Source organism: Streptomyces sp. BK79 (assembly GCF_044142145.1).
Taxonomy (GTDB): Bacteria; Actinomycetota; Actinomycetes; order Streptomycetales; family Streptomycetaceae; genus Streptomyces.
This window is the reverse complement of sequence record NZ_JBHVOC010000014.1, coordinates 1-56,174: the sequence shown is the minus strand read 5'-3', so window position 1 is coordinate 56,174 and position 56,174 is coordinate 1. Positions and strand designations below refer to the sequence as shown.

The window sequence follows — 56,174 nt, the reverse complement described above, 5'->3', positions numbered from 1 at the left end:
CCCCCCTCGCCGCCCACGCCCGGCTTCGCCGCCCCGGGAGCGGACGCCGACCGCGCCCCGGCGTCGTCGGGTGCGGGCGGTGGTGTCCCGGTGCCGGAGGGCGGGTGGGGTGCCGCGGCTCGGCTACTCGTCCGTCTCCGGGTCCATGACCCCCGCCTGCTGCTGTCCGAACGGGACGTCCGGCGGCTCGCGCCCCTGGTGACCGTCTGGCTGGAGCGCGGCGTGCCCGGGAGCGCGGTGGTGCGGACCCTGACCTCCGGCCTGCCCCAGGACCCGATCCGCCGCCCGGCGGCCTTCCTGGAGCGACGACTCACCGCCGACCTCCCCCCTGCCCTGCCCGTGACCAGGCCCGCCGCTCCCGCGCCCCGCCCCGACCCGCTCCAGACCTGCGAGGACTGCGACCGCGCCTTCCGCTCCCCGCTCCCCGGCCATTGCCGCGACTGCCGCGAGGCCCTCGCGGAGAGGCAGGCAGCCGCATAAAGCGTGAACACCCGACGGCGAAGTGTCCTCCACGGGCTCATCCGAGCAGCCCGATGACACTCACGGCCGGACTGCTCACGCTTTTCGGCTCACACAGTCACCCTCCGGACGACCGCGAGCACCGTCCCGGCCCGCAGCACTCCGTCCGGGGGGCGGTACGTGAACGTTTCCACACGCCACGGCCCTGATCCGATCACTTCCGTTCGAATACAGTGCTGGGCGTCGTACGAACGGGCCGTGTCGGTGTCGAGGGGAGGTCCGGGTGGGCTCGACAGCCGGTGCCGTCTGGGGACGTGCCGAGCAGCAGGACTTCCGCAGCCGGGTGCGCGGGACGCTGCTCGGGGCGGCCGTCGGCGACGCCTTCGGGGCCCCGGTCGACCGGCTGGACCTCGACGCCATCCGCGAGACCCACGGCGCGGCGGGCCTCACCGACCCGGCCCCCGCCCACGGCCGGCGCGGCGCGGTCACCCACCTCACCCAGCTCACCCTGTTCTCCGTGGACGGGCTGATCCGCGCCCAGGTACGCCGGGACACCGGCGCGTGGCACCCGCCGACCGACCTGCACCGGGCGTACCGGCGCTGGGTCGCCACCCAGCGTGACTGGGGGCCCGACCTGCGACGCAAGGAGGACGGCTGGCTGGCCCGCGAGGAGTGGCTGTACGCCCGCCGGGACGCGCCCCGCGCCCTGCTGCTCGGGCTGGGCGACGAGACGATGGGTACGCCCGAGGCGCCCAAGAACCCCGGCGAGCGCGGAGCCGAGGCCGCGGCCCGCTCGGCGCCGTTCGGGCTGCTCGTCGGCTGGGAGCCGAACCTGGTCGTCCAGCTCGCCGTGGAGTGCGCGGCGCAGACCCACGGCCACCCCGGCGGCTACCTGGCGGCGGGCGCGTACGCCGTGATCGTGCACGGGCTGGCGCGCGGCGAGAGCCTGGACGCGGCCGTGCAGCGGGCGCTCGCCCTGCTCGCCGCCCGGCCGGGACACGAGGCCGTGACGGCCGCCCTGCAGCACGCGCTGGGCGCCGTGCGCCAGGGGCTGCCCACGGCGGACCGGGTGACCGAGCTGATCGGCGGGGCGACGGCGGAAGGGATCGTCGCCGCCGCCGTGTACTGCGCGCTCGTCGGCGAGGACGTACGGCACGGCCTGCGGCTCGCCGTCAACCACGGCGGCCCCTCCTCCGCGTGCGGCGCCCTGACGGGCGGACTGCTCGGCGCGCTGCACGGCGAGACGGCGCTCCCGCCCGCCTGGCTGGCCGAGCTGGAGGGCCGCCCGACCATCCTGGAACTGGCCGACGACTTCGCCATGGAGATGACCCAGGGCCCCGCCCTCCACGGCCCGGCGGGCTCGTCCCCCGGCTGGCTGGCCCGGTATCCGCGCGCGTAGGGACGGCCTCCGCCGCTAGCGTGACCGCCATGGACCTCAGCATTCACACCACCGTGCTCCCGCACGACGACCCGGACGCGGCACTCGCCTTCTACCGGGACGTCCTCGGCTTCGAGGTGCGCAAGGACGTCGGGCAGGGCGCGATGCGCTGGATCACCGTCGGCCCGGCCGACCGGCCCGGCACCTCGCTGCTCCTCGCGCCGCCCGCCGTCGACCCCGGCATCACCGACGCCGAGCGCCGCACCGTCGCCGAGATGATGGCCAAGGGCACCTACGGCTGGATCCTCCTGGCGACCAAGGACCTCGACGGCGTCTTCGAGCGGGTGAGGGCCGCCGGTGCCGAGATCGTCCAGGAGCCGACCGAGCAGCCGTACGGCGTGCGCGACTGCGCCGTCCGGGACCCGGCCGGCAACCAGGTCCGCATCCAGGAAGTCTGACCCGTACCGGCACCCGTACCGGCATCCGGGCCGGCGCCCCGGTCGTCCGGCGCCCCGATCGTCCGGGGCGCCGGCCGGTCGTGCCCTAGTCGCCCACCCTGCTGCGTCCCGCTGTGTCCTCCACCCCGCCGGCCGGCGCCGGGACGGCGGCCGCCGCGCCGGAGGCGTCGTCGTCCGTGTTGAGCCGCTCGATGATGGCGAGCCGCTCCGGGGTGTCCTCCGGCTTCAGGTAGCCGATCAGGACGTACAGGACCAGCGACACGGCCAGCGGGATCGACACCTGGTACTCCAGCGGGACCCCGCCCTCCACGTTCCAGTGGATCGGGTAGTTGACCAGCCAGAAGGCGAGCAGACCCGTCGCCCAGCTGGTGAGCGCGGCCGTCGGACCCGAACGGCGGAAGGGCCGCAGCAGACCCAGCATCATCGGGATCGCGATCGGGCCCATCAGCCCGGCGACCCACTTGATGACGACGGTGATGATGTCCTTGAACGTCGGCGAGTCGACCTGCGTCGCCACCGCCATCGACAGCCCCAGGAAGACGACCGTCGCCAGCCGCGCCGCCATCAGCCCGGCCCGCTCGCTCCAGCCCCGGGCCCGCGCCGAGAGCACCGGCGCCACGTCACGGGTGAACACCGCGGCGATGGCGTTGGCGTCCGAGGAGCACATGGCCATGGTGTGCGAGAAGAAGCCGACGATGACCAGGCCCAGCAGACCGTGCGGCAGCAACTGCTCGGTCATCAGGGCGTACGAGTCGGAACCGTCCGGTTTCTGCGACTCCACCAGCAGCGGCGACATCCACATCGGGAAGAACAGCACCAGCGGCCAGACCAGCCACAGCACCGCCGACAGCCGCGCCGACCGGGTGGCCTCGCGGGCGTTGCTCGTGGCCATGTAGCGCTGGGCCTGGTTGAGCATGCCGCCGTTGTACTCGAAGAGCTTGATGAAGAGGAAGGCGAGCAGGAACACCGTGCCGTACGGGCCGACCAGCGGCTTCGCGTGGCCGTCGAGGGCGGGCTCGTCCCAGACGCCGAAGAAGCCGCCGTAGTCGCCGAGCTTCACGACGACGGCCACGAACATCGCGACGCCGGCCAGCAGCTGGATGACGAACTGGCCCAGCTCCGTCAGCGCGTCCGCCCACAGGCCGCCGATCGTGCAGTAGACGCCCGTGACGACGCCGGTGATCAGGATGCCCTGGTTCAGGGAGATGCCGGTGAAGACCGACAGCAGCGTGGCGATGGCCGCCCACTTCGCGGCCACGTCCACGATCTTCAGCAGCATGCCGGACCAGGCCAGGGCCTGCTGGGTGCGCAGGTCGTACCGGTTCTTCAGGTACTCCAGGGGCGACGCCACGTGCAGTCGCGAGCGCAGCCGGTTGATGCGCGGCGCGAACAGCTTGGAGCCGATGGCGATGCCGAGCGCGATCGGGAAGGACCACGTCACGAAGGACGTCACGCCGTAGGTGTAGGCGATGCCCGCGTACCCGGTGAACATCACCGCGCTGTAGCCCGACATGTGGTGCGAGATGCCGGACAGCCACCAGGGCATCTTGCCGCCGGCCGTGAAGAAGTCGCTGACGTTGTCCACGCGTTTGTGCGACCACACGCCGATCGCCACCATGACGGCGAAGTAGCCGATGAGCACGGACCAGTCGAGACCGTTCATGTGCCCCCTTCCGGGGTCCGCCTTGTGAACTCCGCTCAGCTGGCTGGCACTTCGCACGAGCGGGGTGAGGACGGGGCAGGCCGCGAAGTGCCCGCTCATCGTGGTTGCGCCGACGCGGGCACGACAAGGAAGGGGAAGGTCAAGAGGAAGTAAAAAGGTTCGGCTTGCTGACCTCGGTTCACCTACATGAACGGTTCGGTGAGTGTTTCCGATGGGCGTCCGATGGGTGCCCGGAGGCGCCCGGATGGGCGCCCGGGGCCTACCTCAGCTCGTCCGGGCAGGGCGTCCCGCGCGACAGCGCGTACGGCGCCGCCAGCCGGTACGTGCCCGCCTCGGGCGCGATCAGCGTCGTCCACGTGTCGCCCTCGGCGGTCTCCTCCGTCTCCATCAGACAGCCGTTGACGTTGTCGTACGTCTTCGGCGTGCCCTCCGGGGCGTTCTTGGAGGCCTCCGTCTCCTGGGGCGCTTCGAGCTGCTTGCCCTCGGCGTCGACGATGCTCAGCCACGGCGAGTACGGCATCCGGATCAGGACGCGGCCGGGCTGCCTCACGTCGATCGTCCACTCGCCCTGCTCGGCCCGCTGGACGACCGCGTGCGGCTCCGCCAGCGGCGTCGGGTCGGTCACCTGGAAGAGCTGCCAGTTGGCGTCGCCCCAGATCTGCTTCAGGTACGGCAGGCCCCGCTGCACCAGCTCCCGCTCGCGCTGGCCGCCGTCCCCGTCCGGCTCGCCCTTGGGCAGCACCACGAAGTGCACGGCCCAGCGCTTCAGCCACTCGTGGTAGTTCGCCGAGTTGAGGGTGTCGTCGTAGAAGAGCGGGTTGCGCTTCATGTCGGCCTGGCGGTTCCAGCCGCGGGCGAGGTTCACGTACGGCGCGAGCGCCGAGGCCTCCCGGTGCGAGCGCGCGGGGACCACCTCGACCCGCCCCTTCTCCGCGCCGACCTCCTGCAGCTCGTTCACGAGCGGCGCCAGCTCACGCGCCCAGGACGCGGTCGGCTGCGTGTGGACGACGTCGTCGGCGGACTTGAAGCCGATCCAGCCGACGAACCCGACGATCGAGACCACGAGCGCGTACCACTTGCGCGAGCGCGGCACCGTGAACGGCAGCGCGGCCACCAGCGCCGCCCCGGCGAAGAGCATCGCCAGCCGCGTGATGTTGGAGCCGATCTGCGAGCTGATCACCCAGACCAGCAGCACGGACAGGCCGTAGACCGCCGACGTGATCCGCACGGTGACCCAGGCGCGCGGCACGAACACGCACACCAGGCCCGCGTACACCACCGGCAGGGCCGCCGAGCCGAAGGACATCGGCTGCGTCCCGGAGAAGGGGAACAGCCACGCCGACAGCGCCACGACCACGGCCGGGGCCAGCCCCAGCGACCAGGCACCCGGACGGCGCTTCTGGAGGAACAGGGCCACCGCCACCAGACCCACGAACAGGCCCGCGACCGGCGAGGCCATCGTGGCCAGCGCGGCCAGCGGCGCCGCGCACAGCCCCTTGGCCCAGCGCTCGTACCGCCAGCGGTACGGCCAGCAGAACACCGCGGCGACCGCGCCGAGACCGAACATCATGCCCAGCCCGAACGTCACCCGCCCCGACGCCGCGTTGCCCAGCAGCCCGAACAGGCCCGCCAGCGACGCCCACAGCGGATTGCGGACCGCCCGGCTGCGGATCAGGATCATCGTCAGCAGCCCGGCCGACAGCGTCCCGGCGATCATCATCGTCGTCCGCACGCCGAGCAACGACATCAGGTACGGCGAGACCACGCTGTACGACACCGGGTGCATGCCGCCGTACCAGGCGAGGTTGTACGCCGAGTCCGGGTGCCGGCCGACGAACTCCGCCCACGCGTCCTGCGCGGCGAGATCGCCGCCACTGTTCGCGAACGTGAAGAACCAGGCGATGTGGAGGAGCCCGGCCAGGGCGGTCACGGACAGCACCGGGTGGCGCAGCATGCGCTCGCGCAGGGCGAGGAAGGCGGCCCTCACGGCCGAGGACGCCGGTTCACCAGCCGGTTCACGACCGGGCCCCTTGGGCCGCGAGCCCTCCCCGCCGCCCTCGCGGGGAGCGGGTACGCGTGGTCGCGAGCCGGCTCCCGGGCCCGGATCGGCGTCGTCGGCGCGTGTCGGCTCCGCAGTGGCCACCTGAAGGCACTCCCCGTGTCCCGTCTTCCGCTTTCGGCCGTGTCCCGTTCCCGCGACCGGCGACCTGCCCCGTTTCGTGACGCTAGCACGCGCCCCCACGGCGTGGCTCCCCTCCCCTGAGGGCCCCTCCCGGCGCTCCCAGGGGCCCTCAGGGGCCTTGTGGGGCCCTGTCGGGCCCGGTGGGGCTCTTGTGGGCCGTCCGGGACGCGAACGCCCCCGCGACCGGGCGGTCGCGGGGGCGTTCGCGGGCGGGGGTGCCGGTGCGGCCCGGACGGGCCGGCCGTCAGCCCAGGCGGGTCAGCTTGTCCGTGAAGGCCGGCTCCACCAGGTCGTCCTGGAGGGCGACCGGCACCTTCACGGCCCCGGCGGCGCCCCCGTCGCCCACGGTGAGCGTGCCGACCTTCGTGCCGGCCGCGGCCGTGTGCGGCACCTCGTCCGCCTCGAACGTCAGCTTCACCGTCAGGCCCGGCCAGCCGACGGCCTTCACGTCCTTCGTGGCGACGACCGGCGTACGGCCTCCGAGACCGTCGTCGACGTACCCGACGACGCTCCCCTTCTTCAGGATCGTCGACGACTCCAGCGTGTCCTGCGCGGCCCGGATCAGCTGGTCGCTGGAGTCCAGCGCGGCGCCGAGGATGGTGTTGTCCTTGCCGCCCGCCGGCTGGCGCACCACGGCCCCGACGATGGTCCGGGTCTCGCCGCCGACCTCCTTCTTCGCCGCGAAGACGAGGTTGCCGAGGGCGGAGGAGGTGGTGCCGGTCTTGATGCCGACGACGCCGTTGGAGCCGACCAGGTGGTTCCAGTTGGAGTGGTTCCGGCCCTTGTAGTCGTCGTACGACATCTGCGCGGCGACCTCACGGAACGCGGCGGACTTCATCGCCTCCTTGGCCAGCTTCACCTGGTCCACGGCCGTGCTCACCGTCGTGTTGTCCAGCCCCGACGGGTCGGTGTACGTCGTGTTCGTCATGCCGAGGTCCTTGGCGGCGGCGTTCATCTTCTCCACGAACGCCTTCTCCGACCCCGCGTCCCAGCGGGCGAGGAGCCGGGCCACGTTGTTCGCGGACGCGATCAGGATGGCCTCCAGGGCCTCACGCTGGGAGATCTTGTCGCCCTCGTACACGTGGACCGTCGACTCCTGGCCCGCGTCCGACTGCTCCTCGGCCGCCCGGTCGATCCCGATCATCGGGCCCTCGGCGCCGCTCTCCAGCGGGTGGTCGCGCAGCACGACGTACGCGGTCATGACCTTGGCCACGCTCGCGATCGGCACCGGCTTCTGCTCGCCGGACGAGCCGAACGTGCCGATGCCCTGCACGTCGAGCGCCGCCTGGCCGCTGGACGGCCACGGGATCTGGGGCTTGCCGCCCTCGAACGTGAAGCTCTCCCGCGCCGTGAGGTCGAGCGTCGGCTCGGGCAGCGGGCGCATGGACTGCACGACGCCGAGCACGATCAGCAGCAGGATGACCAGCGGCGTCCAGATCTTGACCCGGCGCACCGTCGTGCGGAGCGGGGTCTCCGGGGGCGGCGGGGTGTTCGTCAGCTCCGCCAGCAGGTCCAGCGGCGGCTTCGGCGGCAGCGGCTGCTGCGTGGTCCGCTCGGGCCCCACCTGCGGCACGGCGGCGGTGACCCCGGTGCGCGGCGCCCGCGGCGCCCGGGAAGCGGCCTTGGGGTCCTCGTCCGGTGCCATGGGCGGCTTCGCCGGCTGCGGGGGCTTGCGCGTCGCCGGGTCGTCCGGGTGCCGGAGCGCGACGAACTTGCTGGTCCGCTCGGCGTCGGTCTCGGCGCCCTTGCCGGTCTTCTCGGGTGTGGTGGCGTCACCCAGTTTCAGCATGGTCGTCGGCTGGTCCACGGCGGGCTCGGACGGGCGCGGGGCCTTGAAGACGGCGGTGGGCTGATCGACGCGCCGCCCGCCGTCGTCGGCGTCGCCGCTCCGGTCGCCGCCCTGGTCGTCGTCCTCGTCCGCGGGGGAGTCCGTCCCGTCGTCCGCGGCGGTGACCGCCTCGGGGGCGTCGCCGCCGTCGGAGTCGTCGTCGGCGTCCTTGGGGGTGTCCTTGGCGGCGTCGGCGTCCTGGGAGTCCTCGGCGTCCACAGGGGTGTCCTGGGCGTCCTTGGGGGTGTCCTCGGCGTCGGAGGCGGTGTCCTCGGGGGTGCCCTGGGCGTCCTCGGCGTCCGTCGTGGTGTCTTCGGCGTCCTCGGCGGGCTTCGCGGCGTCCGCCGGTCCCTCCGCGTCCTCGTCGTCTCGCGCGTTCGCGGCGGCCCGCTCCTCGGCGGTCGCCACCCACGCCGCGACTACGTCACGCAGGCGGCCGTCGCTCGACGCGGCGGGCTCGGCGGCCTCGGCGGGCTCAGCGCGGTCGGTGCCGGACGCCTCGGCGGGCTTGTCCTTGGCGGGCTCGTCCTCGCCGGTGCTCTCCGGACCGGCGTCCCCGGCGTCCCCGGCGTCCGCGGCCTTCCCGGCCTTGCCTGCCTCCGCGTCGGCCTCGTCCTCGGCGGCGTCCTCCGCCCCGTCGTCCTCCGCCTCGCGGACCGACAGCACCCGGGTCGCCGTATCGACGCCGCCACGGGACGCGCCGGACCCGGCCGACCCGGCGGACGCCGACGGCTTCGCGTCCTCCCGGGCCACCGTCAGCCGCGGATCACGCGGCTCGCCCGCCTCGGTCCTGGCTTCGGGAACCGGACCCGCGCTCCCCGACGTCGGTTCTTCCGACGACTCGCGCTGCTTCGACCTGTCGGGGGACTCGCCCGCCACCGATGCCTCCTCCATGCGCCGCACGTCGCGTGCGCGCTGCCGATCCCGTACCGAAACCATGTACCAGTGTCCTGTGTACGGGGGGAACCCACGCGGTAGACGAGAACGACATACCTACTGGTTCCACTACGAACCGGTCACGCACCCTCGACAGACCAATGTGAGAGGGGTCACCCTGTCTGTCATCCACGCGGGGAGGCATGGATGGGCAGGAGCCGCAGAACACTTCCGGAGGAGCTTCTGCTGCTGGCGTTGGACCCGACCACGGGTACCACCGCGCAGCCGCAGTCGCTCGACCTCGGTCTGGCCGGAGCACAGCTGGTGGAGCTGGCGCTGGCCGGACGGATAGCCCCAGACGGGGATCGTATCGCCGTGGTGGCACCACGGCCGACAGGAGATCCAACACTCGACTGCGCGTTGGAGTTGCTGCGAAGGCGTGGCGCTCCCGTACGGGCGGTCAACTGGATCGGCGGGCCCCGCCTGGGGCTGCGTCAGACCTACCTCTCGCATCTGGAGCGATGCGGCATGGTGCATGCCGTGGAGGGCCAGATGTGCGGGGTGCTGCCGACGACTCGCTACCAGGCGACGGACACGGCGATCAGCAGGGAGATCAAGGCCCGGCTGGACTCGGCGATCCGCACCGGCGTACCGCCGGATCCGCGGACCGCGGCGCTCGCCGCGCTGGCCCACGCGGTCGGTCTCGGCAAGCACCTCTACCCGGGCAACGAAGGACGCTCGTCGCGGTCCCGCCTGCGGGACCTCATCCGGCACGACCCCATGGGCGGCCTGGTGGCGCACGCGGTGATGGACGTCCAGAACGGCGCGGCGGCCCAGCCGCGCCGCAGCCCGGCCCCGGCCGGCCGCCAGGCCGCGGGACCGGGAGCCAGGTCCGTCCAGGAACCCGCCCGCGGTGTTCCGGCGCAACCACGCCACGGGTCCATGGCGCGCGCGGTGGCCCACTGAGCCACACCCCACCGCGACCACGCACCACCACGTACCACCACGCACCGCACCGCCGCACCACCAGTCCCCGAGACCCGGTTACGGGAGCCGCGGGTTCGCGCGGGGCGGTGGGGCCGACCGCGCGTCCGGCACGTCCGGACGGCGGCCCGGTCCCGCCGCCCCGCGCGGCCATGTGTGAGGGTGGCGCCCCGAACTGGCGTGTACGCGGCGCATATCGACCGTTTCCCAGCGGTAGAAAGCACCTTGGTGGCAGTCTGCTCAGCAGCAGATACGCAAAGTGGCAGCTATGAGTCACGCAGCCGGAGGTGCACGTCCCGTGGCGTCCAATGTCAATCCCACCGTCAGGCGACGCCGGCTGGGCCAGGAGCTGCGCCGGCTCCGCGAGCTCAAGGGCATGACGGCCGAGGAGGTGGCGGAGCGGCTGCTGGTCTCGCAGTCGAAGATCAGCCGCCTGGAGAACGGCCGGCGCAGCATCAGCCAGCGCGACGTCCGCGACCTGTGCGGGGTCTACGAGGTCGAGGACCAGCGGATCGTCGACTCGCTGATGCAGATGGCCAAGGACTCGCGCCAGCAGGGCTGGTGGCACGCCTTCGGCGACATCCCGTACAGCGTCTACATCGGTCTGGAGACCGACGCGGAGTCGCTGCGGACGTACGAACCCCAGATCATCACCGGCCTGTTGCAGACCCGGCCGTACGCCGAGGCGCTCATCCAGGGGGCCCTGCCCGAGACGTCGGTCGCCGACATCGAGAAACAGGTGCAGGTCCGGATACGGCGCCAGGAGCGCATCTCCGCCGAGAACAACCCGCTGCGGCTGTGGGTGGTCCTCGACGAGGCGTGTCTGCGCCGCGAGGTGGGCAGCAGGCAGGTGATGCGCGAGCAGCTGGAGCACGTCGCCGAGATGTCGCAGCTGCCCCACATCACCGTGCAGGTGCTGCCGTTCGACGTCGGGGCGCATCCCGGCATCAACGGGCAGTACTCGATCCTGGAGTTCGCCGACACGGCCGACTCCAGCGTCGTCTACATCGAGGGCGTCACCAGCGACCTGTACCTGGAGAAGGCGCAGGACGTGCAGAAGTACACGGTGATGTACGAGCACCTGCGGGCCCAGGCCCTGAACGTCGAGCAGTCGCGCCAGCGCATCGAGGACGTGGCGAAGGAGTACGCGCGCTGAACCCGACGGCGGACGGCGGCGGATGCTACACCCCTGGCAGGTCCGACTGGAAGAGTCACTGGAATATGCCATCCGGTCGGGTGAATGGCTCCTCCGCTCGGTGAGGTCAGCGAGTAGCGTCGATCACGCCAAAGATCAAGCGTCATTGGCGTAAACCGCACTCAGCACTCGCCATCGGAGCAGACATGGCAATTCTTCAGGGCGCCCAGGAATCGTGGACCAAGTCCTCCTACTCCGGAGGAAACGGCGCGTGCGTCGAGGTCCGGTCACCGGTCGTGGCGGCGCTCGCCGTCCGCGACTCCAAGGTCACCGACGGCCCGGTCCTGGCGTTCCCCGCCGACGCGTGGAACGCCTTCGTGACCTCGGTCAAGGAGTAACCGCTCCGCACGCCGTCCGCCGGCATCGCCGACGGAGCCCTCTCGACCAGTTCGCCGACCTTGCCGAGAGGGCTCTGTTCAGTCCCGGACCGTTCCGCGCCGCACGCGCCGCACTCCCCGCACGCGCCTCATGCGACGGGGAACGCCACGTCGCACACCGGGTCCTCGGGGCCCGCCGCCTCCCAGTCGGCGAAGTACACCTCGCGGCACGGCCCTGCCACCGTCAGACCCCGCGCCGCGATCCACTCCTCCACCGCCTCGAAGGCGGCCAGGATCTGCGGATGGGCCACCTGCGCCTTGGTGATCCGGGTGTAGGCCAGCCGCCGGGCCGGCTCCACCCGCACCCGCGACTGCCAGGCCCGCCCCCGCTCCTCGCTCCACGCCCGCGCCGCCGCCGCGTCGGCGACCGGCACGCACGACTCCGCCGGGCCGTCGCTCTCCATCGACACCTCCGCGTGATAGACGACGAACGGCGCCGCCGTCACACCCCCGCACCCCCGGGCCGCCTCCTCCAGCCGCCCCAGCGAGGCCCCGATCCACGCCGGCAGCTCGTCCGCCAGCGTGTGCCGGGTCTCGCTGATCAGCACCTGCTCGGGCACGTCCACCGTCTCGACCACGAACGTTCCGTACACCTCGGAGCTCCTCCCCGAAAGACGTCCACGGAGGTAGCCGGCGAGCGTCCGCTGCCCGGCGACCCGCGCCTCGACCCCGGCCCAGTAGCCGTCGAGCAGACCGGCCGCTTCCGGCCCGTCCGCCCGGACCACCTCCGCGACCCGCGCCAACGGCATGTCCAGCTGGCGCAGCAGGGCCACGAGCCGGGCGCGTTCGATCTGGCCGGTGCGGTAGTAGCGGTAGCCGGTGGCCTCGTCCACGTGGGCCGGCACCAGCAGGCCCAGCCGGTCGTACAGCCGCAGCGCCTTGGCCGACAGCCGGGCCCGTGCGGCGAACGCACCGATGGTCAGCACCTCGTCGTCGCGCGCGTCGTCCACGTCGCCATCCTCCGTCACCGGGCGGCCTGTTCCGCCCGGCGACGTCGACGCTCGGGTCTGCCCCAGGGGCAAGGTCAAGCAGTGGGCCCAGAAGTGGGCCCCTCAGCCCGCCAGCCGTGCCTCCACGGCGGCCACGACCTCGGCCGACTCCGGTTCGGTCTGCGGCGAGAAGCGGGCGGCGACCTTGCCGTCCCGTCCGATCAGGAACTTCTCGAAGTTCCAGCGGATGTCCCCGCTGTGCCCCTCCGCGTCGGCGAACCCGGTCAGCCGGTCGTACAGCGGGTGCCGGCCCTCCCCGTTGACCTCCACCTTCTCGGTCATCGGGAAGGTGACGCCGTACGTCGCCGAGCAGAACTCGGCGATCTCGTCGGCGCTGCCCGGCTCCTGGCCCATGAACTGGTTGCACGGCACACCGAGCACGGTGAAGCCCTGCTCGGCGTACCGCTCGTGCAGCCGCTCCAGTCCGGAGTACTGCGGGGTGAGGCCGCACTTGGAGGCCACGTTGACCACCAGTACGACCTGGCCGGCGTACTGGGAGAGGCCGGCGGACCCGCCCTGGAGGGCGCCGATCTCCACGCCGAGGGGGAGGCTGTCGTCGGGGTGCGCGTTCTGTGAGGTCGTCATGCCCGGATGCTAGGCGCTTTACGGCTCCCCCCGAACAGCCGCCCCACGAACTCCGCACCCCTCACCCGCCCCGCCTACCCGCCCCGCTCGCCCGCCTCGACGAGTACCTCCCCGGCCGCCGTCCGCGAGTACAGCACCGACCGGCCCGCCCGCCGGCGTGCCACCAGCCCCGCGTCCAGCAGCACCCGCAGGTGTCGCCCGACCGAACCGAGGCCCTGCCCGGTCACCCCGACCAGTTGGCTGGTGCTCATGGGGGAGCGCAGCAGCACCAGCACCGCCGCCCGGGCCGGCCCGAGCAGCGCGCCCAGCGCCGCGGGCACCGGCCGGGCACCGCCGTCCGCGAGGGCACCGGCGCACGGGTAGACCACCGCGTACCGCCCGGCGCCCCCGTCCTCCCACGACACCCAGCCGTGCCGCTGCGGCGTGATCGGTACGAGGATCAGCGCCGCCCCGGACAGCTCGCGCGGCGGATACTCGTGCAGGTTGACCTGGAGCCGGCTGTCGCCGAGCCAGCGGGTGCCCGGCCGCAGGGCGTCCAGCACCGCCGCCCAGCCGCCCCGGCTCACCTGCGCGGTCCGCGCGACGACGTCCGCCTCCAGGACGCGGCGGCGCCGGTCCCAGTCGGGGCGTACGGTCTCGGCCCAGACGTACTCCAGCAGCGCGGCGGCGCGTTCGGTCAGGTCGTCGCGGTCCAGGGCGGCGGGGAGCGGGCCGGCCAGGGAGACGCGGAGATGGGCGCGGGCCGCGTCGGGACGGACCGCGCGGACCCGGGCGACGCCCTCCTCGAAGGTCTCGTCCTCACGCGGCGTCGGCGTGAAGAAGTCGGCGATCCACTCCCGGCCGAGTCCCGAGCGGACCAGCAGCGCGGTCACCGGGTCGTCCGCGAGACGGCGCCGGTAGCCGGGCAGATGGGCGTCCAGCCAGGCCCGCTCGCCCGGGTGGGCGGGCGCCTCGGCGTGCAGCAGCTTCAGGCAGGCGAAGGTCTCGGCGAGCGGCGAGACGACGAACCGGCTGCGGGCGAGCGTGTCGGCGTTGAGGTGCCACCAGCCCATCCGGCCCGCCCCCTCCGCGCTTCCCGTCCCGCCCGTCCCGTCACCTTTCGCGCACGCGCGAAACAATAACGACCCGCTTCCGGCCCGCCCCAGACTCCCCGCATGCCAGACACGAGCCGCAGAAGCTACGCGGACCTGTTCCGCACCCCGGAGTTCAGCCCCCTCTTCCTCTCCTCCTCGGCGGGCATCGCCGCCCAGACGGTGAGCGGCCTGGCGCTCGGCACCCTGGTGTTCCGGGCGACCGGTTCACCGCTGCTGTCCGCGGTGAGCATGTTCGGCCCCGCACTGGCCCAGGTGCTGGGCGCCACGTTCTTCCTCTCCGGCGCCGACCGGCTGGCGCCGCGCGCGACACTGGCGGGTATCTCGCTCGCCTTCGCCGTCGCCACCGCGGCCCTCGCGCTGCCCGGGCTGCCGGTGTGGGCGATGTTCGCCGTCGTCCTCGCCCAGGGCCTGATCTCCTCCCTCGGCGGCGGCGTCCGCTGGGGGCTGCTCAACGAGATCCTCTCCAAGGACGGCTACCTGGCCGGGCGTTCGCTGTTCAACATGATGAGCGGCATCACCCAGATCGCCGGATACGCGACCGGCGGCGTCCTGGTGGCGCTGCTGTCGCCGCGCCTGTGCCTGCTGCTCGCGGCCGGTCTCTACGGCGCCGCGGCCGGCCTCGCCCTGCTGCTGACCCGCCGTCCGCCGCGCGCCTCCGGGCGCCCCTCCGTGGCCGTCACCCGCCGCACCAACGCCCTGCTGTGGTCGTCCGCGCCGCGCCGGCACGTCTACCTCGCGCTGTGGATCCCCAACGGCCTCGTCGTCGGCTGCGAGGCGCTGTACGTCTCCTACGACCCGCGCGCCGCGGGCACGCTCTTCGCCTGCGCCGCCCTGGGCATGCTGGCCGGGGACGTGACGGTCGGCCGCCTGCTGCCGGCCCGGCTCCGCCCCCGCCTCGGCATCCCGCTGCTGGTGCTGCTGGCGGCGCCGTACCTCGTGCTCTTCCTGCGCCCGCCGCTGCCGCTGACGGCCGTGCTGGTCGCGCTCGCCTCCGTCGGCTTCGGCGCGAGCCTGGTGCAGCAGGAACGGCTGGTCGCCCTCACCCCGGACGAGCTGTCCGGCCACGCCCTCGGCCTGCACTCCGCCGGGATGCTCACCATGCAGGGCGTGGCCGCGGCCCTGGCGGGCCTGGTCGCCCAGCTCACCTCACCGGCGACGGCGATGACCGTGATGGCCCTCGCCTCGCTCGCGGTGACCCTCACCCTGACGGTGGCGAGCCGACGGGACGCGGCCGACGGAGGGCTGCTGCCCAGGAGGCGACCGGCGTCCGTGCCGGGCGGCGCCGGGTGACCGGGGCACGCCGGTCGCACCCGTCGCATCCGTGGCACTCGTCGCATTCGTAGCACCCGTCGCAACGGTCACGCTGGTCGCACCGGTCTCATGGGGTGACGCGGCGTCGGACCGTGTCGAGGTCCCGGTCCGGTACGCCGGGCGCCCGCTCAGGCACGGCGGGAGCCGGCGGATGCCATGCCGAGCCAGGTGTGCGGGTTGCCCGCCCAGCACCAGCCGAGCTTCGGTGCCTTCTGGCTGATCCAGATCGCCGGGACCCGGCGGTCGCCGGACCGCGAACCGCCCAGTGAGAAGCACTTGTTCTTGACCAGGACCTGTGGGGCGTGCGTCATCAGGGCGATGCCCTCCTCGATGGTGAGCAGGGTGCGGCCCCGCTCGGCGACGGCGGCCATCGCGTCGTTGGGCACGGCCCCGCAGAACTCCTCGCCGCGCTCGACGTCGAGGAGCAGGTGCACGCCGTCCCGGCCGGGCGGCCGGGCCTCGTCGGTCGCGACGAACCGCTCCAGGGAGCCTGGCTCGAAGGTGCGGTCGACGAAGCCGGGCAGCCGGCCGCCGTGGAGGGTGGTAAGCGGCATGGTCCGCTCGACCGGCGCGAGTTCACGGCTGACGACCAGGACGAAGGGCACCCGGCCGGAGACCGCCGGATCGGACGCGGCGTCCCCCGCGCCCTCGCAGGTGCTCGCGTGGGCCATGGCCTCGGCGCGCAGCGGCGCGACCAGGTCGGCGAACTGTTCCGGGGTGCGGCCGGAGAAAGCCGGGTAGCCGAGCGTCGTGAGCGTGCGGACCTGCCGGTCGAACTCGGCGGCGGCCGCGTCGGAGGCCGGGGAGCCGGAGAGGCCGGGGGAGTGCGTCTGCTCGGACAAGCGGGGTCCTTCCGTCGAACCTTCGGCGGGGCGGCCTGCGGTACGGCCCGGGTCGGTCAGGACGCCGGTCGGGGGATCGGGCAGGGGGTCGGTCAGGAGTTCGGTCAGGAGCACGGTCTGGAGTTCGGTCAGGGCAGCTCCTTGGCCGCGATGGTCTCGATGTCGGCAGGGCTGCCCGACATGATCGTCCGGACGTGGCGGGTGACCAGGCCGACCGGCCAGTCCCACCACGCGGCCCGCTGGAGGCGGGCGATGTCGTCGGCGTCGTACCGGGTGCGGATCGGCCGGGCCGGGTTCCCGCCCACGACGGTGTACGGCGGGACGTCGCCGGTGACGACCGTCCCGGCGGCGACGATCGCCCCGTCCCCGATGCGCACCCCGGGCATGACGGTGGCGCCGTAACCGAACCAGACGTCGTTGCCGACGACCGTGTCGCCGCGGCTGGGCATGCCGGTGACCAGGTCGAGCGTGGCCTCGGCCCAGGCTCCGCCGAACATGGTGAACGGGAAGGTGGAGACGCCCATCGTGGGGTGCTCGGCCCCCGCCATCAGGAACCGGGTGCCGGAGGCGATCGCGCAGTACTTGCCGATGATCAGCTTCTCCGGACCGTAGGCGTAGAGCACGTTGCGGGTCTCGAAGGCGGTGGCGTCGTCGGGATCGTCGTAGTAGGTGAAGTCGCCGACCTGGATGCGCTCGTCGGTGACGAGCGGCTTGAGGAGGACGACCCGTGGGTGCTGCGCGAGCGGGTGGACGACGCCCGGATCGGGAGCGGCGGCGGTGACGGACTCTTCATTGCCTTCGGAAGAATTGTTCATCCGTACTAACTTTACGCAGAGGCTGTGTTGCCTGTCAACATAAAAATCGTACGGGGGTAAGATTGCCCCATGGAACCCTCTACGGCACCGGCGCTGGGTCTGCGCGAGACCAAGAAGCGCGAGACGCGGCAACTGATCTCCGACCAGGCGACCCGGCTCTTCATCGAGCAGGGGTTCGAGCGCACGACGATCGCCGAGATCGCCGAGGCCGCCCGTGTCGCCAAGAAGACGGTGACGAACTACTTCCCGCACAAGGAGGACCTGGCCCTCGACCACCAGGAGGAGTTCGTCGCCGCGCCGGCGGCCACCGTGACCGCGCGTGCTCCGGGCGAGACGCCTCTGGCGGCCCTGCGGCGCGCCTTCCTGGCGGCGGTCGCCGACCAGGACCCCGTCGCGGGCTTCGCCGGCCCGGCGTTCACGCGCATGATCGACGACAGTCCCACGCTCACCGCCTGCCTGCGCGGCCTCCACGACCGCCGCGAGGAGGCGCTGGCCGCGGCCTTGGCCGAGACGACGGCCACCGCGCCCGACGACATCGCGCCGCGTACGGCCGCGGCCCTGCTGGGCGCGGTCCACCGCGTCCTGTTCACCCGTATCCAGGAACTGACCCTGACGGGCCGCACGAACCCGGAGATCGCGGAGGTGCTGACGCGGGAGGCCCCCCGCGCCTTCGACCTGCTCGCCCCCGCCCTGGCGGAGTACGGCCGCGCCTGACCTCGTGGCGCGGAACGGCGTCAGGATCGGACCTCGCCCAGTACCGCCCGTGCCGCCGGTATCGCCCGGTGCCACCCCATGCCACCCGACGGCCATCAGGTGGCGCCAGCTGTACACCTGGCGCCAGCCGTACACCTGGCGCCACCGGTCGCCCGTCGGCGCACATCTGGCGCCACCGGTCGCACATCCGGCGCCACCGGTCGCACACCTGGCGCCACCGGTCGCCCGCCTGGCGTCACCTGGCGCCATCGGGTGCCACTCCGGCTTCCCTGGGGGGTGGATGAAGGCTCCGTGCCGCCCTTCTTCGTCTGGAAGTCGCGCATTTCTGCACGTCAGAGCCGTGCCGATGTGCGTCGTCATAGAATGGCGCCCACCTGCTTGCGTATGGCGCCAAGGTGATGCCATGATGGCGTCATGGACCTCACCCCGTACGTCGACACTCTCCGCCGCGAACTCGCGGTGGCCGCCGAGGCCGGCGGCGACGAAGCCCGCGAGCTGGCCGAGCGGCTGACCGCTCCCCTGGAGTCGGCGACCCGGCTGACCATGCTCAACGTGCTCTCCGCCGCGATGGACGAGATCACCCGTGAACTCGCCCCGGGCTCGGTCGACGTACGGCTGCGCGGAATCGACCCCGACTTCGTGGTGACCCGTCCCCCCGCCGACGACGGCGCACTCGCGGCGCCGGCCGCGCCCGTCGACTACCAGAAGGCCCCGGCCCCGGCCCCGGCCGACGGTGACGAGGGCGGGACCGCCCGCGTCAACCTGCGCCTGCCGGCCCACCTCAAGGCGCGGGCCGAGGACGCCGCGGCCCGCGAGGGCCTGTCGGTCAACGCGTGGCTGGTGCGCACCGTGTCGGCCGCGGTCGAGGGTGGCACCGGGCCCCTCGCGCCGGAGAAGGCCCCCACCGTCGGCCGCAGCTTCACGGGCTGGGCGCGCTAGCCCCACCGGCACCACCGCACCCCGCACCACCCCAGCGGCACCGACACCGACACCACGTCCCACCAGCGGGGACGCCCGAAGACTCAGAGGACGGGGACAGCCATGCCTTCTTTCGACACTCCCGAACCGATTTCGGTCACCGCCTACGTGTACGCGGGATCCCTCCAGTTCACCGCGGGCGAGCGCGGCGACACCGTGGTCGAGGTGCGCCCCCGTGACCCGAAGAAGGACCTGGACGTGCGGACGGCCGATCAGACCGAGGTCGCCCTCTCGGGCGGCACCCTGACCGTCACCACGCCCAAGGCCAACCTGCTCGGGCGCGGCGGCACCGTCGACGTGACGGTGGAACTGCCCGCGGGTTCGCACACCGACGTGACCACCGCCGCGGCCAGGGTGATCGGCGAGGGCCGGCTCGGCGAGGTCCGGGTCACATCCTTGGCGGGCGACGTCCGGCTCGGCACGACCGGCCCGCTGTACCTGAAGGCGTCGCACGGCTCGGTCACCGTCGACCGGGTCGAGGGCGCGGCCGAGATCGTCAGCAGTACCGGCAACGTCCGCGTCGGACTCGTCGACGGCCCCGCCGTCCTGAAGAACTCGCACGGCACCACGGTCGTCGGCGCCGTGACCGGCGAGCTGCGGGTGAACGGCGCCAACGGTGCCGTGGAGATCGCCCGCGCCGAGGCGTCGGTCACCGGCACCACGACCAACGGCCTCCTGCGCGTCGCCGAAGTCGCCCGCGGCACGGTGCGGTTGGACAGCTCCAACGGCTCCATCGAGGTCGGTGTCCGCGAGGGCACCGCCGCCTGGCTCGACGTCAGGTCGCAGCGCGGGCACGTGCGCAACGCGCTCGCCGCGTCCGAGGCGCCGGAGCGGGCCGAGGAGACCGTCAAGGTCCACGCACGGACCAACTGGGGCAACATCGACGTCCTCCGCGCCCGCGCCTGAGGACCGGCCCCGCCCAGCAGTCATCCGCCCAGGCACCTCAGTGGCCCCAGGCACCTCACTGGCCCCAGTCACCTCACCCCTCGAACGGGAGGGCTCCATGCCTTCATCTGTCATGCCCATGCCCAGGTCGGGGGACGGCCGTCCGTCGCCGGTCGCCGTCTCCGCCCTCGGACTGCGCAAGTCGTACGGCGACAAGACCGTCCTCGACGGCATCGATCTCCGCATCCCGGCCGGCACCGTGTTCGCGCTGCTCGGTCCGAACGGCGCCGGGAAGACCACCGCCGTGAAGATCCTCTCCACCCTCATCTCCGCGGACGGCGGGCAGGCCCAGGTCGCCGGTCACGACCTCGCAGCCGACCCGCAGGCGGTGCGTGCCGCGATCGCTGTCACCGGGCAGTTCTCCGCCGTGGACGGTCTGATCACCGGTGAGGAGAACATGCTCCTCATGGCGGACCTGCACCACCTGTCCAAGCAGGAGGGGCGGCGGGTGACCGCCGAACTGCTGGAGCGCTTCGACCTGGTGGAGGCGGCGAAGAAGCCCGCCTCGACCTACTCGGGCGGTATGAAGCGCCGCCTGGACATCGCCATGACGCTGGTCGGCAGCCCGCGGATCATCTTCCTGGACGAGCCCACCACCGGTCTGGACCCGCGTTCCCGGCACAACATGTGGGGCATCATCCGCGAGCTGGTCGCCGACGGCGTGACCGTCTTCCTCACCACGCAGTACCTGGAGGAGGCCGACGAACTCGCCGACCGCATCGCCGTCCTGAACGACGGGAAGATCGCCGCCGAGGGCACCGCCGCCGAACTCAAGCGCCTCGTCCCCGGCGGCCACGTCCGGCTCCGCTTCACCGACCCGGTCTCCTACCAGGCCGCCGCCCTCGCCCTGGACCCGGCGACCCGCGACGACGAGGCACTCGTGCTGCAGACCGCCTCGGGAGGCAGCCAGCGTGAACTGCGCACGCTCCTCGACCGGCTGGACTCGGCCGGCATCGAGGCCGACGAACTGACCGTGCACACCCCCGACCTCGACGACGTGTTCTTCGCCCTGACCGGCGGCGCCGGCGGGACCGGCGGGACCGACCAGCCCAAGGAGGCCGTCCGATGAGTTCCCTCTCCCTCGCCGTGCGCGACTCGTCCACGATGCTGCGCCGCAACCTGCTGCACGCGCGCCGCTACCCGTCGCTCACCCTGAACCTGCTGCTCACGCCGATCATGCTGCTCCTGCTGTTCGTCTACATCTTCGGCGACGCGATGAGCGCGGGCATCGGCGGCGGCGACCGCTCCGACTACCTCGCCTATCTGGTCCCGGGCCTGCTGCTGATGACCGTCAGTTCCACCGTCATCGGCACCGCGGTCTCCGTCTCCATGGACATGAGCGAGGGCATCATCGCCCGCTTCCGCACCATGGCCATCCACCGGGGCTCCGTCCTCGTCGGACACGTCATCGGCAGCGTGCTGCAGTCCGTGGCCAGCGTCGTCCTCGTCGGTGCCGTCGCCCTCGCCATCGGCTTCCGGTCCACCGACGCCACCGCCCTGGAGTGGCTGGCCGCCTTCGCGCTGCTCACCCTGTTCGCCCTGGCGCTCACCTGGATCGCCGTGGGCATGGGCCTGATCAGCCCCAACGCCGAGGCCGCCAGCAACAACGCCCTGCCGCTGATCCTGCTGCCGCTCCTGTCGAGCGCGTTCGTGCCGGTCGGCTCCATGCCGGGCTGGTTCCAGCCGATCGCCGAGTACCAGCCCTTCACGCCGGCCATCGAGACCCTGCGCGGCCTGCTGCTGGGCACCGAGATCGGCCACAACGGCTGGCTCGCCGCCGCCTGGTGCCTGGGCCTCGTGGTCCTCGGCTACTTCTGGTCCAAGTCGGTGTTCGACCGCGACCCGAAGTAGCCCCGGGACCCAGCCGGCCGCCCGCGCGGCGCGTCCCGTCCCGTCCCGTCCCGGGCGGCGTACCCCGACGACACGTCGGAGTGCGCCGCCCGTTCGCGTACGCGGACCGCCCGCCCCCCGGCGTCGCAGGAGTCGGGGGGGGGCGTAAGAGAGGCGTCAAGGCCGTTCGTACCGCCGTATGGGACCCGTCAACAACGGTCGAATCCGGCCACGGCGGGGCTTTCCTCTTCTTGGACGTCTCGGACACTCGTCCGTCCGTGTTCCACCCGCATCCCACCCGCATTCCACTAGGAGCTCGCGATGGCCGACGTGGCCTTCGTCGTCACCACGATCGCGGTGTTCGCGCTCGTGGCTCTCGTCGCCAAGGGGGTGACGAAGCTGTGACCGCCGAGAACGTCGTCGGCCTGATCGTGGCCGTCGCCCTGCTGGGTTACCTCGTCCTCGCCCTGATCTACCCGGAGAGGTTCTGAGCCCCGCATGAGCCCCGTCCTCGCCGGCGTGCTCCAGATGCTCGCCCTCATGGCCGCCCTGGCGCTCGCCTACATACCCCTCGGCACCTACCTGGCCAAGGTCTACTCCTCGCCCAAGCACCTGCGGATCGAGAAGTGGATCTACAAGGGCATCGGTGCCGACCCGGACACGGAGATGCGCTGGCCCGCGTACCTGCGCGGCGTCCTCGCCTTCTCCCTGGCCGGCGTGCTCTTCCTCTACCTCCTCCAGCGGCTCCAGGGCGTGCTGCCCGGCTCCCTGGGCTTCGCCGCCATCGACCCGGACCAGGCGTTCAACACCGCCGCCTCCTTCGTGGCCAACACCAACTGGCAGTCGTACTACGGCGAACAGGCCATGGGCCACGTCGTGCAGACCGCCGGCCTGGCCGTGCAGAACTTCGTCTCCGCGGCCGTCGGCATCGCCGTCGCCGTCGCCCTGGTCCGCGGTTTCGCCCGGTCCCGCACCGGCGAGCTGGGCAACTTCTGGGCCGACCTGGTCCGCGGCGTCGTCCGCGTCCTGGTGCCGGTCGCGGCCCTCGCGGCGGTCGTCCTGGTGGCCTGCGGGGTGCTCCAGAACTTCTCCGGCATCCACGAGGTCGGCCAGTTCACCGGCGGCTCGCAGCAGTGGAACGGCGGCGCGGTCGCCTCGCAGGAGGCCATCAAGGAACTGGGCACCAACGGCGGCGGCTACTTCAACGCCAACAGCGCCCACCCCTTCGAGAACCCCACCCCCTTCACCAACCTCTTCGAGATCTTCCTGATCCTGCTCATCCCGGTCGCCCTCACCCGGACCTTCGGCCTCATGGTCGGCTCGGTGCGCCAGGGCTACGCGATCCTCGCGACCATGGGCACCATCTGGGTCGCCTTCACCGCCCTGATGATGTGGACCGAGTTCGCTCACCAGGGCCCGGCCCTGGAGATCGCGGGCGGGGCGATGGAGGGCAAGGAGCTGCGCTTCGGCATCGGCGGCTCGTCGATCTTCGCGGTGTCCACCACCCTCACCTCCACCGGCGCGGTGGACTCCTTCCACTCCTCCTTCACCGGCCTCGGCGGCGGTATCACCCTGCTCGGCATGATGCTGGGCGAGATCGCGCCCGGCGGCGTCGGCTCCGGGCTCTACGGCATGCTGGTCATGGCGGTCATCGCGGTGTTCATCGCCGGCCTGATGGTCGGCCGCACCCCCGAGTACCTGGGCAAGAAGATCGGCACCCGCGAGATCAAGTACGCCGCCTGCTACATCCTCATCACCCCGGCACTCGTACTGACCTTCACCGCCCTGGCGCTGGCCCTGCCCACCCCGGGCAACTCGATGACCAACAGCGGCGCGCACGGCTTCTCCGAGATCCTGTACGCCTACACCTCCGCGGCGAACAACAACGGCTCGGCCTTCGCCGGCCTCAACGCCGACACCCAGTGGTTCAACACCACCCTGGGCCTCGCCATGCTGCTCGGCCGCTTCCTGCCGATGGTGTTCGTCCTGGCGTTGGCCGGCTCGCTCGCCGGGCAGCAGCCCGTCCCGGCCACCGCGGGCACCCTGCGCACCGAGAAACCGCTGTTCACCGGCCTGCTGGTGGGCGCCATCCTCATCGTCACCGGCCTCACCTACTTCCCGGCACTCGCCCTGGGTCCGCTCGCCGAAGGGCTGGCGGCATGACCTCCGACACGCACGAGCACGAGGACGCGATGTCCACAGCCACCCCGACGCCCACCCCGAGCCCCGACCCGGGCCCCACCCCGTCCCGGGCGCCGCACAGCGACGCACCCACCGGGCACACACCCCACGAGGGCCGGGCCGGCACCGGCCTCTTCGACCCGAGGCAACTGCTCACCTCGCTGCCGGACGCCTTCCGCAAGCTCGACCCCCGCGTGATGGTCAAGTCGCCCGTCATGTTCGTGGTCCTGGTCGGCTCCGTCCTGACCACCGCCTTCTCCTTCCTGGACCCCGGCGACTGGTTCGGCTGGACCATCAGCGCCTGGCTCTGGCTCACCGTGATCTTCGCCAACCTGGCGGAGGCGGTCGCCGAGGGCCGGGGCAAGGCGCAGGCCGACACCCTGCGCCGGGCCAAGACCGACACCGTCGCCCGCCGCGTCGACGGGACCACCGTCCCCGGCACCAAGCTGCGCGTCGGCGACCTGGTGGTCTGCGAGGCCGGGGACGTCATCCCCGGCGACGGCGACGTCGTCGAGGGGGTCGCCTCGGTCGACGAGTCGGCGATCACCGGCGAGTCGGCGCCCGTCATCCGCGAGTCGGGCGGCGACCGCAGTGCCGTCACCGGCGGCACGAAGGTCCTCTCCGACCGCATCGTCGTCCGGATCACCACCAAGCCCGGCGAGACCTTCATCGACCGGATGATCAACCTGGTCGAGGGCGCGGCCCGGCAGAAGACGCCCAACGAGATTGCGCTGAACATCCTGCTGGCCTCGCTGACCATCGTCTTCCTGCTGGCCTGCGCCACACTGACGCCGTTCGCCGACTACGCGGGCACCGAGCTGACGATGGTCGTGCTGGTGGCGCTGCTGGTCTGCCTCATCCCGACCACGATCGGCGCCCTGCTCTCCGCGATCGGCATCGCGGGCATGGACCGCCTCGTTCAGCGCAACGTGCTGGCCATGTCGGGCCGCGCCGTCGAGGCCGCCGGCGACGTCTCCACCCTGCTGCTGGACAAGACCGGCACGATCACGCTGGGCAACCGGCAGGCCGCCGAGTTCGTCCCCGTGCGCGGCACCACCGAGGCCCAGGTCGCGGACGCCGCCCAGCTCTCCTCCCTGGCCGACGAGACACCCGAGGGCCGCTCGGTCGTCGTCCTCGCCAAGGAGCGGTACGGGCTGCGCGAACGCCACCAGGGCGAACTGGTCGGCGCCGAGTGGATCGGGTTCACCGCCCAGACCCGCATGTCCGGCGTGGACGTCGAGGGCCGCAAGGTCCGCAAGGGCGCCGCGGGCTCCGTAACCGCCTGGGTCCGGGAGCACGGCGGCACGGTGGCCGACGACGCCGGAGCGGTGGTGAACCGTATCTCCGAGGCCGGCGGCACGCCGCTGCTGGTCGCGGTCGAGGACGCGCGGGGCGCCCGCGTCCTCGGCGTCATCCACCTCAAGGACGTCGTCAAGCACGGCATGCGCGAGCGGTTCGAGGAACTGCGCCGCATGGGCATCCGTACCGTCATGATCACCGGCGACAACCCGCTGACCGCCAAGGCGATCGCGGACGAGGCCGGCGTCGACGACTTCCTCGCGGAGGCCACCCCCGAGGACAAGATGGCCCTGATCAAGGCCGAACAGGCCGGCGGCAAGCTCGTCGCGATGACCGGCGACGGCACCAACGACGCGCCCGCGCTCGCCCAGGCCGACGTCGGCGTGGCCATGAACACGGGCACGTCGGCCGCCAAGGAGGCCGGCAACATGGTCGACCTCGACTCCGACCCGACCAAGCTCATCGAGATCGTCGAGATCGGCAAGCAGCTCCTGATCACCCGGGGCGCGCTGACGACGTTCTCCATCGCCAACGACGTCGCCAAGTACTTCGCGATCATCCCGGCTCTGTTCGCGGCGGTCTACCCGGGCCTGGACAAGCTCAACATCATGGGCCTGTCCTCGCCGGACTCCGCGATCCTCTCCGCCGTGATCTTCAACGCGCTGATCATCGTCGCGCTGGTCCCGCTCGCCCTCAAGGGAGTGCGCTACCGGCCGCTCAGCGCCGACCGGCTGCTCCGCCGCAACCTGACCGTCTACGGCCTGGGCGGACTGATCGCCCCGTTCATCGGCATCAAGATCATCGACCTGCTCGTCTCGCTCATCCCCGGAATCGGCTGACCGACATGAACACCTCCGTCACCAACACCGCCCGGCTGCTCGGGGCGGGCCTGCGCGCCCTCCTCGTCCTGACCGTGGTCACCGGCATCGTCTACCCCCTGGTGATCACCGGCATCGCCCAGGGCCTCTTCCCCGGCAAGGCGAACGGCTCCGAGATCGAGGCGGACGGCAAGGTTGTCGGCTCCTCCCTCATCGGCCAGTCGTACAACCTGCCGCTCGAGAAGGGCCAGGAGACCCCGGAACCCGACCTGAAGTGGTTCCAGGGCCGCCCGGCCAACGGCCTCGGCACCAACACCGTCAACACGCAGTACGACCTCATCCTGTCCGGCGCCACCAACCGCTCCGCCGACAACCCGGAACTCGTCCAGTGGGTGAAGGACGCCAAGGCCGCCGTCATCAAGGACAACTCCGTCCCCGGCCACACCGTCCACCCCTCCGACGTACCCGCCGACGCCGTCACCTCCTCCGGCTCCGGCCTCGACCCGCACATCTCCCCCAAGTACGCGGCCCTCCAGATCCACCGGGTCGCCGAGCGGAACGCCCTCCCCGTCCCCCAGGTCCGCGCCCTCGTCACCGCCCACACCACCCCCCGCACCCTCGGCTTCATCGGCGAACCCCGGGTCAACGTCCTGGAACTGAACATCGCCCTCAGGGAACTGACGAGCAAAAACTGACCCCCACAACATGGGAGCCGCCCCCTCTCCCGCCCCCCGGCTCCCACCCGACGGTGACGACATGACGGTCCTCCCCCGCACCCCTCGCGGCATGAAACGCCTCTTCCACACCCTCCTCCTCACCACCGCCACCCTCACCGAAAACCTGTGGCTACTCGGCACGGGCGCCTGGACCCTGATCACCGCCCTGCTGATCGACCTGGTCTACCGGCCTTGAGAGGACCCGGGTCGCGGATGTGGATTCTTTGTGGACTCCAGACGTGAGAAAGGCCCCCCGTTCGAATAGAACGAGGGGCCTTTAGCCCTCTGTGTCGAAGTGAGGTACGGGCAGCGTCTCGCCATCCTCAGACCTTCTCGACTCGCACGGCATGTCCCGCGAGGAGTTGATTCATGTCGTCGGTGTCGGAGGTGAAGACGGTTGCCTGAGCTCCCCGCATGGCTTCCCGCCCGGCCACAGCCGCCAGAATGGCGTCGATGGCGTACTTGTGCCCGTGCAGGCCGGCTGCCTTCATCATGTCGCGCGCCATGGTGATCACCTGGTCGTCCGTGTGCACGATGCGGATCCGGGACAGCGTCCAGTTCCACAGCCCCTGCCCTGACGCTTCGCGCGGGTCCCAAGCTTCCAAGGTCGTGAGTGCCGAGGTGACGATCGGGATGTCCAGTCGCGGAGCCGTCTTGATCAGCGCAGTCATCTCCCGATCGCCCTGCACTGCCTTGGAGAGAGCCTCGGAGTCGAACACGAAGAGGCGCTGTCGCGGCCGGTGCAGCTTCGCTCGGGCTGTGCGGCTCACGCGGCCTCGTCCGAACTCGATCGCTGCTCGTCATGCCAGCCGTCGATGGCGGCGATGCGGTCCAGCGCTGTTTGCTGCTCGTCGTCCGTCACGGCGCCGTGTTCTTCTTCGAGACGTTCGGCCAACTCGCGCAGTCGGTCCATGGCGTCCTGATGAGCGGCGGCGGCTGCGATGTAGCCGGACACCCCGCGCGCGTCGACGCGCTCCTTGATCGATTCCACCAGCTCTTCCGGCACGGTGATGGTGATCTTCCGGGTTGCCATACTTCAAGTATGCCATCTCTTGTCCGATGCGGCCGACGGATACCAGCGCCTGGTCTGCGAGAGGCGCGGCTGGGGTTCGCGTGAGGATGTGGACTCTTTGTGGACTCCAGACGTGAGAAAGGCCCCCCGTTCGAATAGAACGAGGGGCCTTTAGTTCTCTGACCGGCTACGCAGTCAGTGCCCCCGGCAGGATTCGAACCTGCGACACCCGCTTTAGGAGAGCGGTGCTCTATCCCCTGAGCTACGAAGGCCGGTGGTGGCACGGTGTGATGTGCCGCCGCGGACAGTGTAGCGGGTGGGTGGGGCGGCGTCGGGGGGTCAGGGGAGGGGGCCGGGGGTGGGGCTCGCCGGGGGATGGGCCCGGAGGGGGATACGGCGTAGGGGTGGGGTCAGGGGCGGGTGATGCGTATTTGGTGGTCGCCCTTCAGGTCGGCGGCGGCGATGGTGATCGTGATGCCGCGGCGTGGGTCCTTGAAGGTCTCGCCCGGGGTGAAGGCGGCGTCCGAGAGTTCGGCGTGGACGTTCGGGCTGCGGGTGCAGCCGCCGCTGTCCCGGCGGGAGTCGTGGACCGTGACCGGGCCCATGCCCGTGTCGACGTCCGCGTCGACCTTGTAGATGAGGACGCCCGGCCGGCACACCGTCTCGTCGTTGCCGGCGCGGGTGCGCAGCTCGACCGCGTAGCCGGACGTGCCGTCCAGCGGGACCACGACCAGCTTGTCGCCGCCCTTGCGGGCCAGTGGAGTCAGTGTGTACTCCGTCGTCCCCGGTGCGGACGCGCAGTGCACCTGGGAGGGGTCCAGCCAGCCCAGTTTCCACTTGTGCCAGCCGAGGAGGTCGTTGTTGGCGCCCCAGTCCTCGCTCATGATGTCCCAGTGGCCGACGGCCCCGCCGCCCTCCTGGGTGTAGAGGTCGGGCAGGCCGAAGACGTGGCCGTTCTCGTGGGGGAGCACCCGGTAGCCGGTCTCGTCGTAGGAGCCGGAGCCGTCGTCCTGGCGGGAGTAGACGAAGGACGCGTTGGCCACCGGGACGCCGTCGGCGATCGGGGCCTCGGCGTTGCCGGCGAAGGTCACGGACAGGACCGTGTCGAGGGCGGAGGGGCCCGCGTTCGGGGTGACCAGGATGTTCAGGAGGTCGTACGCCCGGAAGTCCACCTTCGTGTCGGCCGCCTCGACCAGGTCCTCGACCAGGGTCCGGTAGCCGGGTTCGAAGGGGGCGCCGCGCTCTATGCCGTACTCGGCGAACGACTTCGGCATGCGCAGCCAGTCGCGGATCGGTGTCTCGGGGCGGTAGTCGAGGCGGCCGTAGGAGCTGGTGCGGAACCACTCCTCGGTCTGCGGGAAGAACTCCGCGTACCGGTCGAGCGCCTCGCCCTCGCCGGGCGCGTCGGAGAAGTCGATCATCAGGTTCAGGGCGCGGACGGTGCCGGTGGAGCGGGCGTAACCGGTGGAGGTGGGGACGCCCTCGGACATCTGGATCTCGGGGCCGCCGCTGATCATGCAAGGGCCGTGCGCGGAGGAGCGGGAGAGGGCGGCGGGGCCGGGGCCCGACGCCGTGGTGCCCGGCGCGAGCCGGCCGGTGCCCGCCGACGTGCTGACGGCGAGGGTCACGACGGTGACCGTCGCGAGCGCGGCCAGCCGGCGCGTGCGTATCCGGCGGCTCGGCGGCGGCGCCTGCGGCTGCGGCTGCATGCGGATCTCCCGGACCACGGCAGCCCCCGGACACCGGCTGCACCCTTCGATCACCCTGTGCCGAGGGGTGGGCGGGCGCGCGCTGGAGGGGCCGATCGTGGGTTTCTGGCCGGTAGCGGCCGACCGGGGGACGCGGGCCGACAGGGTCGACGGAGGTGTGTGACTCAGGTCACGGTGGATTGGTTCGGGATCGGGAAATAACCGGGGATCGTTTCCCCGTTTAGCCCTGTGTCCGAGCGAAACGGGGACTGCTTCCCCGGATCGCCACCGCAGTCGTCAGAGGAGTACGCCGTGCGCACCGCGACCCCCGAGCAGCACAAGGCGACCCGGCCCCGCGCCGACGCCCTGCGCAACCGGGAGCGGATCGTCACCGCCGCCCGGGAGATGTTCGTCGAGCACGGTCCCGAGGTGCCGCTCGACGACGTCGCCCGCCGGGCCGGCGTCGGCAACGCCACGGTGTACCGCAACTTCCCCGACCGCGACGCCCTCGTCCGCGAGGTCGTCTGCTCGGTCATGGACCGTACGGCGCGGGCCGCCGAACTCGCCCTCGCGGAGACCGGCGACGCGTTCGAGGCGCTGGAGCGCTTCGTGCACGTCGCCGCCGACGAGCGGATCAGCGCCCTGTGCCCGATGGTCTCCAGCACGTTCGACCAGCACCACCCCGACCTGGAAGCGGCGCGCACACGAGTCGAGCGGCTCGTGGCCGAGGTCATGGACCGGGCGAAGGCGGCCGGTCAGCTCCGTACCGACGTGGGCGTGGGCGACGTGATGATCGCCGCGGCGCAGCTCAGCCGGCCGCCGGCCGGTACGGGGTGCCTGAGCGCCGACCGGTTCGTCCACCGCCACCTGCAGTTGTTCCTGGACGGGCTGCGGGCTCCGGCCCGCTCCGCCCTGCCGGGCACGGCCATGACGATGGAGGATCTGCGCCGCCCCTGCGACGACCGGTAGCTCCACCTCATAGACCAGTAGCTCCACCTCACTCCCGACCGTCTGAACAGCGGGCGGTGGTCCCCGTGGCCGCCGCCGTGGGGCAGTCGTCCCTTTACTCACCCCTTTTCCGTCACGAAGTCCCGAAGTGGGTACCTCCATGTCTGAAACAGCCGTCAAGGCTTCCGGCGCTTCCGGCGCTCCGGGCGTCCCCGACGCCGGCCGCTGGAAAGCGCTCGTCTTCATCGCGCTCGCCCAGCTGATGGTCGTCCTCGACGCCACCATCGTGAACATCGCCCTGCCCTCCGCCCAGCAGGACCTCGGCATCTCCGACGGCAACCGGCAGTGGGTCGTCACGGCCTACGCCCTCGCCTTCGGCGGTCTGCTGCTGTTCGGCGGCCGGATAGCCGACCTGTGGGGCCGCAAGCGCACCTTCGTCGTGGGCCTGGCGGGCTTCGCCGTCGCCTCCGCGCTCGGCGGCGCGGCCACCAACGAGGCGATGATGTTCGGCTCCCGCGCCCTCCAGGGCGTCTTCGGCGCGCTGCTCGCGCCCGCCGCGCTCTCGCTGCTCGCCGTGATGTTCACGGACGCCAAGGAGCGCGCCAAGGCCTTCGGCATCTACGGTGCGATCGCCGGTGGCGGTGGCGCCGTCGGTCTGATCCTCGGCGGTTTCCTCACCGAGTACCTGAACTGGCGCTGGACGTTCTTCGTCAACATCCCGTTCGCGGTCGTCGCCGCGGCCGGTGCCTACTTCGTCATCCGTGAGCCGCAGGGCAGCCGCAACCGCTCGCCGCTGGACATCCCCGGCGTGATCCTGTCCACGCTCGGTCTGGTCGCGCTCGTCTACGGCTTCACCCGCGCCGAGTCCGAGGGCTGGAGCGACGCGGTGACGGTCGGCATGTTCGTCGGTTCCGCCGTGCTGCTGCTCGCCTTCGTGATCGTCGAGTCGAAGGTCAAGGCGCCGCTGCTGCCGCTGCGCGTGATCACCGAGCGCAACCGGGGCGGGATCTATCTCTCGCTGGGCCTGGCGATCATCGCGATGTTCGGCCTGTTCCTGTTCCTGACCTACTACCTGCAGATCGTGAAGGGCTACACGCCGGTCAAGACCGGCTTCGCCTTCCTGCCGATGATCGCGGGCATGATCACGGGTTCCACGCAGATCGGCACCCGCCTGATGACCCGGGTCGCGCCCCGGCTGCTGATGGGCCCCGGCTTCCTGGTCGCCGCCCTCGGCATGCTGTTCCTCACCCAGCTGGAGGTCGACACCTCCTACGCCGCGGTGCTGCTGCCCGGCATGCTGCTGCTCGGCCTCGGCATGGGTACGGCGTTCATGCCGGCCATGTCCATGGCCACCATGGGTGTGGAGCCGCGGGACTCCGGTGTCGCCTCCGCGATGGTCAACACCTCGCAGCAGGTGGGCGGCGCGATCGGTACGGCGCTGCTGAACACGATCGCCGCCTCGGCCACCACGTCCTATATCGCCGACCACATGGGCGGCGCGGCCTCCCGGTCCCAGCAGCAGCTGGTCCAGCTGGAGGGCCAGGTGCAGGGCTACACCAGCGCGATCTGGTTCGCCGTCGGCATCCTGGTCGTGGCGGCCGCGATCGCCCTGACCTTCATCAACGCCGGGCGTCCGGGCGGCACCACCGTCACGGGTGCCGGGTCGGGTGACGGGGCTGAGGCGGAGCTGCCCGTGCCGGTCGTCGCCCACTGACGGCACCGGACGCCGTACTCCTCGGGCCCCTGATCCATCCGTGCGCAGGGGAGGGGACGCCCCTCGCGCACGGTTCCCAGGACCTGCCCCGGCCGCGCGCTCAGCGCAGCCAGGGCAGGTCCGCCCCCGCTTCGCTCGGCTGAAGTCCCTCGGCGACGATCCGCATGATCTCGCCGAGGGACTTCTGCTGTTCGGGGCTGAGCCGGTCGAAGACGGCCTGGCGTACGGCGTTCACGTGGCCGGGCGCGGTCTGGCGCAGCACCTCGTACCCCTCGTCCGTGAGGATGGCGAACTGGCCGCGCTTGTCGGAGGGGCAGTCCTCGCGGCGCACCCAGCCGCTCTTCTCCAGGCGGGCGACGGCGTGGGAGAGGCGGGAGCGGGTGATCTTCGCGTACCGGGCCAGTTCCGTCATCCGCAGCCGCCGTCGCGGTGACTCGGCGAGCTTGACCAGCAGTCCGTAGTAGACGTGCGGCATCCCCGCGTCCCGCTGGAGCTGACGGTCGAGGTGGTCCTCCAGGAGGGTGGCCGCCTCGATGTAGGAGCGCCAGACGCGCTGTTCCTCGTCGGTGAGCCAGCGGGGCTCGTCGGCGGAGGGCGGGGTGGGTGCCGTATTCATGTATCCATCGTACGAGTCCTTGAACTTTAAACAAGCAACCCTTAAATTTGGCAGGGAGCAGCTTGAGAGTTCAAGTAACGGGAGTCGCCTCATGTCCGCCGCCGCCCGGGAGCGCATGCCCGCCCTGTATCTCAGTCACGGCGCCCCGCCCCTCGCCGACGACCCCGTGTGGCCCGGCGAGCTGGCCGCCTGGGCCGCCGCCCTGCCCCGGCCCAAGGCGATCCTCGTCGTCTCCGCCCACTGGGAGGAGGCCCCGCTCGCCCTCGGCGCCACCCGGACCGTCCCCCTGGTCTACGACTTCTGGGGCTTCCCCGAGCACTACTACCAGGTGCGCTACGAGGCTCCGGGCGCCCCCGCGCTCGCCGAGTCCGTACGCAAGCTGCTGCGCGCCCCCGGAACGCCCGTGCAGGACGTCCCCGACCGCGGCCTCGACCACGGCGCCTACGTGCCGCTGGTCGAGATGTACCCCGGCGCCGACATCCCCGTCCTCCAGGTCTCCATGCCGACACTCGACCCGGCCCGGCTCATGGAGATCGGCCGCAGGCTCGCGCCGCTGCGCGACGAGGGCGTGCTGATCATCGGCTCCGGCTTCTTCACCCACAACCTGGCCGCGCTGCGCCAGGCGGGGACGCCCGCCTGGTCCGCCGAGTTCGACGACTGGGGCCGGCGCGCGCTGGACGCCGGTGACGTGGACGCGCTGCTCGACTTCACCCACACGTCCCCGGCGGGCCGGCTCGCCCACCCGCGCACCGAGCACTTCGCCCCGCTGTTCGTCACCATGGGCGCCGCGGACGCGGCCGGTGAGCTGGACCTGCGCGAGTCCGTGATCGACGGGTTCTGGATGGGGCTGGCGAAGCGGTCGGTGCAGTTCGGCTGAGCACCCCGGGCACCTCCCCCGGGGGAGGGGTTACAACGGCTTCTCGTACCAGGCCACGTCCCAGTAGCGGCCGAACTTGCGGCCCACCTCCCGGTACGTGCCGACGTACCGGAAACCGAAGCGCTCGTGCAGGCGGACCGAGGGCTCGTTGGGCTGTGCGATGCCCGCGTAGGCGCGATGCAGGTCCTCGTCGGCCAGGGCCTCGAAGAGGGCCGTGTAGAGGAGCGTGCCGACCCCGCGCCCGGCGGCGTGCGGGGCGACGTAGACGGTGGTCTCCACCGAGGTGCCGTACGCGGGCTTCGCGCGATAAGGGCTGGATGTGGCGTACCCCAGGATCTCCTGTGAGTCGGCGTCCGTGGCAACCCTCAGCCGGTGCGCGCCGTCTTCAGGGTGGGAGAGCAGCCAAGGGCGGCGCTCTTCCGGGGTGAACGGTTCGGTGTCGAACGTGATGGGCGTCTCACGTACGTAGTGGTTGTAGAGGTCGGTGAGGGCCTTGAGATCGTCCTCGACCCCCGGTCTGACCTGGACCTCCGCGTGCCCCGTCGGCATGCCGCCTCCCTCTGTGGCGGCACAGGGTACTGCATGATCAGAAAAATCGGGGGACGGGTTGGGAATTCTGTCCGGATTCCAGTCGTTGTTTCCATCGGATGCAGGGCACCCGAGGAGAGCCCCGTGAGGGACGGCAGACCGGATCCGGGACCGCAGAGACCGGAGACGACAACTCCGCACGGTGTCCGACGTCCACCGGACCACCCGCTGAACCACCATCGCAAGGGAGCACGCATGGCAACCCGTGCCGTCGCCCGTCGTAAGTCCGCCACCGGCGAGACGGCCGACGCGGCAACCAGCGTCCGCGCAGGCAGCGGCGAGCTCGCCGACCGCGATCTGGTCGGCATGTACCTCGACGAGATCGCACGGACACCGCTGCTCGACGCCGCCAAGGAGGTCGAGCTGTCCCAGACCATCGAGGCGGGTGTGTTCGCGCGGCAGGTCCTCGAAGGCTACGAGGAGACCGGGGCGGACGCCACCCGGGACGAGCTGCAGGCCCTGATCGACGAGGGCGAGCGGGCCAAGGACGTCTTCATCCGTTCCAACCTCCGCCTGGTCGTCGCGGTCGCGCGCCGCTACCCGCGCAGCGGTCTGCCGCTCCTCGACCTGATCCAGGAGGGCAACGCCGGCCTGGTCCGCGCGGTCGAGAAGTTCGACTACCGCAAGGGCTTCAAGTTCTCGACGTACGCCACCTGGTGGATCCGGCAGGCCATCACCCGGTCCATCGCGGACCAGTCGCGCACCATCCGGCTGCCCGTCCACCTCGTGGAGGAGCTGGGCCGCATCCGGCGCGTGCAGCGCGAGTTCAACCGCGAGCACGGCCGCGAGCCGGAGCCCGCGGAGATCGCCGCCGAGCTCGGCTCGACGCCCGAGCGCGTCACCGACGTGCTCGACTGGGCCCGCGACCCGGTCTCGCTGAACATGTCGGTGGACGACGAGGGCGAGACCCAGTTCGGCGACCTGCTGGAGGACACCTCCGCGGTGTCGCCCGAGCAGTCGGTGATGACGCTGCTGCGCAGCGAGGAGCTGGACGACCTGATCGGCCGCCTCGACCCGCGCACGGCCTCCATCATCAAGATGCGGTACGGCATCGACGACGGCCGTGAGCGCACGCTGACCGAGGTCGGCAAGGAGCACGGGCTCACGCGCGAGCGCATCCGGCAGATCGAGAAGCACGCGCTGCTCGAGCTGAAGAAGCTGGCCCGCGACACCGGCTTCGAGGCGGCGGCGTAAGCGCGGTCGCGGGGCGGGAGCCCGGCAGGTGACGCGTGGGGCGTACGCCGGTGGCCGAACCCCGCGCAAACATGGCCGTACAACGCTGCTTCAACCGGCGGGGCCCGGGAACAAGAACTCCGGGCCCAGTGATTCGCCGTCCGGGGGCGCACCCCGGACCGGCCCTCGGGCCGCCCAGGACCACGTCCCGACGCACTCCCCCCGGCGCCGGGACCTTCCCGAGCCGGGCTCGGCGCCTCTCCCCCCGGGGCGCCGAGCCCAGGCTCCTTCCACGAGCGGAACGGCCGGCGGACGCGTGCCGGGACGGGCGGGAAGACTCGATGTGCGGGGGAGGGCCGGCGGAGAAGGCGGGGCACCCCGAACCTGAACCCCGGGGTGACCCGCCGGATGGCAGATTCTGCCACAGCGGCATAATCTGCCGAAGGTGAGCAGCACCACCCCACCCTCCCCGGCGCCCGAGCCCCGGCGCACTTCCGGCCTCGAGCACGGCCCCGAGCACGGCCCCGGCTCCGAGCGCACTTCCGGCCCCGGCTCCGGGCATGCTTCCGTCCCCGTCGCTCCCGGTTCCGGGCGCGCTTCCGGCTCCGGTTCCGCGCACGTCTCCCTCACCGAGCGGCGCAAGGCGGAGACCCGGATGGAGATCGCCCGCGCCGCGGCCCGCCTCTTCGTCGGCCAGGGGCTGCGGGCCACCCGGGCCGAGGACATCGCCCGCGCCGCGGGCATCGCCCCGCGCACCTTCTACCGGTACTTCGCGACCAAGGAGGAGGCCGTCGCCCCGCTCTACGCGCTGGGTGCCGAACGCTGGGCGGAGGCGGTGCGCGAGGCCCCGCCCGAACTGTCCCTGCCCGACGCCCTGGAGCACGCCGCGCGGCACACGCTGACGCCCGGCGCCGGGGTCTCGACGCCGTCCTGGGAGTGGGCCCGCACGCTCATCCACCTGGCCGAGAGCAGCCCGGCGCTGCGGAAGGTGTGGGCGGAGGTCTGCCAGAACGCCGAGCGGGCCCTCGTCGAGGTGCTGGCCGCGCGGCTCTCCGGCGGTGACGACAACGTTGCCGCACGGCTGAGGTCCTCGCCCGGGCTGCACTTCGGCGCCGCCGTGGCGGGAGCGGCGGTACGCGTGGCGGTGGAGCGCTGGGCCTCCTCGCCCGAACGCGCCCGCAGTCCCCTGGAGTTGGCGCTGCGGAACCTGGAGGGGATGCGCGGCTTCACCTGGGAGGGCTGAGCCGGGCCGCGCGCCAGACGGGCCGAGGCGTCGGCCCCTGCCCCGGGGCGCGTTGCCCTGCCCCCGGGGCGCATCGGCCCCTGTCCCCGGGGCGCCTGGACCCTGCCCCCGGGGCGGCGGCGGTCACCGGCCGTCCGCCGCCCTCACCAGCCTCGTACCCAACCCCCGTACGCACTCCACCAGTTCCGCCGGCTCCCGTACCCGGAAGTCCACGCCCAGCATCACCAGCCGTACCGCCATCCACTCCATCGAGTCGGCCACCGTCGTCCGCAGGACGCACGACGTGCCGTCGCCCTCGGGCTCCGGCGCGCCGAGCCACCCCGGCAGCCGGGCCGCGACGACCTCGGCCGGCGCGTCGAAGGCGACCACGATCCCGTACGAGTCACCGCGCCGCTGCATCGAGCGCCGCAGGTACTCCGCCGCGCTCCCGGTCGGCAGCTCCCGGGGCGCGAACCGTGCCCCGGTGGCGAAGGGGTCGCTCACCCGGTCGACGCGGAAGGTCCGCCAGTCGTCCCGGTCGAGGTCGTAGGCGACCAGGTACCAGCGGCGTCCCGTCGACACCAGGCGGTACGGCTCCGTCAGGCGCCGCGACTCGGTGCCGTCCCCGGCGCGGTAGGCGAACCGCAGCCGCTCCTGCCCGGCCACGGTGGAGGCCATGACGGTGAGCGTCTCGGGCGCGATGCTCGGGCCGTCCCCGCTGGTCAGCGGCGTCGTCGCGGCCTGGAGGGTGGCGACGCGGTGACGCAGCCGGGACGGCAGCACCTGTTCCAGCTTGGCCAGCGCCCGCACCGACGCCTCGTCCACGCCCTCCACCGCGTGCCCGGCGCCGGCGCGCAGCCCGACCGCGATCGCGACCGCCTCCTCGTCGTCGAGGACGAGCGGCGGCATCGCCTTGCCCGCCACCAGCCGGTAACCGCCGTCGGCGCCCAAGGTGGCCTGCACGGGGTAGCCCAGCTCGCGCAGCCGGTCGATGTCCCGCCGGACCGTGCGGCGGGAGACCCCGAGCCGCTCGGCCAGCTCGCCGCCGGGCCATTCGCGGGGCGTCTGGAGAAGGGAGAGGAGCGTCAGGAGCCGGGCCGGAGTGTCCGTCGTCATGAGTCCGAGGATGCCGCACATCTAGGTCATGAACTGTCCTACTGGGGTCATAGCTTTCCTCCCATGACCTCCACGCACTCCTCCGACCGGCCTTCACCGGACCAGCCCCCGGCAGGCGTCCCGGACCAGCCCCCGGCAGGCGTCCCGGACCAGCCCCCGGCAGGCGTCCCGGGCCCGCCCACGGCAGGTATCCCGGCCCAGCGCGGCGCGGGCGACCGGCGCCGCTGGTTCGCCCTGGCGATCGTGATGACGGCCGCCTTCATGGACCTCGTCGACGTCACCATCGTCAACATCGCGATCCCGTCGATCCGGCAGGACGAGGGCGCCTCCTTCAGCCAGATCCAGTGGATCACCGCCGGCTACGCCCTCGCCTTCGCCGCCGGCCTGATCACCGGTGGGCGACTCGGCGACATCCACGGCCGCAAGCGGGTCTTCCTCGTCGGCATCGGCGGCTTCACCGTGGCGTCCGCGCTGTGCGGCCTCGCCGTGAACCCGGAGATGCTGGTCGCCTCGCGCATCCTCCAGGGCGCGATGGCGGCGCTTATGGTGCCGCAGGTGCTGTCGATCGTGCACGCGACCTTCCCGGCCCACGAACGCGGCAAGGTGTTCGGGCTGTTCGGCGCGATCGTCGGCCTGGGGGCCGTCTCCGGACCGCTGCTCGGCGCGCTGCTCACCGAGTGGAACCTCTTCGGGCTCGAGTGGCGGCCCATCTTCCTCATCAACCTGCCCGTCGGCATCGCGGGGCTGGTCCTCGGCAGCCGGTTCATCACGGAGTCCAAGGCGCCGCGCGCCCTCAGGCTGGACCTGGTCGGGGTCGCCCTGGTCACCCTCGGTCTGCTGATGCTGGTCTACCCGCTCACCCGGGGCCGCGAGCTGGACTGGCCGCTGTGGGGGTACCTGTCGATGGCCGGCTCGGTCGTCGTCCTCGCGGTCCTGGTGGCGTACGAGCGGCGCAAGACCGTACGGGACGGATCGCCGCTGGTGGAGCTGTCGCTGTTCAAGGTCAAGAGCTTCGCGGCCGGTATCGCCGTGCAGACCGTCTTCGGCGTCGCGCTCGGCATCTTCTTCCTGGTCTGGACGCTGTACATGCAGGACGGGCTCGGCTGGAGCCCGCTGCGGGCCGGGCTGACCGGCGTGCCGTTCTCGATCGCGGTCTCCGTGGCGGCCGGGGTGTCGGTGCAGAAGCTGGTCCCGCGCTTCGGGCGCAAGGTGCTCCAGGCGGGCGCGCTGGTGATGGCGGCCGGAGTGCTGCTCTACATCTGGGAGTCCGAGCGGTACGGACTCGGCATCACGTCCTGGCAGATGGCGCTGCCGCTCGTGGTCATGGGCCTCGGCATGGGTCTCATCGTCGCCCCGCTGACGGACGCGGTGCTCTCCCAGGTGCCGCGCGAGCACGCCGGCGCGGCGTCCGGGCTCATCAACACCGTGCAGCAGATGGGCAACGCGCTGGGGCTGGGGCTGGTCTCCGTGGTCTTCTTCGGCACGATGAGCGATCACCTGACCCCGGCCCGGATCGGCCCCGCCTACGCGGACGGGTTCCAGCACGCGCTGGGCTGGGTGGCCGCGGTGATGGGCGTCATCTTCCTGCTGATGTTCGCGCTGCCCAAGCGGCCGGCCCAGCACGTGGAAGGGGCCCAGGGGGAGGAGCGGGCGGAGGAGAAGGAGCCCGCGCTGGTCTGAGACCGCCGCACCGGGGGTGAGGGGCGGGCCCGGCACTTCGGTGCCGGACCCGCCCCTCACCCATCCGCCCGCTCGTCTGACCAGCCCTCCGTCTGACCAGCCCTCCGCCTGTCCGTCGGCATGCCCGTTCGTGCCCACTTGAGTCCGACTGCTTCTGTTTAGCTGTTTACATTCCGGAAAACCGGGCGTAGCCTCCCAGCGAAACAACAGGTTCGGGCATGGGTCGGAGGTGAACGGTCATGTACGCACCGGAGCGTCAGCAGGAGATCCTGCGGCTCGCCCGGGACGGCGGCCGGGTGGACGTCGTGTCGCTGGCCGAGGAGTTCGAGGTGACCGCGGAGACCATCCGCCGCGACCTCAAGGCGCTGGACCGCGCCGGTCTGGTCCGCCGGGTGCACGGCGGCGCGATCCCCGCCGGCCGGCTCGACTTCGAACCGGACCTCGCCGAGCGCGAGTCCACGGCCGCCGACGAGAAGGACCGCATCGCCAGGGCCGCCCTGGCCGAGCTGCCGGCCGACGGCACGCTGATCCTGGACGCCGGTTCGACCGTGGCCCTGCTGGCCGCCGCGATCCCGCCGGAGGCCACGCTCACCGTCGTCACCCACAGCCTGCCCATCGCCGCCCGCCTCGCCGACCACCCCGGCATCCAGCTCCACCTGGTCGGAGGGCGCGTGCGGCACCGTACGCGCGCCGCCGTGGACGCCTGGGCGCTGCGCGCGTACGGCGAGATCCGCGCCGACGTGGTCCTGGTCGCCGCCAACGGCTTCTCCGCCGAGCACGGCCTGACCACCCCCGACCTCGCCGAGGCCGCCGTCAAGCGGGCCGCCGTAGCCGCCGCCCGCCGTGTGGTGCTGCTCGCCGACTCGTCCAAGTACGGCCAGGAGCACTTCGCCCGCTTCGGCGCCCTGAGCGACGTGGACCTGCTGATCACCGACAGCGGGCTGAGCCCCGAAGACGCCACCGCCATCGAGCGCGCCGGCACGGAAGTAGTACGCGCATGATCCTCACGGTCACCCCCAACCCGTCCCTGGACCGCACCTACGAGGTGCCCTCCCTCGACCGCGGCGAGGTCGTCCGCGCCACCGGCGAACGCGTGGACCCCGGCGGCAAGGGCGTGAACGTCTCGCGCGCGGTGACCGCGGCCGGCCGGCGCACCGTCGCCGTGCTGCCCCTCGGCGGCGCGCCGGGCGCCCTCGTGGCCGACCTGCTCGACGCCCAGGGCATCGAGGTCGCGCCGGTGCCGGTCGCCGGAGCCACCCGCTCCAACATCGCGCTCGCCGAGGCCGACGGCATCCTGACGAAGATCAACGCGCCGGGCCCCGAACTGTCGGCGGCCGAACGCGAACTGCTCCTGGAGACCGTACGCGGCCAGTCGCCCGGCGCGGACTGGATCGCCTGCTGCGGCAGCCTGCCCCGCGGCCTCGCCCCCTCCTGGTACGCGGACCTGGTCGCCCGGGCGCACGCCGCCGGCGTCCGCATCGCCCTGGACACCTCCGGGCCCGCGCTGCTCCAGGCGCTGCGCGAGCGGCCCGACGTGGTCAAGCCGAACGCCGAGGAACTGGCCGAGGCCGTCGGGCGTCCCCTGGCCACCGTCGGTGACGCCGTGAAGGCCGCCGAGGAACTGCGGGAGCTGGGCGCCCGGTCCGTGCTCGCCAGCCTCGGCGCCGACGGACAGCTGCTCGTGGACGACGCGGGCACCTGGTTCGGCAGCGCCCGCGTGGACGCCGTACGCAGCAACGTCGGCGCCGGTGACGCCTCCCTCGCCGGTTTCCTCGTCGCCGGGGGCGCGGGGCCGGCCGCGCTGGCCTCCGCTGTCGCGCACGGCGCCGCCGCCGTCCGGCTGCCCGGCAGCGTCATGCCGACGCCGGCCGACCTGGACCCGGACGCGGTGACCGTCACCGCCGAGGTGCCGGTGGACCGCGCCCTGACGGAGCCGGCGTCATGACCGCCCACCGTGCCGACCGCGCCCCTCGGGCCCCTGGTCCTCCCCGCTTCCTTCCCGTCCCCGGAACCGTTCCTGGTCCCGGGCGCCCCACTCCTCTCCCCGTCCCCACCCACGCCCACCACCCCACGTTCCGGGCGATACGCGAGCTAAGGAGCCCGCGATGAGCGACATGATCACGGCGGACCTGGTCGACCTCGGCCTGTCCGCCGACACCAAGGAAGCGGCCGCCCGCGCCCTCGCCGAGCGGATGGTGGCCCTGGGCCGGGTGACCGACCTGGAGGGTTTCCTCGCCGACGTGGCGGCCCGCGAGGCGCAGATGCCGACCGGGCTCGACGGCGGCATCGGCATCCCGCACTGCCGCAGCGAGCACGTCACCGAGCCGACGCTCGCGTTCGGTCGCAGCGCGGCCGGCGTCGACTTCGGGGCGGCGGACGGACCGGCCGACCTGATCTTCCTGATCGCCGCCCCGGCGGGCGCCGACGACGCCCACCTGACGATCCTCTCGTCCCTGGCGCGGCAGCTGATGAACGCCGACTTCACCGCCACGCTGCGGTCGGTGGACGACGCGTCCGCCGCGGCGGCGCTGATCCGCGGCGAGGAACCGGCCCCGGCGCCGGACACGGCCCCCGCCCCGGACACGGCCCCGTCCCCGAACTCCGAGGGCACGGCTGGCGCAGGAGGCGCAGGAGGCGTCGAAGACGCCGACGGCACCGATGACTCCGTGGCGGGCTCGGCGGCGGCCTCCGCCGAGCCCGCCACGGTCAGCGCCGACGAGGCCGCGGAGGGGGCAGGGCCCGACCGCCCCTTCCGCATCGTCGCCGTCACCTCCTGCCCCACCGGCATCGCGCACACCTACATGGCGGCCGAGGCGCTGGAGAACGCGGGCCGTGCGGCGGGCGTCGAGGTCGTCGTCGAGACCCAGGGATCGGCCGGTTTCACCCGGCTCGACCCGGCGGTGATCGAGGCGGCGGACGGCGTGGTCCTCGCCCACGACGTGCCCGTACGCGACAAGGACCGCTTCGCCGGCAAGCCCACCGTCGACACCGGCGTCAAGGCGGCCATCAACCGCCCCGCCGAGTTGATCGGCGAGGTCCGCGACAGGGCCGCCCGCGGCGAGGTCACGGCGGCCGGTGCCCGCGGTTCCTCCGGGTCCTCCGCTTCCTCCGGGTCCTCCGGTACGTCGCCCGTCGAGCGCGGCGGCGCCTTGGGCGAGGGATACGGGACGAAGCTGCGCGTCTGGCTGATGTCCGGCGTCAGTTACATGGTCCCGTTCGTCGCGGCGGGCGGTCTGCTCATCGCCCTCGGCTTCGCGATCGGCGGCTACGAGATCAACAAGGCGCCGTCGGTGATGGACCACTTCGTCTGGTCCCAGGCCGACAGCTGGGCGGCGCTGCTGTTCCAGATCGGCGGCGTGGCCTTCGCCTTCCTCGTCCCCGTGCTGGCCGGCTACATCGCCTACGGCATGGCCGACCGCCCGGGCCTCGTCCCCGGGTTCGTCGGCGGCTCGATCGCGCTGACCATCAACGCCGGTTTCCTCGGCGGTCTCGCGGCCGGTCTGATCTCCGGCGCCGTGGTGATGGCGATCCAGCGGATCCGCATCCCGGCGGCCCTGCGCGGCATCATGCCGGTGGTGGTGATCCCGCTGGTCTCCTCGGCGGTCGTCGGCTTCCTGATGTTCGTCGTCATCGGCAAGCCCATCGCGTCCGCGCAGAAGGCGATGACCGACTGGCTGAGCGACCTGTCCGGCGCCAACGCGATCCTGCTCGGCGCCCTGCTCGGCCTGATGATGTGCTTCGACCTGGGCGGCCCGGTCAACAAGGTGGCCTACGCCTTCGCCACCGCCGGCATCGCGGTCTCCGACCCCAGCGACTCCGCGATGAAGATCATGGCGGCGGTCATGGCGGCCGGCATGGTCCCGCCGCTGGCGATGGCCCTGGCGACCACCGTGCGCGCCCGGCTCTTCAACGCCGCCGAGCGCGAGAACGGCAAGGCCGCCTGGGTCCTGGGCGCCTCCTTCATCTCCGAGGGCGCGATCCCGTTCGCCGCCGCCGACCCGCTGCGGGTCATCCCGGCGTCGATGGCGGGCGGCGCGCTCACCGGCGCCCTGTCGATGGCCTTCGGCGCCACGCTGCGCGCCCCGCACGGCGGCGTCTTCGTGGTGCCGCTGATCGGCAACCCGCTGCTCTACCTGGTCGCCATCGCGGCGGGCGTCTGCGTCACCACGGCCCTCGTGATCGTCCTCAAGGGACTGCGCAAGCCGGCACCGGGGGCGGCGGGCCAGGGTCCGGGCGGGTCGAGCCCGTCGGCCGCGGCGCCGGGGACGAAGCAGCCGGTGGCGGCGTAAGCGTCGCGTACGCGGGAGTGCCGGGCCGGGTTCCGTCGGGGACCCGGCCCGGCCGCGTCACGGGGAGACCTGCGCCGCGCGCCGCTCCATCGCCCGGCGGGCGGCCCCCTCGCTGTCGTACACCTCGCACATGTGGCGCCCGTCCGGCGTGGCCGTGTGCTCGACCTCCCACAGGGAGACCTCCGCACCGTCGCGGAGCAGGAACGCGTGCTCGTAGAGCGAGAAGCCGATCCGGGCGCGGCCCGCGCGGCCGGGGCCGCCGAAGGCCTGGGTGATCTGGTGGGCGGACGCCGTGGTCAGCCGGGCGGCGAGGTCGGCACCGGGCCGGTCCGGGTTCTCCGCGCGGCGCAGCAGCCGACGGGCGTGGTCCGCCGAGGCGTCGGGGACGTAGGCGTGCCGCGGGGCGGGGACCGGGGAGAGCTGCACCTGCACCGGCAGTTCGAAGTCGGGGGTGTCCGGCGGCAGGGCCAGCCGCGCGGTGGCGGTCCGCAGCTCCTCCTCGTCGACGTACACCTCGTGCTGCGGTTCGCTGCCCGGGGCGGTGTTGTGGACGAGTTCCCAGAGGGTCAGCGCGGAGCCGTCGGCGAGCAGCCAGGTGTGCCGGTACGTCTCGCGGTGCAGCCCGGAGCTGTGGTGCGCCGAGTGCAGCGAACCGTCGTGGGCCAGCGCGCAGTCCAGCTGTCGTATCGTCTCGTCGGGCAGCTCGAACGAGTTCAGTGCGCGACCGAGCAGTCGCATGAGGTGCTCCTCCGGAGACTCGGGCGACTCGTGTGGTTCGTACGCTGCCGTCTCGTACGGAACGCTCAAGGTTTCTCCCGGCGTTGCTGCATGTCACCTTGTGGGTGCATACCGTAGCCCCTCGGTCGGACATCGTGTCCGGGAACCGAGAAAACGTACGCACGAAAAACGCGCGGGCCGCGCGAGATGTTCCCGCGCGACCCGACGGAACGTCAAAATCCGCTGCTCAGACGGCCGGTCGGCCGGTCAGGCGGCGCTGCCGGCGACCCACTCGCTCCACGCCATGTTCCAGCCGTTGAGGCCGTTGTCCGGCGCGATCGTGCCGTCCGGGGAGTTCTCGACGGTGACGACGTCGCCGACGAGCGAGTTGTCGAAGAACCACTTGCCGTCACTGGCGCCCTGCCCGCCCTGGACGTCCCGCAGCCCGACGCAGCCGTGGCTGGTGCCCTGCGCGCCGAAGGGCGGATTGCCCGGGTCGTACCAGTAGTTGCCGTGGACGAAGGTGCCGGAAGTGCTGAGCCGCATCGCGTGCGGCACGTCCGGGATGTCGTACTCGCCGCCGAACCCGACCGTCGAGCCGTCCATGTGCGTCTGCTCGGACTTCTCCGAGATCACCATCTGCCCGTTGTACGTCGGGTTCTCGGCGCTGCCCGCCGAGATCGGGAGCGACTTGAGCGTCCTGCCGTCCCGCACGACCGTCATGGTCTGCGTGTTCGCGTCGACCGTGGAGACCTGCGCGCGGCCCACCGTGAAGGTCACGGTCTTCTTCTGCACGCCGTAGACGCCGTTCGCGCCCTCCACCCCGTCCAGGTCGATCTTCAGGGTGACTTTGGAGCCGGCCTTCCAGTACTCCTCGGGCCGGAAGTCGAGCAGCTGGGCGCCGAACCAGTGCCCGACCACCCGCTGGCCGCTGCTGGAGGTCACCGAGATGCGCGACTGCACGCTCTTCCTGTCGCTGATCGCCTTGTCGAACGTGAACGACACCGGCATCCCCACCCCCACCGTGCTGCCCCCGTCCGGGGTGTACGTGCCGATGAAGCTGTCGGCCGGGGAGACGGTGGTGAAGGTGGAGTCGGCGGCGGACGTGCGGCCGTCGGCGTCCTTCGCCCTCGCCGTGATCCGGTACTTGGTGCCGCGCTCCAACTGCTCCTTCGGCTTCCAGCTCCCGCCGTCGGCCGACACCGCGCCCGGCACGGCCGCGCCCGTCTCCGCCACCGTCATCCGCACCTCGGTCAGCCGGCCGTCCCCGACCTTGACGCCGGTCGCGTTGATCGAGGCGCCGGTCGACCCGTCCTTCGCCGAGATCACGACCTTCGCGACCGAGGTCTTCGCGGAATCCGCGCCGCCCTTGCCGTTCGCCCCGTCGTCGGCGCCGGCGGAGCCGCCGCAGGCGGTGAGGGTGAGGGCGCCGGCCACCAAGGCGGCAACGGCCCCCACTGCGCGTCGCGATGCTATGACCGGCGTTGTCACGGGCTGCTCCAGGATGAGGTGGTGCGCGGTGTTCCTTCAGCCCCGTAGAGGTGACCGGCGGACGGCCGGGTTCCCTCCGGCCGTCCGGAAAGCCGACGCGTGACAGAACCGGGACAATCACCTGCCCGAACCGCTCAACCGGCCGTGGACGGCGGCCCGTAGAGCTCCTCGTACGACGGCCAGGCACCGCCCGGCCCGGCCACCGGACCGGCGGCCCGCACGGCGCGCACGATCGCCCGCGTCACCATGTCCGCGCCCGCGGCCAGCACCTCGTTCAGCGCGAGCGGATCCGCCGCGTCGAGCGGGCGCTCCCCGGTCGCCAGGGCGAACACCGTGTCGCCGTCGCTGAGCAGGTGCACCGGCCGTACGGCTCGCGCGATGCCGTCGTGCGCCGTGCCGGCCAGCTTCTGCGCCTGCGCCTTGGACAGGTCCGCGTCGGTGGCGACCACGGCGAGCGTGGTGTTCAGCGGTGGCGGCGCGTTCCTCGCCGCCACCTCGGCGAGACGCCGCCGGGCCGCTTCGTGCACCTGCGGCGCCGGGTGGCGGACCCGCCCGCCCGCGAACAACTCCCCGTACAGCACGCCCGTCTCCGGATCCGTCACCGATCCCGCCGCGTTGGCCACCACCAGCGCCGCCACCGTGATCCCCGAGGGCAGCACGGTGCTCGCGGTGCCGACCCCGCCCTTCAGCGTGCCGACCACGGCTCCCGTCCCCGCCCCGACACATCCCTCGGCCGGCTCCGCGCCCGGCGCGCTCGCGTGGGCCGCCTCGGCCGCCGCCCGTCCGGTGGCCGCGTCCGGCCGCGCGCGGAAGTCGCCGCCGCGCCCCAGGTCGAAGACGCAGGCGGCGGGCACCACCGGCACCACGTGCGCGGGGTCCGGGCCGACGCGCACCCCGCGCCCGCGCTCCTCCAGCCAGGCCATCACCCCGGACGCCGCGTCGAGCCCGTACGCGCTGCCGCCGGTGAGCACCACCGCATGGACCCGCTGCACCAGGTTGCGCGGATCGAGCGCGTCGGTCTCCTTGGTGCCGGGCCCGCCCCCGCGCACGTCCACGGCGGCCACCGCCCCGCCCTCCGGCGCGAGCACCACCGTCGTGCCCGTGAGCCACCCGTCACCGGTGCGCGTCGCATGCCCCACCAGGAGACCCGCGACGTCCGTCAATGCGTCGACTGTCATGCCGTCAGTGTCGTCCAGACACCGGCGCCGGCGACGGCAGCGGACGGGACGGCACCGCGGGCCCCCGGCCTCGCCTCGCACGGGCCGTACCCTGGAGCCATGAGCACCACCCCCGACCCCGCGCCCCCGGCGCCCGGCCCCGCGCCCCGCACGCCCGGATCCGAGCCCGCAGCGCCCAGGCCCGCGCTGGTCTTCGACGACCCGCTGGACCAGCAGACCTCGGACGACACCGACCGCGGATGGGGCGAGCGGCCCGAGGGCGGCGACAGCGCGGCCGATCTGAAGCGCTTCCTGGACGAGAAGCCGCCCCACCACCTGTGAGACCCGCGGGCGGCGGCCCGCCACCGGGCCGCCGGGGACGCGGGCGGGACTACGGCCGGTCGTGGCCCGAGCCGCGCTGGGCGACCAGCGCGTCGCGGATCTCCTTGAGCACCTCCAGCTCGGAGACCTCGATGATCTCCTCGGCGCTCTCCTTCGCCTTGCGGCGGGCTTCCTGCCGGGCCAGGTACTTCGACATGGGCAGGACCATCAGGAAGTAGACGACGGCCGCGGTGATCACGAACGTGAGCGTGGCGCCCAGCACCGAACCCCACAGGATCCGCACGCCCGTCGCGCTGTCGCCGGTACCGGTGCACGGGCCCTTGAGGCAGGAGCTGTAGCTGTCCAGGCTCTGGGTGCCGAACGCTCCGACCAGGGGGTTGATGACCCCCTTCACCACCGAGTTGACGATGTTGGTGAAGGCGGCGCCGATGACCACCGCAACCGCCAGGTCGATGACGTTCCCACGCATCAGGAAGGCCTTGAAGCCCTGCCAGACGCTGGGCTCGTTCTTCTCGCTCACCTCGGGGGATCTCCTCGTATGGACCGGTCCCGCACGGACGCGGTGTGGAACAAAACGCTCCGCAACCTACGTCAGCGTTGGGCCGTCCTGTCCAATCCGGTCCCACGATCGAGCGACTTGACAGGCTCAGCACAGGGTCACCGCCAGTGGCGACCGTGCTCCCGCCCCGACCAGCCGGTGCGCGGTGGCGCGCGGCACCGACACCACGACCAGCGCCCCGCCCGCCGCGGCCTCGTCCACGGGCTCCGGCACCCGCGTCACCCGCACTCCGCGCGCGAGCACCGAGGCGTCGCCGGCCCCGCCGGCCCCGGCCGCGACGACGTCGACCCGGTCGCCGGGTTCGAGCAGCCGCACCGTGGCCGCGTCGGCGATCCGCACCGGCGCCGCCACCATCCGCGTGCCGTGCCGCTCGCGCACCGGCTCGGTCGCCGGATGTCCGCGTGCCCGCTGTGCGTCCTGCGCGCCGGCACCCGGTGTCGGGCCCGCCGCCACGAGCGCCGCGGCGGTCACGGCGAGCCCGGCGGCCACGGCGCGCCGCCGGTGGCGTACGAGCCGGTGCAGCTGCCGGTGCGCGCCGCCCACCCGCACCGGGGCGAAGTGCGGCACCTCGCAGGTCGGCGGGGCGTCGGTGCCGAGGGGCAGGGCGGAGGGGACGGAGGGACGGGACATGGTGACCACCACCTGTGACGAGGGACCGGCTTGCGCTCCCACGATGAGGCTTTTCGCCGCCGCCCGCCGGAGCCCGTGGACCCCCGGCCGGTTGTGGACAACTCCGCCACCCGAACGGGCCGTTCCGCCCCGCGGCCCCGAATCAGCCGTTCCGCCCCGCGCCCCCCCGAACCGGCCGTTCCGAACCGCACCCCCGCACCCCCGCCCGAGCCGCCCGGCACCCCCGCCCGAGACGCCCCCTACGGCAGCGTGATCCCCGGGTCCATGCCGCCCAGCGCGCGCGTGCACAGGCAGTCCCGCTCGCCGGTCGCCGGCAGCGCCGCCACCGCGTCGAACAGGACGCCCCGCAACCGGTCCACGTTGGCCGCGAAGACCCGCAGGACCTCCTCGTGCGAGACGCCCTCACCGCTCTCCGCGCCGGCGTCGAGGTCGGTCACGAGGGTCAGCGAGGTGTAGCAGAGCTCCAGCTCACGGGCGAGCGCGGCCTCCGGGTGGCCGGTCATGCCCACCACCGACCAGCCCTGCGCCCGGTGCCACTGGGACTCCGCGCGGGTGCCGAAACGGGGCCCCTCGACGACGACCAGGGTGCCGCCGTCCACCGGCTCCCAGTCCCGCCCCCGCGCGGCCTTCAGTGCGGCGGCGCGTCCGGCGGGGCAGTACGGGTCGGCCATCGACACGTGTACCACGTTGGGCACCGTGCCGTCGGGCAGCGGCGTCCCGTCGAAGTACGTCGACGGCCGGGTGCTCGTGCGGTCGACGAACTGGTCCGGCACCAGCAGCGTCCCCGGCCCGTACTCGGGGCGCAGGCCGCCGACGGCGCACGGGCCGAGGACCTGGCGCGCCCCGACCGAGCGCAGCGCCCACAGGTTGGCCCGGTAGTTGATCCGGTGCGGCGGCAGATGGTGGCCGCGCCCGTGCCGGGGGAGGAAGGCGACCCGCCGGCCGGCGACCTCGCCGAGGAAGAGGGAGTCGCTGGGCGGCCCGTACGGGGTGTCCACCCGCACTTCGGTCACGTCGTCCAGGAAGGAGTAGAAACCGGAGCCGCCGATCACGCCGATCTCGACGTTCGCCTTGTTCGCCATGCCCGCACCCTAACCGCAGCGCGGAACGCCGAGGACCCCGTCGTCGGACGACGACAGGGTCTCGTGAAGGGTGCGGGGAAGCCCTACGCGGCGGTGGTGCTGGAGGAGGAGCTGCCGGAGCCCGACGACGAACCGGAGCCCGACGACGAGGACGACGAACCCGAGTCCGAGGACGACGTCGACGAGGACGCGGCCGCCTTCGAGGACGACGCGGGCGAGCTGCTCGACGAGCTGCCGCGGCTGTCGTTGCGGTAGAAGCCGGAGCCCTTGAAGACGATGCCGACCGCGGAGAACACCTTCTTCAGGCGGCCCTGGCAGTTCGGGCACTCGGTCAGGGCGTCGTCGGTGAACTTCTGCACCGCCTCGAGGCCCTCGCCGCACTCGGTGCACTGGTACTGGTACGTCGGCACTTGTCTTCCTCCTGGCACTCTCACTCGATGAGTGCTAACGACGGTCCATAGTGACGCATTCCCCGGGATCAGTCCACTGCGGCGTGCTCGCGGTGACCGATGCCACGTGCGACCGTACGCCCCTGGGGCCGGGGCATCAGCCGCGACCGCAGCGCGACCAGCGTCGCCAGCGCCAGCACCGTGCCGGCCATCGGCACCAGGAACCCGGCACCGTCCCAGAAGCGGTCCTCCAGCTGGCCGGAGACGGTCACGGCCGCCGCCTGGCCGAGCGCCACGGCGCCGGTGAGCCAGGTGAACGCCTCGGTGCGCGCCCCGGCCGGGACCAGGCTCTCGACCAGGGTGTAACCGGTGATGAGGGCGGGCGCGATGCACACGCCGACGAGCAGGCCGAGGCCGGCCAGCACGAGCACCGAGTGGGCGGCCCACAGGCCGGACGCGGTCAGCGCGAGGGCGGCGTACCCGACCAGGAGGCGCCGCTGCGGGGCCACCTTCCAGGCGATGGCGCCGCAGGCCAGGCCGGAGAGCATGTTGCCCGCGGCGAAGACGCCGTACAGGACGCCGTTCAGTCCCGGTTCGCCGATCGACTCGGTGAACGCGGCCAGGGAGACCTGCATGCCGCCGAAGACGGAACCGATGCCCAGGAAGGCCACGATCAGGACGCGCACCCCGGGGATGCTCAGCGCCGAGACGTGCGCCACGCGCGCGTGGCCGCCGTCGGCGTGGCCGACCGCCGGCTGGGTGCTCTTCTGGGCGGCGAACAGCAGACCGCCCACCAGGGTGAGCGCGGCCTCGGTGACCAGGCCGGCGGCCGGGTCCACGGCCGTGCACAGGGCGGTCGCGACCAGCGGTCCGAGGACGAAGGTCAGCTCGTCCGTGACGGACTCGAAGGCGGCGGCCGTGCTCATCAGGGGGGAGCCCTTGAGCTTCACGCCCCAGCGGGCCCGCACCATGGGTCCGACCTGCGGCACCGAGGCGCCGGTGGGCACGGCCGCCACGAACAGCGCCCACAGGGGCGCGCCGGTGAGCGCGAGGACGGTCAGGGTCAGACCGGACGCGGTGTGGACCAGGACGCCGGGGAGCAGGACGGCGCGCTGCCCGTGACGGTCGGCGAGCCGGCCGCTGTAGGGGGCGAACAGGGCCATGGAGACGCCGGTGACGGCCGCCACGGCGCCCGCCGCGCCGTAGGAGCCGGTGGTGTGCTGCACGAGCAGCACGATGGAGAGCGTCAGCATGGCGAACGGCTGGCGAGCCGCGAAGCCGGGGAGCAGGAACGTCCAGGCGCCGCGGGTGCGCAGCAGTTGTCCGTATCCGGGGCGGGCGGAGCCGGACGCGGTGTGCCGCGTCCCCTCCGGCGACTTCTTCGACGGGGTGACCGTGGATGCCACGGCCCGTGCCTTTCTGCCGCCTGGTAGCGCGGTCCGCCTCGCGGCTGTCGCCGTGCGGGAGCGCCGAGAGCTGTCCTCTTGCGCGGACTGCGGTAGATGCCGGCGCCCAGGTGGGGAGGGGGCTTTCCGGCCGCCATACGGTCGCGCCAGCTCTGCGTCAGGCAGAGTTGGTTCGATCAGGTGCCGCCTTCATCGTACAGGGACCAAGAGGGGCACAGCCTGTGAAAGCGAGCACCCCCCTCACCTCCACCTGTGATTGCGCCTCACGTTCACCTGTGCTTGCGGTCCGGGTTCCCGCCGCCCAGCCAGCCGGCCAGCTTGCCGCCCTGGCCGACCGCGCGCAGCCGTGCCTCGGCGGCGTCCCGGACGGGGTCCGTGGCGACCACGAGGAGTTCGTCCCCGCGCCTCAGTCCCGTCGTCGGCAGCGGCACGAAGGACTTGCCGTCGCGGACGACGAGCGTGACGGCGGACCCGGCCGGCAGCCGCAGCTCGCTGACCTCGACACCGTGCATCCGCGAGCCCTCGGGGATCGTGACGGACAGCAGGTGTCCGCGCAGCCGCTCCAGGGGCGCCGACTCGATGCCGAGGTCGGCGGCCTCGGCGCCCTCGCCGAGGCGCAGCTTTCGCGCCAGCCAGGGCAGCGTCGGACCCTGGACCAGGGTGTAGACGACGACCAGGACGAAGACGATGTTGAAGATCCGGCGGCTGCCGTCGACCCCCTCCACCATGGGGATCGTCGCCAGGATGATGGGCACGGCGCCGCGCAGCCCCGCCCAGGACATCAGGGTCTTCTCCTGCCACGGCACCCGGAACGGCGTCAGGCACAGCACGACGCTCAGCGGGCGGGCCACCATGGTCAGCACCAGCCCGATGACCAGGGCGGGCAGGATGTCGTCGCCCAGTTCGTGCGGGGTGACCAGCAGGCCGAGCAGGACGAACATGCCGATCTGGGCGAGCCAGCCGAGCCCGTCGGCGAACCCGCGGGTGGCGGGCCAGTGCGGCAGCCGGGCGTTGCCCATCACCATGGACGCCAGGTAGACGGCCAGGAAGCCGCTGCCGTGGGCCATGGCGCCGGCCGCGTAGGCGGCGACGGCGATCGACATCACGGCGATGGGGTAGAGGCCGGAGGCGGGCAGGGCGACGTGCCGCAGCCCCCACGAGCCCAGCCAGCCGACCGCGATGCCGACGGCCGCGCCGATGGCCAGCTCCAGGGCGATCTCGCCGAGCAGCACGTACCAGTGCTCGACCGGGCCGGCCATGGAGAACGCGACCACCAGGATGACCACCGGGGCGTCGTTGAAGCCCGACTCGGCCTCCAGGGTGCCCGTTATCCGCGCGGGCAGCGGAATGCGGCGCAGCACCGAGAAGACGGCCGCCGCGTCCGTGGAGGACACCACCGCCCCGACGATCAGCGCCTGCCGCCACTCCAGCCCGGTCAGGTAGTGCGCGCCCGCCGCGGTCACGCCGACGCTCACCGCGACGCCCGCCAGGGCCAGCGCGGAGGCGGCCGGCAGGACCGGTCTGACCTCCTTCCACTTCGTGCCCAGACCGCCCTCGGCCAGGATCACGACCAGGGCCGCGTATCCGATGACCTGGGTCAGTTCGGCGTTGTCGAAGTGGATGTTCCCGATGCCGTCCTGGCCCATGGCGACACCGATCGCCAGGTACACGAGCAGGCTGGGGAGCCCGCTGCGCGAGGAGATCCGGACCGCCGCGACGGCGATGAGCAGGACGAGCGAGCAGACGAGCAGGAGCTGGTTGAGGTGGTGGACAGTCAGCGGCCGTTCCCTTTCCCTGGCGCACAGCACGGATCGCGGCGCGGACCGCGGCGCGGACCACAGCGGACGAGTGTGCGGACGAGTGCGCGGACGCACACCCCCATGGCACACGAAGCCGCAGTGCTCTGCGGACAACTACTTCGTTACCTTACCTAACTCTTGACGATTTCTTGACGCTAGCCCTGGCAAGATCGAACGCCCGTCCGTGCCGGTACCCGACTCCGCGTCAAGGGGGAGCGGGCCCTGCGCCTACAGTTGCTCCAGCGTTCAGTACAAAGCACAGCCCGCCCCTGCCGCTCGTGTTAGGACAGCAAGGACAGCGATGCCCCCCACCAACACCGCCTCTACGGGTCAGCAGCCCGGCAAGTCCGGCAGGAAGAAGGGGCGCAAACTACGCCTTCTCGTCCTCGTGCTGGTCCTGGCCGTCATCGGCGGCCTCGTCTACGGGGCGTACTGGTCCGTCAGCACCGTTCGCGCGTCCTTCCCGCAGACCAAGGGCTCGATCACGCTGGAGGGCCTGTCGGGGCCGGTCGACGTCAAGCGCGACGGGTACGGCATCCCGCAGGTCTACGCGTCCTCCGACGAGGACCTGTTCATGGCGCAGGGCTACGTCCAGGCGCAGGACCGGTTCTACGAGATGGACGTGCGCCGCCACATGACCTCCGGGCGCCTGTCGGAGATGTTCGGCGAGAGCCAGGTCGACAACGACGAGTTCCTGCGCACCATGGGCTGGCACCGGGTGGCGAAGGAGGAGTACGACGAGAAGCTGTCGGACTCCACGAAGAAGTACCTCCAGGCGTACGCCAAGGGCGTCAACGCCTACCTGGAGGGCAAGGACGGCGAGGACATCTCCCTGGAGTACGCCGCCCTCGGGTTCACCAACGACTACAAGCCCCAGGAGTGGACGCCGGTCGACTCGGTGGCGTGGCTCAAGGCCATGGCCTGGGACCTGCGCGGCAACATGAAGGACGAGGTCGACCGCGCCCTGATGACCAGCCGCCTGGGCCCCAAGCAGATCGCCGACCTGTACCCGGAGTACCCGTACGACCGGAACAAGGCGATCGTGCAGGAGGGCCAGTACGACGAGATCAACGAGACGTTCGGGGGCGGCGGCGCGTCCGGCGGCGACGGCTCCGGTTCCGGCACGGGTACGGGCGCAGGGACGGGGACCGGCACCGGTACCGGCGTCGGCACGGGCACGGATACGGGTACCGGCACGGGGACCGGGGCCGGCAACGCCCTGCAGAGCCAGCTGGCGGGCCTCCAGAACGTCCTGGACGACCTGCCCACCGCCGTCGGTGTGAACGGCAACGGCATCGGCTCCAACTCCTGGGTCGTCTCCGGCGAGCACACCATCACCGGCAAGCCCCTGCTGGCCAACGACCCGCACCTGTCGCCCTCGTTGCCGTCCGTCTGGTACCAGATGGGCCTGCACTGCCGCAGCGTCTCCGCGAAGTGCCAGTACGACGTGGCCGGCTACACCTTCGCGGGCATGCCCGGCGTCGTCATCGGCCACAACCAGGACGTCGCCTGGGGCCTGACCAACTCCGGCGTCGACGTCACCGACCTGTACCTGGAGAAGATCACCGGCGAGGGCTACCAGTACGACGGCAAGGTGGTCCCCTTCGAGACGCGCGAGGAGACCATCAAGGTCGCCGGCGGCGAGTCGAAGAAGATCGTCGTCCGCGAGACCAACAACGGGCCCCTGCTCTCCGACCGCGACGACGAACTCGTGAAGGCCGGCAAGAAGGCCACCGTCGACACCTCGGCCCCCGACCGCGGCGACGGCTACGGTGTCGCGCTGCGCTGGACCGCCCTCGACGCGGGCACCAGCATGGACGCCGTCTTCGCGATGGACCGGGCGAAGGACTGGGACGACTTCCGCGAGGCCGCCGCCCTGTTCGACGTCCCCTCGCAGAACCTCGTCTACGCCGACGAGCAGCACATCGGCTACACGCTGCCCGGCAAGATCCCGGTGCGCGCCGAGGGCCACGACGGCTCCGTCCCGGCGCCGGGCTGGAACTCCGAGTACCGCTGGACCGGCGAGTACATCGACCCGGACGAGCTGCCCTACGAGTACGACCCGGAGCGCGGCTACATCGTGACCGCCAACCAGGCCGTCGTCGACGAGGACGCCTACCCGTACACGCTGACCACCGACTGGGGCTACGGCACCCGCAGTCAGCGGATCACCTCCCTGATCGAGCAGAAGATCAAGGACGGCGGCAAGATCTCCACCGACGACATGCGCCAGATGCAGCTGGACAACAGCAGCGAGATGGCCAAGCTGCTCGTGCCCCAGCTGCTGAAGATCGACGTCGGCGACAAGGACGTCCGCGAGGCGCAGAAGCTGCTGGAGGGCTGGGACTACACCCAGGACGCCGACTCGGCCGCCGCCGCCTACTTCAACGCGGTCTGGCGCAACCTCCTCAAGCTCGCCTTCGGCAACAAGCTGCCCAAGGAGCTGCGCGCCGAGGGTCAGTGCCTGTGGGTCGACCCGGTCAACACCACCGGTCCGGCGGACGAGACGACCAAGGTCCGCGAGTGCGGCCAGCGCGACGCCGACCAGGCGCAGCCGGACGGCGGCGACCGCTGGTTCGAGGTCGTCCGCACCCTGATGGAGAAGCCGAAGAGCGACTGGTGGAGCACGCCCGCCTCCGGCACCCGCAAGGGCGCCCACCACAACCGCGACGACCTCTTCAAGCGGGCCATGATCGACGCCCGCTGGGAGCTGACCGCCAAGCTCGGCAAGGACATCGACTCCTGGAACTGGGGCCGGCTGCACCGCCTGTTCCTGAAGAACCAGACCCTGGGCACCGAGGGCCCCGGCTTCCTGAAGTACGCCCTCAACCGCGGCCCCTGGAAGCTCAGCGGCGGCGAGGCGGCGGTCAACGCGGCCGGCTGGAACGCGGCGGGCGGCTACGGGGTGGTGTGGGTGCCGTCCATGCGGATGGTGGTCAACCTCGGCGACCTCGACAAGTCGCGGTGGATCAACCTCACCGGCGCCTCCGGACACGCCTACAGCGCCCACTACACCGACCAGACGGACAAGTGGGCCGAGGGCGAACTGCTGCCGTGGGCCTTCTCCGAGAAGGCGGTCGACGACAGCACGAGCGACACCCTGGTGCTCAAGCCCTAGCCGGCACCGGCTGACGGACGACGGCGCCGGGGGGACACCCCCAC

Annotated in this window: 51 protein-coding genes and 1 tRNA gene (1 of these 52 running past the window's edge); 28 read left to right on the top strand and 24 right to left on the bottom strand. The window is 72.2% G+C overall.

Features of this window, described 5'->3' with window-relative positions; genetic code table 11:
- The 3 genes from ACFIF2_RS18800 to ACFIF2_RS18790 all read left to right on the top strand — a co-directional run.
- Positions 1-480, top strand: the 3' portion of a protein-coding gene (locus ACFIF2_RS18800; protein WP_395574019.1) for a helix-turn-helix domain-containing protein. It extends 387 nt beyond the left edge of the window; only the last 480 of its 867 coding nucleotides appear in the window; its start codon lies off the left edge, out of view; it ends in the stop codon at positions 478-480.
- Between the two features lie 262 nt (positions 481-742).
- Positions 743-1,858: an ADP-ribosylglycohydrolase family protein gene (locus ACFIF2_RS18795; RefSeq protein WP_395574017.1), complete on the top strand. Its 1,116-nt coding sequence runs from the start codon at positions 743-745 to the stop codon at positions 1,856-1,858.
- Between the two features lie 29 nt (positions 1,859-1,887).
- Entirely contained in the window at positions 1,888-2,295 is a 408-nt protein-coding gene (locus ACFIF2_RS18790) for a VOC family protein (RefSeq protein WP_395574015.1), read from the top strand.
- A gap of 85 nt (positions 2,296-2,380) precedes the next feature.
- On the opposite strand, the gene ACFIF2_RS18785 is transcribed toward ACFIF2_RS18790, so the two are convergent.
- From ACFIF2_RS18785 to ACFIF2_RS18775, 3 genes are all read right to left on the bottom strand, one after another.
- Entirely contained in the window at positions 2,381-3,958 is a 1,578-nt protein-coding gene (locus ACFIF2_RS18785) for a sodium:solute symporter family protein (RefSeq protein ID WP_395574013.1), read from the bottom strand.
- A gap of 259 nt (positions 3,959-4,217) precedes the next feature.
- Positions 4,218-6,101, bottom strand: a complete 1,884-nt coding sequence (locus ACFIF2_RS18780; RefSeq protein WP_395574011.1) for an MFS transporter — start codon at positions 6,099-6,101, stop codon at positions 4,218-4,220.
- A 283-nt stretch (positions 6,102-6,384) separates the two neighbouring features.
- Positions 6,385-8,907 carry a D-alanyl-D-alanine carboxypeptidase gene (locus ACFIF2_RS18775; protein ID WP_395574009.1) on the bottom strand — a complete coding sequence of 841 codons (2,523 nt, stop codon included), beginning with the start codon at positions 8,905-8,907 and terminating at the stop codon, positions 6,385-6,387.
- Positions 8,908-9,051: 144 nt separating this feature from the next.
- Here ACFIF2_RS18775 and ACFIF2_RS18770 point away from each other — a divergent pair, with 144 nt between their 5' ends.
- The 3 genes from ACFIF2_RS18770 (at position 9,052) to ACFIF2_RS18760 (ending at position 11,361) form a co-directional block, all read left to right on the top strand.
- Complete coding sequence (locus ACFIF2_RS18770) at positions 9,052-9,810, top strand: GPP34 family phosphoprotein (protein ID WP_395574007.1); 759 nt, start codon at positions 9,052-9,054, stop codon at positions 9,808-9,810.
- A 316-nt stretch (positions 9,811-10,126) separates the two neighbouring features.
- Positions 10,127-10,984, top strand: coding sequence for a helix-turn-helix domain-containing protein (locus ACFIF2_RS18765; protein WP_395574005.1), 858 nt, complete (start codon positions 10,127-10,129; stop codon positions 10,982-10,984).
- A 185-nt stretch (positions 10,985-11,169) separates the two neighbouring features.
- Positions 11,170-11,361: a DUF397 domain-containing protein gene (locus tag ACFIF2_RS18760; protein ID WP_395574003.1), complete on the top strand. Its 192-nt coding sequence runs from the start codon at positions 11,170-11,172 to the stop codon at positions 11,359-11,361.
- Between the two features lie 128 nt (positions 11,362-11,489).
- Here ACFIF2_RS18760 and ACFIF2_RS18755 read toward each other — a convergent pair whose 3' ends face one another.
- The 3 genes from ACFIF2_RS18755 to ACFIF2_RS18745 all read right to left on the bottom strand — a co-directional run bounded on the left by ACFIF2_RS18755 (position 11,490) and on the right by ACFIF2_RS18745 (position 14,026).
- On the bottom strand, positions 11,490-12,368 hold the full coding sequence (locus ACFIF2_RS18755) for a MerR family transcriptional regulator (protein WP_395574001.1): 879 nt from the start codon (positions 12,366-12,368) through the stop codon (positions 11,490-11,492).
- An 84-nt stretch (positions 12,369-12,452) separates the two neighbouring features.
- Positions 12,453-12,974, bottom strand: a complete 522-nt coding sequence (locus tag ACFIF2_RS18750; RefSeq protein WP_395573999.1) for a glutathione peroxidase — start codon at positions 12,972-12,974, stop codon at positions 12,453-12,455.
- Positions 12,975-13,048: 74 nt separating this feature from the next.
- Positions 13,049-14,026 carry an ArsR family transcriptional regulator gene (locus ACFIF2_RS18745; RefSeq protein WP_395573997.1) on the bottom strand — a complete coding sequence of 326 codons (978 nt, stop codon included), beginning with the start codon at positions 14,024-14,026 and terminating at the stop codon, positions 13,049-13,051.
- Between the two features lie 102 nt (positions 14,027-14,128).
- Between ACFIF2_RS18745 and ACFIF2_RS18740 the strand changes: the two genes are divergently transcribed.
- Positions 14,129-15,358 (top strand): MFS transporter, encoded by a 1,230-nt coding sequence (locus ACFIF2_RS18740; RefSeq protein ID WP_395573995.1) that lies wholly within the window; start codon positions 14,129-14,131, stop codon positions 15,356-15,358.
- Between the two features lie 149 nt (positions 15,359-15,507).
- Here ACFIF2_RS18740 and ACFIF2_RS18735 read toward each other — a convergent pair whose 3' ends face one another.
- Both ACFIF2_RS18735 and ACFIF2_RS18730 read right to left on the bottom strand, forming a co-directional pair.
- Positions 15,508-16,221 carry a DUF5701 family protein gene (locus tag ACFIF2_RS18735; protein ID WP_395573993.1) on the bottom strand — a complete coding sequence of 238 codons (714 nt, stop codon included), beginning with the start codon at positions 16,219-16,221 and terminating at the stop codon, positions 15,508-15,510.
- A gap of 128 nt (positions 16,222-16,349) precedes the next feature.
- Entirely contained in the window at positions 16,350-17,036 is a 687-nt protein-coding gene (locus ACFIF2_RS18730; protein ID WP_395573991.1) for a CatB-related O-acetyltransferase, read from the bottom strand.
- Positions 17,037-17,105: 69 nt separating this feature from the next.
- On the opposite strand from ACFIF2_RS18730, the gene ACFIF2_RS18725 reads away from it, so the two are divergent.
- The 10 genes from ACFIF2_RS18725 (at position 17,106) to ACFIF2_RS18680 (ending at position 26,713) form a co-directional block, all read left to right on the top strand.
- Positions 17,106-17,750, top strand: coding sequence for a TetR/AcrR family transcriptional regulator (locus tag ACFIF2_RS18725; RefSeq protein ID WP_395573989.1), 645 nt, complete (start codon positions 17,106-17,108; stop codon positions 17,748-17,750).
- Positions 17,751-18,164: 414 nt separating this feature from the next.
- Positions 18,165-18,689, top strand: a complete 525-nt coding sequence (locus ACFIF2_RS18720) for a hypothetical protein (RefSeq protein WP_395573987.1) — start codon at positions 18,165-18,167, stop codon at positions 18,687-18,689.
- Between the two features lie 102 nt (positions 18,690-18,791).
- On the top strand, positions 18,792-19,634 hold the full coding sequence (locus ACFIF2_RS18715; RefSeq protein ID WP_395573985.1) for a DUF4097 family beta strand repeat-containing protein: 843 nt from the start codon (positions 18,792-18,794) through the stop codon (positions 19,632-19,634).
- Between the two features lie 97 nt (positions 19,635-19,731).
- Positions 19,732-20,742 (top strand): ATP-binding cassette domain-containing protein, encoded by a 1,011-nt coding sequence (locus ACFIF2_RS18710; RefSeq protein ID WP_395573983.1) that lies wholly within the window; start codon positions 19,732-19,734, stop codon positions 20,740-20,742.
- A complete protein-coding gene (locus ACFIF2_RS18705; RefSeq protein WP_395573981.1) occupies positions 20,739-21,524 on the top strand; it encodes an ABC transporter permease in 786 nt (261 codons plus the stop codon). The genes ACFIF2_RS18710 and ACFIF2_RS18705 overlap by 4 nt, the downstream gene beginning before the upstream one ends.
- Positions 21,525-21,904: 380 nt before the next feature.
- The gene (gene kdpF, locus ACFIF2_RS18700) at positions 21,905-21,994 is read left to right on the top strand and encodes a K(+)-transporting ATPase subunit F (RefSeq protein WP_230071413.1); all 90 of its coding nucleotides are present in this window, start codon (positions 21,905-21,907) and stop codon (positions 21,992-21,994) included.
- 7 nt (positions 21,995-22,001) lie between these two features.
- A complete protein-coding gene (kdpA, locus tag ACFIF2_RS18695; protein WP_395573979.1) occupies positions 22,002-23,666 on the top strand; it encodes a potassium-transporting ATPase subunit KdpA in 1,665 nt (554 codons plus the stop codon).
- On the top strand, positions 23,663-25,822 hold the full coding sequence (gene kdpB / locus ACFIF2_RS18690) for a potassium-transporting ATPase subunit KdpB (RefSeq protein ID WP_395573977.1): 2,160 nt from the start codon (positions 23,663-23,665) through the stop codon (positions 25,820-25,822). The genes kdpA and kdpB overlap by 4 nt, the downstream gene beginning before the upstream one ends.
- 5 nt (positions 25,823-25,827) lie before the next feature.
- A complete protein-coding gene (locus ACFIF2_RS18685) occupies positions 25,828-26,496 on the top strand; it encodes a potassium-transporting ATPase subunit C (RefSeq protein ID WP_395573975.1) in 669 nt (222 codons plus the stop codon).
- A 61-nt stretch (positions 26,497-26,557) separates the two neighbouring features.
- The gene (locus ACFIF2_RS18680) at positions 26,558-26,713 is read left to right on the top strand and encodes a hypothetical protein (protein ID WP_395573973.1); all 156 of its coding nucleotides are present in this window, start codon (positions 26,558-26,560) and stop codon (positions 26,711-26,713) included.
- A gap of 127 nt (positions 26,714-26,840) precedes the next feature.
- Here ACFIF2_RS18680 and ACFIF2_RS18675 read toward each other — a convergent pair whose 3' ends face one another.
- The 4 genes from ACFIF2_RS18675 to ACFIF2_RS18660 form a co-directional block, all read right to left on the bottom strand.
- Positions 26,841-27,287, bottom strand: coding sequence for a hypothetical protein (locus ACFIF2_RS18675; RefSeq protein WP_395573971.1), 447 nt, complete (start codon positions 27,285-27,287; stop codon positions 26,841-26,843).
- Positions 27,284-27,550: a hypothetical protein gene (locus tag ACFIF2_RS18670; protein WP_395573969.1), complete on the bottom strand. Its 267-nt coding sequence runs from the start codon at positions 27,548-27,550 to the stop codon at positions 27,284-27,286. Before ACFIF2_RS18670 ends, ACFIF2_RS18675 begins: the two co-directional genes overlap by 4 nt.
- 178 nt (positions 27,551-27,728) lie before the next feature.
- Positions 27,729-27,801, bottom strand: a tRNA-Arg gene (locus ACFIF2_RS18665).
- A gap of 138 nt (positions 27,802-27,939) precedes the next feature.
- Positions 27,940-29,238: a M6 family metalloprotease domain-containing protein gene (locus ACFIF2_RS18660; protein ID WP_395573967.1), complete on the bottom strand. Its 1,299-nt coding sequence runs from the start codon at positions 29,236-29,238 to the stop codon at positions 27,940-27,942.
- Between the two features lie 291 nt (positions 29,239-29,529).
- Here ACFIF2_RS18660 and ACFIF2_RS18655 point away from each other — a divergent pair, with 291 nt between their 5' ends.
- Positions 29,530-30,186, top strand: a complete 657-nt coding sequence (locus ACFIF2_RS18655) for a TetR/AcrR family transcriptional regulator (protein ID WP_395573965.1) — start codon at positions 29,530-29,532, stop codon at positions 30,184-30,186.
- 139 nt (positions 30,187-30,325) lie between these two features.
- Entirely contained in the window at positions 30,326-31,879 is a 1,554-nt protein-coding gene (locus ACFIF2_RS18650) for an MFS transporter (RefSeq protein WP_395573963.1), read from the top strand.
- 100 nt (positions 31,880-31,979) lie between these two features.
- On the opposite strand, the gene ACFIF2_RS18645 is transcribed toward ACFIF2_RS18650, so the two are convergent.
- The gene (locus tag ACFIF2_RS18645; RefSeq protein WP_395573961.1) at positions 31,980-32,495 is read right to left on the bottom strand and encodes a MarR family winged helix-turn-helix transcriptional regulator; all 516 of its coding nucleotides are present in this window, start codon (positions 32,493-32,495) and stop codon (positions 31,980-31,982) included.
- A 91-nt stretch (positions 32,496-32,586) separates the two neighbouring features.
- On the opposite strand from ACFIF2_RS18645, the gene ACFIF2_RS18640 reads away from it, so the two are divergent.
- Entirely contained in the window at positions 32,587-33,372 is a 786-nt protein-coding gene (locus ACFIF2_RS18640) for a dioxygenase (protein ID WP_395573959.1), read from the top strand.
- 30 nt (positions 33,373-33,402) lie between these two features.
- Here ACFIF2_RS18640 and ACFIF2_RS18635 read toward each other — a convergent pair whose 3' ends face one another.
- Entirely contained in the window at positions 33,403-33,921 is a 519-nt protein-coding gene (locus ACFIF2_RS18635) for a GNAT family N-acetyltransferase (RefSeq protein ID WP_395573957.1), read from the bottom strand.
- 234 nt (positions 33,922-34,155) lie between these two features.
- Here ACFIF2_RS18635 and ACFIF2_RS18630 point away from each other — a divergent pair, with 234 nt between their 5' ends.
- Together ACFIF2_RS18630 and ACFIF2_RS18625 are read left to right on the top strand one after the other, a co-directional pair.
- The gene (locus ACFIF2_RS18630; protein ID WP_395573955.1) at positions 34,156-35,154 is read left to right on the top strand and encodes an RNA polymerase sigma factor RpoD/SigA; all 999 of its coding nucleotides are present in this window, start codon (positions 34,156-34,158) and stop codon (positions 35,152-35,154) included.
- Between the two features lie 634 nt (positions 35,155-35,788).
- Entirely contained in the window at positions 35,789-36,376 is a 588-nt protein-coding gene (locus tag ACFIF2_RS18625; RefSeq protein WP_395574309.1) for a TetR/AcrR family transcriptional regulator, read from the top strand.
- Positions 36,377-36,499: 123 nt separating this feature from the next.
- Here the strand turns inward: ACFIF2_RS18625 and ACFIF2_RS18620 are convergent, their stop codons facing one another.
- Complete coding sequence (locus ACFIF2_RS18620; RefSeq protein WP_395573953.1) at positions 36,500-37,471, bottom strand: helix-turn-helix transcriptional regulator; 972 nt, start codon at positions 37,469-37,471, stop codon at positions 36,500-36,502.
- A 63-nt stretch (positions 37,472-37,534) separates the two neighbouring features.
- Between ACFIF2_RS18620 and ACFIF2_RS18615 the strand changes: the two genes are divergently transcribed.
- The 4 genes from ACFIF2_RS18615 (at position 37,535) to ACFIF2_RS18600 (ending at position 43,440) form a co-directional block, all read left to right on the top strand.
- Complete coding sequence (locus ACFIF2_RS18615) at positions 37,535-39,151, top strand: DHA2 family efflux MFS transporter permease subunit (RefSeq protein WP_395573951.1); 1,617 nt, start codon at positions 37,535-37,537, stop codon at positions 39,149-39,151.
- A gap of 239 nt (positions 39,152-39,390) precedes the next feature.
- Positions 39,391-40,152, top strand: coding sequence for a DeoR/GlpR family DNA-binding transcription regulator (locus ACFIF2_RS18610; protein WP_395573949.1), 762 nt, complete (start codon positions 39,391-39,393; stop codon positions 40,150-40,152).
- On the top strand, positions 40,149-41,096 hold the full coding sequence (pfkB, locus tag ACFIF2_RS18605) for a 1-phosphofructokinase (protein ID WP_395573947.1): 948 nt from the start codon (positions 40,149-40,151) through the stop codon (positions 41,094-41,096). The genes ACFIF2_RS18610 and pfkB overlap by 4 nt, the downstream gene beginning before the upstream one ends.
- A 160-nt stretch (positions 41,097-41,256) precedes the next feature.
- A complete protein-coding gene (locus ACFIF2_RS18600) occupies positions 41,257-43,440 on the top strand; it encodes a fructose-specific PTS transporter subunit EIIC (RefSeq protein ID WP_395573945.1) in 2,184 nt (727 codons plus the stop codon).
- 57 nt (positions 43,441-43,497) lie between these two features.
- On the opposite strand, the gene ACFIF2_RS18595 is transcribed toward ACFIF2_RS18600, so the two are convergent.
- The 3 genes from ACFIF2_RS18595 to ACFIF2_RS18585 form a co-directional block, all read right to left on the bottom strand.
- Entirely contained in the window at positions 43,498-44,247 is a 750-nt protein-coding gene (locus ACFIF2_RS18595; protein WP_395573943.1) for a DUF6227 family protein, read from the bottom strand.
- Positions 44,248-44,424: 177 nt separating this feature from the next.
- Positions 44,425-45,648 (bottom strand): Ig-like domain-containing protein, encoded by a 1,224-nt coding sequence (locus tag ACFIF2_RS18590; RefSeq protein ID WP_395573941.1) that lies wholly within the window; start codon positions 45,646-45,648, stop codon positions 44,425-44,427.
- Between the two features lie 134 nt (positions 45,649-45,782).
- On the bottom strand, positions 45,783-46,826 hold the full coding sequence (locus ACFIF2_RS18585; RefSeq protein WP_395573939.1) for a P1 family peptidase: 1,044 nt from the start codon (positions 46,824-46,826) through the stop codon (positions 45,783-45,785).
- A 99-nt stretch (positions 46,827-46,925) separates the two neighbouring features.
- Here ACFIF2_RS18585 and ACFIF2_RS18580 point away from each other — a divergent pair, with 99 nt between their 5' ends.
- The gene (locus ACFIF2_RS18580; RefSeq protein WP_395573937.1) at positions 46,926-47,147 is read left to right on the top strand and encodes a hypothetical protein; all 222 of its coding nucleotides are present in this window, start codon (positions 46,926-46,928) and stop codon (positions 47,145-47,147) included.
- Between the two features lie 49 nt (positions 47,148-47,196).
- Here the strand turns inward: ACFIF2_RS18580 and mscL are convergent, their stop codons facing one another.
- The 6 genes from mscL to ACFIF2_RS18550 form a co-directional block, all read right to left on the bottom strand.
- The gene (mscL, locus tag ACFIF2_RS18575) at positions 47,197-47,667 is read right to left on the bottom strand and encodes a large conductance mechanosensitive channel protein MscL (RefSeq protein ID WP_395573935.1); all 471 of its coding nucleotides are present in this window, start codon (positions 47,665-47,667) and stop codon (positions 47,197-47,199) included.
- A 126-nt stretch (positions 47,668-47,793) separates the two neighbouring features.
- A complete protein-coding gene (locus tag ACFIF2_RS18570; protein ID WP_395574307.1) occupies positions 47,794-48,273 on the bottom strand; it encodes a hypothetical protein in 480 nt (159 codons plus the stop codon).
- 302 nt (positions 48,274-48,575) lie between these two features.
- Complete coding sequence (locus ACFIF2_RS18565) at positions 48,576-49,418, bottom strand: S-methyl-5'-thioadenosine phosphorylase (RefSeq protein ID WP_395573933.1); 843 nt, start codon at positions 49,416-49,418, stop codon at positions 48,576-48,578.
- An 83-nt stretch (positions 49,419-49,501) separates the two neighbouring features.
- Positions 49,502-49,828 carry an FmdB family zinc ribbon protein gene (locus ACFIF2_RS18560; protein ID WP_395573931.1) on the bottom strand — a complete coding sequence of 109 codons (327 nt, stop codon included), beginning with the start codon at positions 49,826-49,828 and terminating at the stop codon, positions 49,502-49,504.
- A gap of 68 nt (positions 49,829-49,896) precedes the next feature.
- Complete coding sequence (locus ACFIF2_RS18555; protein WP_395573929.1) at positions 49,897-51,213, bottom strand: MFS transporter; 1,317 nt, start codon at positions 51,211-51,213, stop codon at positions 49,897-49,899.
- A gap of 269 nt (positions 51,214-51,482) precedes the next feature.
- Positions 51,483-53,021: a potassium/proton antiporter gene (locus ACFIF2_RS18550; protein ID WP_395574305.1), complete on the bottom strand. Its 1,539-nt coding sequence runs from the start codon at positions 53,019-53,021 to the stop codon at positions 51,483-51,485.
- Positions 53,022-53,313: 292 nt separating this feature from the next.
- On the opposite strand from ACFIF2_RS18550, the gene ACFIF2_RS18545 reads away from it, so the two are divergent.
- Positions 53,314-56,130 carry a penicillin acylase family protein gene (locus ACFIF2_RS18545; protein ID WP_395573927.1) on the top strand — a complete coding sequence of 939 codons (2,817 nt, stop codon included), beginning with the start codon at positions 53,314-53,316 and terminating at the stop codon, positions 56,128-56,130.
- Positions 56,131-56,174: the final 44 nt, after the last annotated feature.

Bases quoted from the DNA above. Each gene is read 5' to 3' on its own strand.
- ACFIF2_RS18790 (WP_395574015.1), top strand. From the start codon at position 1,888: ATGGACCTCAGCATTCACACCACCGTGCTCCCGCACGACGACCCGGAC.
- ACFIF2_RS18785 (WP_395574013.1), bottom strand. From the start codon at position 3,958: ATGAACGGTCTCGACTGGTCCGTGCTCATCGGCTACTTCGCCGTCATG.
- ACFIF2_RS18775 (WP_395574009.1), bottom strand. From the start codon at position 8,907: ATGGTTTCGGTACGGGATCGGCAGCGCGCACGCGACGTGCGGCGCATG.
- ACFIF2_RS18770 (WP_395574007.1), top strand. From the start codon at position 9,052: ATGGGCAGGAGCCGCAGAACACTTCCGGAGGAGCTTCTGCTGCTGGCG.
- ACFIF2_RS18760 (WP_395574003.1), top strand. From the start codon at position 11,170: ATGGCAATTCTTCAGGGCGCCCAGGAATCGTGGACCAAGTCCTCCTAC.
- ACFIF2_RS18750 (WP_395573999.1), bottom strand. From the start codon at position 12,974: ATGACGACCTCACAGAACGCGCACCCCGACGACAGCCTCCCCCTCGGC.
- ACFIF2_RS18745 (WP_395573997.1), bottom strand. From the start codon at position 14,026: ATGGGCTGGTGGCACCTCAACGCCGACACGCTCGCCCGCAGCCGGTTC.
- ACFIF2_RS18740 (WP_395573995.1), top strand. From the start codon at position 14,129: ATGCCAGACACGAGCCGCAGAAGCTACGCGGACCTGTTCCGCACCCCG.
- ACFIF2_RS18730 (WP_395573991.1), bottom strand. From the start codon at position 17,036: ATGAACAATTCTTCCGAAGGCAATGAAGAGTCCGTCACCGCCGCCGCT.
- ACFIF2_RS18725 (WP_395573989.1), top strand. From the start codon at position 17,106: ATGGAACCCTCTACGGCACCGGCGCTGGGTCTGCGCGAGACCAAGAAG.
- ACFIF2_RS18720 (WP_395573987.1), top strand. From the start codon at position 18,165: ATGGACCTCACCCCGTACGTCGACACTCTCCGCCGCGAACTCGCGGTG.
- ACFIF2_RS18715 (WP_395573985.1), top strand. From the start codon at position 18,792: ATGCCTTCTTTCGACACTCCCGAACCGATTTCGGTCACCGCCTACGTG.
- ACFIF2_RS18710 (WP_395573983.1), top strand. From the start codon at position 19,732: ATGCCTTCATCTGTCATGCCCATGCCCAGGTCGGGGGACGGCCGTCCG.
- ACFIF2_RS18705 (WP_395573981.1), top strand. From the start codon at position 20,739: ATGAGTTCCCTCTCCCTCGCCGTGCGCGACTCGTCCACGATGCTGCGC.
- kdpA (WP_395573979.1), top strand. From the start codon at position 22,002: ATGAGCCCCGTCCTCGCCGGCGTGCTCCAGATGCTCGCCCTCATGGCC.
- kdpB (WP_395573977.1), top strand. From the start codon at position 23,663: ATGACCTCCGACACGCACGAGCACGAGGACGCGATGTCCACAGCCACC.
- ACFIF2_RS18685 (WP_395573975.1), top strand. From the start codon at position 25,828: ATGAACACCTCCGTCACCAACACCGCCCGGCTGCTCGGGGCGGGCCTG.
- ACFIF2_RS18680 (WP_395573973.1), top strand. From the start codon at position 26,558: ATGACGGTCCTCCCCCGCACCCCTCGCGGCATGAAACGCCTCTTCCAC.
- ACFIF2_RS18670 (WP_395573969.1), bottom strand. From the start codon at position 27,550: ATGGCAACCCGGAAGATCACCATCACCGTGCCGGAAGAGCTGGTGGAA.
- ACFIF2_RS18660 (WP_395573967.1), bottom strand. From the start codon at position 29,238: ATGCAGCCGCAGCCGCAGGCGCCGCCGCCGAGCCGCCGGATACGCACG.
- ACFIF2_RS18650 (WP_395573963.1), top strand. From the start codon at position 30,326: ATGTCTGAAACAGCCGTCAAGGCTTCCGGCGCTTCCGGCGCTCCGGGC.
- ACFIF2_RS18645 (WP_395573961.1), bottom strand. From the start codon at position 32,495: ATGAATACGGCACCCACCCCGCCCTCCGCCGACGAGCCCCGCTGGCTC.
- ACFIF2_RS18640 (WP_395573959.1), top strand. From the start codon at position 32,587: ATGTCCGCCGCCGCCCGGGAGCGCATGCCCGCCCTGTATCTCAGTCAC.
- ACFIF2_RS18635 (WP_395573957.1), bottom strand. From the start codon at position 33,921: ATGCCGACGGGGCACGCGGAGGTCCAGGTCAGACCGGGGGTCGAGGAC.
- ACFIF2_RS18630 (WP_395573955.1), top strand. From the start codon at position 34,156: ATGGCAACCCGTGCCGTCGCCCGTCGTAAGTCCGCCACCGGCGAGACG.
- ACFIF2_RS18625 (WP_395574309.1), top strand. From the start codon at position 35,789: ATGGAGATCGCCCGCGCCGCGGCCCGCCTCTTCGTCGGCCAGGGGCTG.
- ACFIF2_RS18620 (WP_395573953.1), bottom strand. From the start codon at position 37,471: ATGACGACGGACACTCCGGCCCGGCTCCTGACGCTCCTCTCCCTTCTC.
- ACFIF2_RS18615 (WP_395573951.1), top strand. From the start codon at position 37,535: ATGACCTCCACGCACTCCTCCGACCGGCCTTCACCGGACCAGCCCCCG.
- ACFIF2_RS18610 (WP_395573949.1), top strand. From the start codon at position 39,391: ATGTACGCACCGGAGCGTCAGCAGGAGATCCTGCGGCTCGCCCGGGAC.
- pfkB (WP_395573947.1), top strand. From the start codon at position 40,149: ATGATCCTCACGGTCACCCCCAACCCGTCCCTGGACCGCACCTACGAG.
- ACFIF2_RS18600 (WP_395573945.1), top strand. From the start codon at position 41,257: ATGAGCGACATGATCACGGCGGACCTGGTCGACCTCGGCCTGTCCGCC.
- ACFIF2_RS18585 (WP_395573939.1), bottom strand. From the start codon at position 46,826: ATGACAGTCGACGCATTGACGGACGTCGCGGGTCTCCTGGTGGGGCAT.
- ACFIF2_RS18580 (WP_395573937.1), top strand. From the start codon at position 46,926: ATGAGCACCACCCCCGACCCCGCGCCCCCGGCGCCCGGCCCCGCGCCC.
- ACFIF2_RS18565 (WP_395573933.1), bottom strand. From the start codon at position 49,418: ATGGCGAACAAGGCGAACGTCGAGATCGGCGTGATCGGCGGCTCCGGT.
- ACFIF2_RS18545 (WP_395573927.1), top strand. From the start codon at position 53,314: ATGCCCCCCACCAACACCGCCTCTACGGGTCAGCAGCCCGGCAAGTCC.